Raw genomic sequence first — 57,671 nt, 5'->3', positions numbered from 1 at the left:
CTATGACTTTATACATTTCCGCAGCGGTAATACCTACCGGTAATTTTGCATACCCCGAAAAAAGTACCCGTTCATTACTTTGTTCGTTTAACATAAAAATCCTCCTGTTTTTTTACTGACAAGCTGCGTACGGAAACATTGATTGTTTTGACCTGCATTGCCGTCATATATTCTATTTTTTCTTTTATTTTGTGTTGGAACAGTTTGGTTACTTCAAAAATCTTAACGCCGTAGTACAGCACAACATCGACATAAATACTGATGCCCTTGGTGTCGGCACGCCTGCGTACTTTGATCCCTGTCACTTTATCGATCCCCATCATTTTTTCAGCGATCAGATTAACTATATCATAAAGCGCATAGTCAGAAATAAGCAGCTTGCCATAATAGCTGAAAGCCGGCCTGACAATAGAGCGGTCTTCGCCGCTTTTTTTCCTTTGCTTGGAAAAAAGATTGTAAGGCAGATCAGCAAAATACCCTGTAAAATGCGGTTTCAGCTCAACTGTCGGTACTGGAACAATATGCTTGCCATCCCGCAGTCTGGCCTGTTTAGCCTTTTTGATCTCCTGCTTGGAAGCAATTTGCTGAATGTAGACAGTTTTTTCAGGCTCAGGTATATTCAGCCGTTTGACTATTTTCCCTATCATATTATCGGAAGTAGCCAAGATCAGCAAACGCCGTACATCATTATTCACTAAAGCCTGGCGAACAGCCTCCGCATGATCTTCATCTGTAAAAATAGCACGCTTGACTGCCTGTATTCTATTCGTTTCATTTTTAGCAGAGGTTCCTGCTAAAATTTTGGTTCCTTTGATAAGTAATCCATCATCGATGATAGCATCACAATTATTCTTATGGGCAATACCTATGGCCCGATGACTTTTACCAGTACCGCTGGGACCTACAAAAGCTACTACTTTCATAAAGGCCTCCGCAAATCCGACGTAAATTTATTGCTTATATTCTATCACATTTTTGACATTTGTATACAGAACTTCAAAAATTCCCAATTGCTCTGGAAACCTTCCGCTTACTCCATGAAAGTCCGAACCGCCTGCAACCAGTAAATCAAACTCTTTTGCCAGCCGCAGCCAGTATTTTTGCTCGTTTGCATCTGCCGAAGGATGATAGACTTCGATACCGTCAAATTTGACATGCTTCAGCAGACAGCTTACCAGCGGTTTGTTTTCCAGCTCACTGGGATGTGCCAGCACCGCCAGTCCTCCAGCCTGGTGCAGCAGCGCAACTGCTTCCTCCGGCGATAATTTGGGCTGCGGTTCATAACCGGGCTGTCCCCTTTTCAAAAGCACGTCAAAGGCTTCCTGTACCGTCTCAAAATAACCTTTGGCAACCAAAGCTTTCGCTACGTGAGGACGGCCTACCGCCCTGTTATCGGGATCACACTCTGCGACCTCGACATGATAGCCCAGCACTGCTATTTTCTGCAGGATCTTCTGCAGCCTGAGCTCGCGCGCATGGCGCATTTCGTGCATTTTCGTCAGCAGGCGGTCGTTGTGGATATCGATATGATATCCTAAAATATGCACGCTGGCTTTGCCGGCCTGAGTACCAAGCTCCACGCCTCTGATGATGCGGGGAGCATTTTTTATGCCTGCGGCCGCTGCTTCTGCCAGTGGTATGCCATTTACAGAATCATGATCAGTCAGAGCCAGTACCCCTATTTTAGCGGCAGCAGCTGCTGTTACCAGCTTTGCCGGAGTATAAACGCCGTCTGAACTTGTACTATGAGTGTGCAGATCTACTAACATTTTACATTTCCTGCGCCAGTTTTATCAGTGTGCTGACGCCGAACCCGGTGCCGCCCTTAACTTTAAAGCCTGCTGTTTTAGCAGCAGTAGAAGTGCCGCCAATATCGATATGGGCCCAGGGAATACCTGCTTCAACAAATTCACCGATAAAAAGTCCGCCGCTGATACAGCTGGCTTCACGCCCGACACTGTTGAGCAGGTCGGCAACGTCACTTTTCAATGCTTCCCGGCATTCCGGCAACGAAGGCAGCTGCCAGTAGCCTTCGCCGGCTTTTTTACCGGCTTCGATCAACTGCCGGATCAAAGTATCATCGTTACCGACAATACCGGCCGTTTCCGTACCCAGGGCAACAATAACGCCGCCTGTCAGTGTGGCAATATCAACTACTTTAGCTGCACCCTGCCTGCAGGCATACCAGACAGCGTCTGCAAGGACCATGCGCCCTTCGGCATCCGTCGAAAAAACCTCGATCGTTTTTCCGTTAGCTGCTTTCACAACATCACCGGGACGCTGAGCACTGCCGGAAGGCATATTCTCAGCACAGGCAATGATGCCCATTATATTACAGGGTACTTTTAGCGCCGCAATCGCTCTTAAAGCGCCTAAAACGGCACCGGCGCCGGCCATATCGTCTTTCATTTCTCCCATATTGTCGCTGGGCTTAATGGAAATACCACCGCTGTCAAAGGTGATGCCCTTACCGACATAAGCGGTATAAGGCGCGTCACCAGCGCCATTATATTTAATAGTGATCAGGCACGGAGGATGGATAGACCCCTGACCAACTGCCAGTAAAGCATGCATACCCATCGCTTCCATCATCGTTACATCCAGGATCTCAAACTCCATATCATATTCCAGTGCCAAAGCTTCCGCTTCCTCAGCCATGACGCCGGGAGTTACAAAATTACCGGGCCGGTTGACCAGATCGCGCGTATAACAAACGGCATCTGCCACTACTTCCGCTTCGGCCAAAACCCGCTCAGCATCAGGAATACCGGAAATAATGGAAAAATCTAGTTCCGGTTTTGCTTCTGGTTTGCCTTTGCATTCGGTAAACTGATATCCGCCTAAAACCAAGCCTTCCGCCAACGCCGCTAAATAATGCGCCCTTGCCGGATTGGCAAGAACCGGCGCGACAACTACAGTCTGCCTGATTTTTGCCGCAATCAGCGCTCTGGCGGCACTGCCGGCCGCTTTACGCAGATTGTTAGGTTTACATTCATCACCTTTGCCGAAGCCTGCAACAATAACTCTCTGCAATCTTCCATCCTGCATTACAACAATATCAGTCAAGCTTCCTGCCGCTGTTAAAGCTTCGTTTTTAGCCGCCAGCTCGTTTACTGCCTGCACGATATTCTCAGGCAGATTCAATTTTGGTAGTGCCGGCAGACATTCCCTGCACAAAAACAGAGTTACCGATTCCGCATCGATCATACTCTCTGCTTCGAAACCATCTATTACTGATTTTACTAATTCTTTTGCTGTTTCCTGATCTAAGTCCATAATACTGCTCCTTTATAATTCTCGTTAAAATTTTTATCTGAAAGTGACACATGTAGTCAGCTCATCCAGATAAGTATTGCCGTTTGATTTTTGCAGCTCTAAATCGCTGACAACGACCTTCATCACACTGTGCCGCGTACCGCCCGTATAATGACTGCCTAAAGAATGGATCGCATAGGGAACTTCGTTAGAAGAACCGAGATATAACATCACATGCCCGTCCATATGCAATGTAGAACCGGGCGTCAGGCTTTTTACGACATTAGCCCGCTGAGCGCTGCTCATATTGCCCATTTTTTTATGGATACCGGCACTTGTTTCCTGCTCGTCGGCATTACGCGGCAGAAAAATACCTACTGTACGATAAGCATTGCTGATAAAGCTGGAACAATCGACGCTGTTCTGCAGTCCGCCCCATCCGTAAACCGCATCGTAAAATTTAAAGGCACAGCGAATAATATTATTAGTTGTATAAGGCAGGTAACCTTCGTGCAGAGAGCTGTTAGCCGCTAAAATGACTTTCTCCTCCTGCAGCTTTCCCTCTTTGGTCCTGACCGGGACCTTCACTGTATACGAGGCCGCTTTTTTATCAGCCAGCTGTAAACGTGAGCCCTGCTGAAATAAAACCTGGGCCCCGTCTGCCTTTAGTGTATAATCTCTGGCAATTACGGTCAGAAAATTCTTTGGTGCCGCATAACGTGACCAGGTAGCGCGGTCAGTTTCGGCAACGTCAAATTTAGACAGCCAGCCCCGGTAATTATAGGCCTGCACATAATAAAAATAGCCGTTAGTACTGGTATGCAAAATAGCTACAGCTTCGCCGGGGTCCAAAGCAGTTTCCTGCAAAGCATCAAAATTACGGTCGCTGGCATAAAAAAACAAACCTTCACCCGTTGGCAGATTGCGTATATTAGTACGTCTTACCGTAACGCCATAACGCACAGTGACCTCTGCCGGTATAGCCGACGCATTAGTTTGCGCGCGCAGGATATTTTTGTAATTGTCGCTGACGAGCTTGCCGTCCCGATACAGATCATCGCTCAGATCAGTATGAGCATTGACATAAGCGGCTACGGTTTTACCGCTCAGGGTTTTAGGATAGGCCGCCAGATCATACACTGTCGGCGAAGCTGCAATGATCTTTTTATTAAAAGCCTCGACACCAGCCGCATTGAGCACTACTTTATCTCCGTCAGCATTATGCTCTGTCCAGTAGGCCGGCGTGATAAATTTTTCATAAGCAGTGATCCCTGCCGCTTCCACCGGTCCTTTAGGTGCCAGCAGCACCAGCGCCGTTATACATAAAAATAAAAAGTTTTTAATCACAAAAACTCCCTCCTTACTAAAGCTTTACAAATATTATTGCCGCTCAGGTCATCATATTTGCAGCAATTCGCCGCCGCAACAGATTCAGCAGTTCGTATTTTTGCTGAAGCCGGCAGTTTAAATCGTCTTATTTAGTCGATAATTATTAAATTCTGTACCGCGCTCAAAAATCCTGCCCCAACACAGAAAAACTACCGTAGTTTTATAGTAAAACCACGGTAGTGATAAGTGCTAAAAAGCTTCATAAATGCCATCCTGGCGTTTTCTTTCAGCAGTTTTGGAAATATAAGAGCCAAAAATGACCGGGTACCCTTTGCGCTCAATGATCTCCTTGATATAATCACGATGCGGGCAGGGCGGCCTGTGATAATTATCCGATACCACGCAGGAAGCAAGATGTATTACAACATCTTTGCGGTCATCGCCCCAGCGTTTCAGCTTCCGGTTCAGATCTTCGATCTTTCCGGCTACACCGGCTCCGCAGCAGCCGCCGCACGTGATCGTCAGATATCTGGTATCGGCATCATAACCGTTAAATCTGCCGCTGCGCTCATAAAACGATTTCATGCAGGCATAACCAACGCATTTTTTCTGCACGATGTCGCACTGAATAACAACTACTAACTTCGCCATTATTTTACCAGTCCGTATTCTTGAAGAACAGCTGTCATTTTTGCTTTATTCGCCGCTTCCATAGGCGTCAAAGGCAGGCGCGGCTGGCCGGCATCAATACCGGTGACCAGTGTTACAGCAGCTTTGACAGGGATAGGATTGGTTTCGATAAACATCGCGTTTGCAAGCGGCACCATTTGTGCATTCAATTTAGCAGCTTCCTTAACGCGTCCGTCTTCGTAAGCCTGCATCACATCCTGCAGGATACCGCCGCCGATATTACTGAGCACGGAAATAAGCCCGGTCGCGCCGACCGACATAAACGGCAGGATCAAACCGTCATCGCCGCTGTAAATAGTGAAATCTTCCGGCAGCACCGTATAAAGCTCGGCAACCTGCGCGACATTGCCAGCCGCTTCTTTGATAGCGACGATATTCTCAAAATCTTCAGCCAGACGCGCTACCGTAGCAGGCGCAATATTGGAAGCCGTGCGTCCCGGCACATTATAAACGATGATAGGCAGCGCTGTGCTTTGCGCTACAGCTGCAAAATGCTGATAAAAACCTTCCTGAGTCGGTTTGTTATAATACGGGCCCACGATCAAAACGCCGTCGACACCCATTGCTTCTGCCATTTTCGTCATCTTGATAGAATCGGCAGTATTATTAGAGCCGGTGCCGGCAATAACAGGCACGCGTTTATTGATGCGATTTACAACTACCCGGAACAGCTCCAGTTTTTCCTCCGCACTCATCGTAGCCGCCTCACCGGTAGAACCGGCAACGACCAGACCGTCGGAACCATTATTGATGAGCCATTCGGCCAGATCAGTCGCTTTTTCATAATTAACGCTGCCATCGGCATTAAAAGGAGTAACCATTGCGGTCAAAAGTCTGCCAAAATAAGGATTTTTCATTGCTTACACCTCACTTATAATTTAAACGCTTTATGCAGCGCCGTCACAGCATCTATCAGATGCTCCTGTTTGATTATCGCAGAGATCGTCGTATCAGAATCCACAGTCTGCAGGATGCTGATTTTGCAGCCTGTAAGCGCTGCAACAAAATTGGCCATTACGCCGGGCACGCCCCGCATTGCCGAACCGACAACAGAAACCTTGGCGCAGCCCTCCGTTAAAGTATATTCAAATTCTGTACCCTTTAAAACTTTATTCGTGTGTTCCACATCTTCACTGAAAACAGCAAACATCGCGCTGCTTTCAGATAAATTCAAACAACCGACGCTGATGCCGGCATCTGCCAGATCCTCAAACAGCTTGCGGCCGCTGGCAATATCCTCAGGATTGAGCGCCACACGGAACTGAGCCAGATCGGTCAGGTGCGTCACCCCACTTGCCAGGCGGCGCTCGCTTATCGAAGCATCCTCTTCCGTTTCTGCGCAGTCATTCGTGATAAGCGTTCCGGGAGCATCGCTGAACGTAGATTTGACGACCAGCGGGATATTCTTTTTCATCGCGATCTCTACAGCGCGCGGATGAATGACCTTAGCGCCCTGATGCGCCATCTGGCACACCTCGCCGTAAGAGATCTGCTTCAGTATGGAAGCCTCCTTGACCAGACGCGGGTCAGCAGTCATTATGCCCTCAACATCAGTATAGATCTCGACACATTCAGCATGTAGCGCGGCTCCTAAGGCAGCCGCAGTCGTATCACTGCCGCCCCGGCCCAACGTAGTCAGCTTGCCGTTGTTTTCCGTCATACCCTGAAAGCCACAGACAATGGGGATCACGCCGGATTCCAGCAAATGATGCAGGTTGCTGACATTGATATTTTTGATACGTGCCGCACCAAACTGCGAATCAGTAATAATACCGGCCTGACCACCGGTCAGCGCCATGGCGTTGATACCAAATTTCTGCAGCGTAGCTGCCATCACGCAGGCCGCCATGATCTCGCCGCAGCACATCATCATATCCAGCTCACGCACGTTGACCGAAAGATTCGTTTCCTTCAGGACCCTGATCAGGGTATCCGTGGCATAAGGCTCTCCTTTGCGTCCCATCGCAGAAACAACAACTACCGGAGCAAAGCCGCTGCGTACGGCTTTCTGCACCTTATCCTTAACGGCTATGCGTGCTTCCGGTGAAGCAACGGACGTACCGCCGAACTTTTGCACTAAAATTTTCATGAACTGTGTCGCTCTCCTATCTCAGATCCAGCCGTTTTTGATCATCGTTTCGGCGATCTGCAAAGTATTCAATGCAGCGCCCTTACGGATCTGATCGCCAACGACCCACAGATTATAAGATTTATCACAGGATTCGTCCTTACGCAGACGTCCCACATAAACATCGTCTTTTTCAGAAGTATATAACGGCATCGGATATTCCTGGCTGGCAGGATCGTCCTGTACGGTAACGCCGGGGAATTTTGCCAATGCTGCGCGCATAACGTCCAGATCCACATCTTGCTCCAGCTCGATATTTACCGACTCGGAATGGCTGCGGTAAACAGGCACACGGATCGTAGTCGCGGTAATGCGCATCTCATCATCTTCCATAATTTTTTTCGTCTCGTTGATCATCTTCATTTCTTCTTTAGTATAAAGATTATCGCAGAAAACATCTATTTGCGGAATCAGATTAAATGCGATAGGATAATGCTTCTCGGCACTGGCCGACGGCAGGATATTAGCAGTCATTTCCCTGCCCTCGCTGTGCTCACGCACCTGATTGTCCAGCTCGTCGATACCCTCTTTGCCGGCGCCGGAAACAGCCTGATAAGTAGAAACGATAACACGTTTGATCCTGGACAGCTCATAAATAGGTTTCAGCGCCATGACCATGATAATAGTAGAACAATTAGGATTGGCAATAATGCCTTTATGCTTCAAGATCGCCTGCGGATTGACCTCAGGCACCACCAACGGCACCTCCGGGTCCATACGGAAAGCGCTGGAATTATCGATAACTACCGCACCGGCCTTTACGGCATGCGGAGCAAAATCTTTTGAGATAGAACCGCCTGCAAACAAGGCAATATCAATATCTTTAAAAGAATCATAAGTAGCCTCTTCCACAGTATATGTTTTACCCATGAAAGCTATTTCTTTACCGGCACTGCGTTTAGACGCCAGCAGGCGCAATTCGGCAAATGGAAAGTTTCTTTCCTCGATAAGTTTCAAAAACTCGGCTCCTACCGCACCGGTAGCGCCTAAAATAGCCACATTATATTTTTTCATCTGCTTCCCCTCCGTAAATTTTATTATAACAGCTTATCCAAGCCGTAGGTCAAACCAACTTTATCCATCATCTTGCGGCAGCCCAGCATCACGCCCGGCATATAACATTCGCGGTTCACCGGCTCATTGCTGATGCGCAGAGTCTCGCCCTGACTGCCGAAAATGACCTCCTGCGAAGCTACATAGCCAGGCAGACGGACACTGTGGATCTTCATGCCTTCATAATCAGCGCCGCGGGCACCTGCCAGCAGCTCTTTTTCTTCAGGATGGCCCTGATGCATTTCCTTACGCACCTCGGCAATCTTCTGAGCTGTGATCACAGCCGTACCGGAAGGCGCATCAAGCTTTTTGTCATGATGACGCTCAATGATCTCGACATTAGGAAAATATTTCGCCGCCTCACAGGCCAGCTTGATCATCAGTATCGCGCCCAAAGCAAAATTCGGAGCGATCAGAATACCTGTATTATTAGCTTTCGCCAGCTCGTCCAGCTCTGCCAGATCAGTCTCGCTGAACCCGGTCGTACCAACCACTGCACGTACACCAGCTGCCAGCACCGTCCGCAGCGAACCCATCACCACATCAGGACGGGTAAAATCAACAACTACATCAGGCTTTACTACCATCAGCTTTGCTTTAAGATCAGTAGCCACTGCCATCTGATTACCGTTTTTAACCGGGATCATTTTATCAGCGCCAAAAGCATCGACTGCGGCAACAAGCTCCATATCCTCCTGTTCCAGCACAGTTTTTACGACTTCACTGCCCATGCGGCCCAAAGCGCCATTTACTAAAACCTTAATCATTAATTTCACGCTCCTTATAAAAATCAAAAACCGTTGAGAGCAATACTCAACGGTCGACAGCATTGTTACAAAATAAATATAACTGCATAGTTGAGATAGCCCTCCGCCCATAAGGCGACAGTCCGGCGGTTTTTTACCGACGGCCCAGCATAACCGCATGGCTGCCGTTATACTTCGGCGGTTACCCTTTCCTTCGTTTCAGCGATCCCTCTCCGCGAAGTACTCTTGCTTTCCGCTCCTCTATCTAAGAATATTTTATTAGATTTATTATATCTCTGCGCTATACAGTTGTCAAACAAAAACGTTAAATTTCTGTAAAATATAACTTTTTTTACTTTTTTTGTAACAAAAGACGATTTAAGACCGCTATCACGGTTTAAAATCCGGCAGGCAAATTTTTTCCCAAACTCCTCCAGGCTCCTTCAATCTCCTTCGATCTCCTCAAATTTCCTCATTTGCTTTAATATTACCGGTAAGATAGGATATAGATACAGGAACTTGCGCAAGTTTCAGAAAGGGTGTCCCAAATGTACAGCAAAATCAATGTAAAACAAAGTTTCTCGGACTTCATCTTATATATTTTCCCGTCCGTAGTTACCATGGTGCTGGTATCGTTCTATTCGGCGATCGACAGCTGGTTCCTGGCACAATACGTATCAACTAATGCCATGGCCGCAATCAGCATCGTCCTGCCCTACTCCAATCTTATCTGGGGTCTGGCCGTCATGTTTACCTGCGGCTCCTGTGCTCTGGTAGGCATCAAGCTGGGCGAAGGCAAACGCCATCTGGCCAATACCTACTTCACTTCGATGTTCTGGTTCCTGACGGGATTTACGGTGATTTTTGCAATCGTCGCTTACCTGAACATGGACCGTATTATTTATTCACTGGGTTCTACAGCGCTGCTGTTTGAAGATTGTAAAACATACCTCAAATATATGATTTTAGGTACGCCGATCCTGGCAGTCAAACTGTTCCTCGAATATTACATTCGTCTTGACGGCAGACCTGCCTATTCGCTGGCGATGTCTTTAACAGGCTTCATCCTCAACATCGCCCTCGACTATTATACGATCGTAGTTCTGGGCTGGGGCGTTTTCGGCGCTTCGCTTTCCACTATCACCTCTATCGCCGTTTCTACGCTGATGGGTCTGGCTTATTTCAAGATCTACGAAACGAACCTGCGCTTTACCAAATTCCACTGGAACAAATGGTATTTTATCAAATCCAGCTTCAACGGCGCCGGTGAAATGCTCACCGAGCTGTCCTCAGGTATCGTAACGATCTTCTTCAATATCGCCATTATCAAGTTTGCCGGTGAAGACGGCGTCGCGGCAATGGCCGTCAATATCAATATCTTCTACTTCCTCATCAGTATCTATCTTGGTATCGCCACAGGTGCGCAGCCGGTCATCAGTTATGCTTACGGCGCGCAAAACAAAAAACGTCTCAGCGAGATCATCGACCACTGTAAAAAAGCGATTTTATTTGGTTCGCTGGCAGTTTTCACTCTGGCCCGTTTTTACGGCAGCAGTATTATCGCCTGGTACATCGGTAATAATCAACAGGTTATCGACCTGGCGGTACACGGTTTCAGAATGTTCTCCTACTGCTTTATCTTCCTGGGCTTCAACATCTTTATCGCCGGCTTCTACACCGCTATCGGCAACGGCCTGATCGCCGGTATCATCTCGCTGCTGCGTTCGCTGGTCTTTGTACTGACAGCCCTGTTTACGCTGCCTTCACTGATAGGTATCAACGGGATCTGGCTGTCCATACCTTTTGCAGAACTGGCAACGATGATCATTTCGATAGTCTTTTATCTGATGTTCATCAACAGCTATTTTAAAAAGCTGGCCGAATAAATAAAATATTATCTGACATACAAAAGCTCTGCCTGAACAAGGCAGGGCTTTTGCCGTTAAAAGACTGACTAAAAAATTTCTTTTGTTTGATAATTTATATTTCACTGTGATTTACCACCCTTTTTCAAAACAGCCCGCCTACTATGCAGGTACTTACTACGTTAGTATAACTATGATTTCTTTTTAAAATTTCTTTGTTCTACGCTGGCCATAGCCAGCTACAACGGGATACAGTCGGTTTTAAAAACCTTCGGTTTAAAACCTGAACGTAAGACCAAAAGAAAACTTAATAAAAGAAAAGGTAAAACAGCCTCTATATATAAAAGAGCAGCAAATTCGCGTTTTTATGCACTCATTACAAAAATTTTCTGCAAAATAAAATTTGTGTAACTGCATTTTTACCGCAAACAGGCATAAAAAAACAACGACGACACGAAAATAATATTCATACCGTCATTGTTTTTATGTATGTTGTTAAAGTGGGAAATAAGGTTCAGAAAAGCAATTTATTCTTTTTCTTTAAATCCAATTTTTACTTTTTATTATTTCTTTAGACTTTCTTAAACTGTTTCTCATACTTTCTTGAAAGAAAGTATACAAAGAAAAACAAATTTCAATGCTTAACAGCCAAAGTCTAGAACTTCCAAACAAAATTCACATTACCTGTGAACCCCTGCTTTTTGCCGCCCCAGCCCTGCAAACCGATATCAATCGCAGGTGCGTTGTCGTCTTTGCTTTGAATGATGTAGCCCAGCTCCAGCATACCGCTGCTGCCCTTAATGCTTGGCGCCGGCGTGCTTAAACCTTTAACTGTTGCTTTAGCTTCGCCGTCAAATTCATATTCATACGCTAGGCCTGCGTAATAGGTTCCATTAGCGTTGGCATCTTTACTTAAACGCGCACCAATTCTGGCACGGGTGCTGTTGACAGCGTCAAAGTCGTATACTTCGCCGTTACCTTCACCGCTCAAAGTAACGCTGTCGCCACTTTGGTGCGTGTACAGCAGTTTGGCGTAAAGATCGGTTTTGGTGCTGTCGTTCAGCCTGGTCACCTTGCCGATACCAACGTGAGCGCCGTAATAAGTGCTGCTGCTGTCATAGCTGGCATAAACCTTACTGCCGCCGGCGCCTATCATATCGCCGCTGGCGTAATCAGAATCCATACGGCCGTAGCGCAGACTGCCTTCATAATACAGGCCGCTCTTGTTATCCTGACGCACTATCATGCCTATGCCGTAATATTTAGTATTGCCGTCGGCGCGGATACCGCTGTCGAGATGGCTGGTGTAGTTGCCCCAGCCGTATTCCAGCAGCGGGCCATAGGTCAGCTTGCCGGCGTTATTGTTGATAGCTTTGGCAAAGCCCAGCGCCAGGTTATAACCGCGCATATCGCTGTAGGAACCGCTTTTGTAGCGCATATTGCCGCCGCCGGAGGCACTGAACATTTCTGCGCTGCCGCCACCAGCTACCTGCACAGCATTAGTTATGCCGCTGCCGGCAACAGTATCGGCGCCGCTGTTGACAAACGCTGCAGCGGCTATCTGGGTCTCTACTGGGGATTTAGCCTGTTCAGTAGTTTTGACAGGAACTTTATCCACTGTAGCAACGATGCTATTACCGTCAGCACTAAGTTCTGTCGTAAATTCATACTCCAGGCTCACACCCTGTTGCATATTACTGTAAACAACATCGTCTGCCGTAATGCCGTTAGCGTTATAAAGCAAATTTAAGGTATCATTAACATTCAGTAACTCAGCCGCACCTGCTACGCCAATATTAACTTTACCATTCGAAATATCCGTACCACCTGCGTTTGTCAAAGTCAGTATTGTATCGCCCGCCTTTATATTGCCGGGCAGATAAAAATTATAGTATTCAAAATTCTTGACGTTAGTGGCACTCAACCCTTTGGTATATATATTGAGCGTATTACCTGTACGCATATCCTTAGCTGTATCCTCTGAATACCCGCCAAAGATCGAACCGTTAAAAATTGGGACTATGCCGTTATCGCTCTTTATTGTAATTGTATTGTTTTTAGCATCATCACTTTTACTCCAGCCGCCAAAAATAGACTTAGCAAAAGTACCGCCCTTGACAGTTACGCTGTTATTATCGGCAACGCCGCTACTACCAGCACTATAACCACCTCTGACATACCCATTCACACTGCCGCCGGTTATTACTACCGTATTCCTATTGGCCGTCCCTGTCCCACCTGTGCCACTGTCGCCGCCATAAACCTCTTCTTTTATCTCACAATTAGTTATGGTAACAATATTTCCGTTGGCATTGCCTTTGGAGCTAAAACCTCCTTCGACTGACGATTTTACCTGGGTACCAGTAATTTCTACGCTGTTACCAGTAACACTGCCATTTCCATAACTCATTCCACCAAACGCCGAAGATACTAGGCCGCCGTTAATAATAACGCTGTTATTTTCCGCATCATTTGTTTCACTTTTGCCGCCACAAACAAATGATCCAAGTGATCTAGCTGTACTATCACTAAAAAAAACTTTATTATTCCTTACTGCTCCCGTGCCAGTGATACTGCCAAGACCCTGTCCGCTATAGCCGCCATAAATATCTTTGGCTTTTGTATTACTGCCACTAAATACTACAACGTTATTTTCCACATTTCCTGTGCCATCGCTGAATCCGCCGTAAATGGCATTACTTATATCACCATTGCTGATCGTAACGCTGTTTCCAGTAACATTACCGTCATTCCCATAGCCACCAAAAACACGCATTGCTTTAACATCAGTGCCACTAATAGTTACACTGTTATTTTGAACACTACCGCCAAGTCCAGCACTATTATTATGTATTTCCCCGCCGGCTATCGTCCAAACATCTACCGTACCCCCACTGATAGTAACCTCATTCTCCTTGACATTTCCCTGACCATTAACGAAAGCACCAACAATATGGTTATTAGTCTTGCTGATCGCACCGCCTGTGACAGTCACCGTATTTTTTACCGCGTCAAAATCTTTATTTTCAGCACCACTGATGCGGCCTTTCGCCTCACCTGACTTGATAACTACATGATTCGCTTCAGTATTACCTTTAGAACTATAACCACCATTTATTTTTCCTGTTACTATCCCTCCATCTACTATTACTGTATTATTTTTGACAGATCCGGTTCCATCGTAAGCATAACCACCATAAGCATCTCTGATAGTACCATTTACTGCAATAGTTACTGTATTATTACTAATATCTTCTGTAGATACCGATCCGTATTCAATAATACCGCCATAAGTACAAGACACACTGCTCGAGCTTTTTTCGTCAATAACCAAAGTAGAACCACTTGGATTTTTTATACCAACATAATGTTCTACACCGGATATTTTTTTCCATTCACCGCCGTCGTTTGCCCACACCGGCGTTGTATAACAGCTCAGTACTGCTCCTGTCAGCACTGCCGCTATTATCCTGCTGCTCAAAACCTTGTTATTAACTTTTTTCTTCATCACTGTTCACCCTTCGTTATCATTTTTTGTTTATAACATCTTTAAAAGTATGTCTGAACCAATTCATAGTCCGAGCTATTTTTTCGTCCCCTCTCCAGCTTACTTTGGTCCTTATCAAGCTGCAGCAACTCCACAAACTACTTATTTAGCCAATACCTCATTCTACCAACTGAAATGCTGCGGACGGCTGCAAAAAATCGTCCAATCTGCAATGCAAAGTATTGGCAACCCTCAGCAGCAGCTTCATATTTGTACCAGCCCTGCCGTGCTCTATATTACTCAGATGAGTCTGGCTGATACCGATACACCTTGCCAGTTCCTGCTGACTGATCTGACAGGCACTGCGCATAAAGCGGATATTACTGCCGATATTTTGCAGGCATTTTTCATCGTACACCTTGACACCTCCACTCCTGCGCTGCTGAAAATATTGTTCTGTCTAATAATCACTTTCTTAAAAAGCTGATTTTATTTACTAAACTTTAAAAAAATCGTTAAAATAATATTCGCACTTATTATAGCACGTCTGTACCCCCCCACAAGACATACGAACAGATATATTCGCCGCAGCTTGGCTGTCTATTGCCCTTACGTTTTGCCAGCCGCCGAAGTTACTGCCTGTTCGCCGTTGGTAAAATTTTTCATAAAGCTGCAAATGCTGACTTTATGGTGTACTTTTGCCCGCCTTTACCCTAAAAAAAGACATAAAAAAAAGTACCGTTATCAAAACGGTACTTGGATGACTTAACTATTTAGAAATTTGTTCAGGCTTTCGTGCTGCCAAAGCCGCCGCCGCGGACTGCTTTATCGATGTCGGCATCGCCGTCAGCTACCAGATATTTATAAAAAATACCCTGCGCTACGCGCTCATCTTTTTTCAGCGCTACCGGCTCAGTTCCCATATTCAGCAGCGCCAGCATGATATGGCCTTCGTTATCGGCGTTGTTATAATAGTCAGCGTCGATGATGCCCTGATTATTGACCAGGGAGATATGTTTTTTAACGGCGATACTGGAACGGATATGCACGCCCAAATACTCATCGTCCTGCATATAAGCCTTGATGCCTGTCGGCACCAGCTGCAATTTTCCCGGCAGCAGTTCAATATCCTCCGGCAGACAGATGTCGTAGCCGGCAGATTTCTGGGTTTTACGCTCCGGCATCGGAAACTCGACCGCAGCGTATTTAGTGATTTTTTCAAAGCCTCTTATTTTCACAGTGCACCTCGCTTACAAAAAATCCCGCCGAAGGAATCAGCGGGATTTGAAATTTATTGCTTATTTTTCAAGACCGGTAGCCAAAACAGCTTTACGGGACAGGTTGATACGACCTTTTTGGTCGATCTCGGTCACTTTAACGACGATTTCGTCGCCAACAGAAACCACATCTTCAACCTTGCCTACGCGTTCGGTAGAAAGCTGGGAAATATGTACCAGGCCTTCTTTACCCGGCAGGATCTCGACAAAAGCGCCGAAGTTCATCAGGCGGGTAACTTTACCGGTATAGACCTTGCCTACTTCAGCATCGGCAACGATACCGTGGATCATATCGATAGCTTTAGCGGCAGATTCGCTGTTGACAGCAGCGATGAAAACTTTACCGCTGTCGTCGATGTCGATTTTAGCGCCGGTTTCTTCCACGATCTTTTTGATCATTTTGCCGCCGGGGCCAATAACTTTGCTGATCTTTTCAGGATCTACGCTGATCGTAGTGATCTTCGGAGCATACTGGGACAGCTCTTTGCGCGGTTCGGAAATGCATTCCATCATGATGCCCATGATATGGTCGCGGCCGCGTTTAGCCTGTGCCAAAGCCTGCGTGAAGATGTCTTTATTGATACCGTCGATCTTGATATCCATCTGGATCGCGGTGATGCCTTTATCAGTACCGGCAACCTTAAAGTCCATATCGCCCAAAGCGTCTTCCAGGCCCTGGATATCGGTAAGGATAGTGAAATATTCGCCGTCTTTGACCAGACCCATTGCTACGCCTGCTACAGGAGCTTTGATAGGTACGCCTGCATCCATCAAAGACAGGGTGCTGGCGCAGACGCTGCCCATAGAGGAAGAACCGTTGGATTCCAGAGTTTCAGAAACCAGGCGGATCGCATACGGGAATTCGTCTTCGGAAGGAATGACCGGCAGCAAAGCGCGTTCTGCCAAAGCGCCGTGACCGATCTCACGACGACCGGGACTGCGCATCGGTTTGGTTTCGCCAACGCTGTACGGAGGGAAGTTGTAGTGATGGATATAACGCTTGGTATCTTCTACGCCCAGGCCGTCAAGGATCTGTGCTTCACGCAGCGGAGCCAGTGCCAGAACATTGAGGATCTGAGTTTGGCCGCGGGTAAAGAGCGCGCTACCATGCGGACGTGCCAAAAGGCCTACTTCGCAGGTAACAGGACGTACTTCGTCCAGCTGACGTCCGTCAGGACGGATCTTATCAACGGAAATAGTACGGCGGACGATCTTTTTAACCAGCTTCTGGGTGATATAAGCTACGTCTTTAGCATTATCAGGATATTTTTCGATAAATACTTCGGCGATTTCAGCTTTTACCTTAGCAACGTTTTCTTCACGCTCTAATTTATTGGCGTCCATCAGGGCTTCTTTCAATTTATCTGCGCCATAGGCTTCGATCTCGGCAGCGATCTCAGCAGGAGGTTCATAAACAGGAACTTCCATTTTCGGTTTGCCGACTTCCGCCATGATTTTTTCCTGGAAAGCAACCAGCTCTTTGATAACGCCGTGAGCGAACCAGATAGCGTCAAGCATAGTTTCTTCAGAAACTTCTTTAGCGCCTGCTTCAACCATCAAAATAGCATCTTTAGTACCGGCAACTGCCAGGTTCAATAAACTGGCCTGTGCCTGTTCGACAGTAGGACAGATCACGAACTCGCCGTCAACAAGGCCGACGCGCACACCTGCGATCGGGCCTTCAAAGGGAATATCGGAAATAGATAAAGCGCAGGAAGCGCCGATCATTGCCGGCATATCCGGAGCATTATCAGGATCGACAGATACGGCAGTAGCTACGATCTGCACATCATTATGATACCCGTCAGGGAACATCGGACGGATCGGACGGTCGATCAGACGGCTGGTCAAAATGGCCTGCTCGCCCGGACGGCCTTCGCGTTTAATAAAGCCGCCGGGGATTTTACCGACAGCGTACATTTTTTCTTCAAAATCTACAGTCAACGGAAAGAAGTCTACTCCTTCCCTGGGTGTTTTTGTACCAGTTACCGCAACAACTACTGCGGTATCGCCATAACGAACTAAAACGGATCCATTTGCCTGCTTGGCGATCTTACCGATCTCCATAGTAAGCGTTCTGCCGCCAAGCTCCATACTGTAAGTATGCATTCTTCTGCCTCCTCTAAGTTTTCACAATTTAGGTTACCTGATTGTATTCGCCATAAATCGCATTTTTCCTTTTACTTTTTAAAATTTTCTAAAAAAATCTTTGCTGTATATTTTACCTGTTCTGCAGGCCTGTAAAAATTTCTAAAAGCACAGGCTTTACACCTGTGCTTTTAAATGCTTTATTTTTTTAAACGGAGCAGTTTACCTAAAAACGGTGACAGCAGCGAGATAAATGCCGCCGTCAGAAACAGCAGGCAGATCGGCCGCGTCCAGAATACCGAGAAGCTGCCGTCGCTCATGATCAGCGAACCCACGAAATTCTGTTCTGCCATCCCGCCCAGAATAATGCCGATAACGATAGCCGACATGGAAAATTCTGTTTTATTCAAAAAATAACCGATAATGCCGGCGGCGACCATCAGATAAACGTCGTTCATGGAATGATTGTAAGAATAAGTACCCACAAAGGTCAGCATAATGATGATCGGCAGCAGGATTTCTGTCGGTACGTTCACCACTTTAACAAACAGTCTGATCAGCGAAAAGCCCATCAGCGACATGATGACATTTGCCAGCAAAAGACCGATGAAGATCGCATAAACGTCCGGCGCCTTTTCGACAAACAGCAGTGGTCCCGGCTGCAAGCCCTGCACCATCAGGGCGCCCAGCATGATCGCCGTGGCTCCGTCGCCCGGTATCCCCAGCGTCAGCACCGGTATAAAAGCACCGCCCGACACAGCATTATTGCCGGCTTCCGGTGCGCAGACCCCTTCCGGTTCACCGGTACCGAACTTATCTTTATGACTGGACCAGCGTTTGGCCTGGTCATAGGAAACAAAAGAAGCTATATCCCCGCCTGTACCCGGTACGCAGCCAATAAAGGTACCGATAAACGAGGAACGCACCAGTGTCCAGAAAACACGTTTAAAATCGCTCCAGGACGGCAATACCCGGTCTAGCTTTACCTCCTGCTGCAACCCCGTCTGTTTATGATAATATTCCTCTACTGTGGTCAGCATCTGCGCAAACGCGAACAGACCGATCAGAATAGGGATAAAGGAAACCCCACCCAAAAGATAGGTAGTATCCAGAGTAAAACGGATCTCACCGCTCATGGCGTCGATACCCACCGTTGCCAGAAATAAACCGATAACGCCGCCCATGATGCCTTTAATGACAGAGCCTGAAGAAACGCTGGTGATGATACTGAGACCAAAGATCGCCAGTGCGAAATATTCCGGCTTGGAAAATTGCAGAGAAACCTTTGCCAGCTGCGGCGCCATAATGATCAGGCAGATCGTGCTGAAAATACCGCCAAAGGTGCTGGCAAGAGTAGAAAGCCCCAGCGCGCGCCCCGGCTGCTTCAATACGGTCGCCATCGGATAGCCGTCCAGCGTAGTGGCAACAGAAGCCGGCGTTCCCGGAGTTTTGAGCAGGATAGCCGAAATCGAGCCGCCGTAGATCGCGCCGCAGTAAATGCCGATCAGTATTAAAATGCCGCCCATCCCCTGAAAAGTGAAGGTCAGCGGAAACAGCAGCGCCAGTCCCATATTGACGCTGAGGCCCGGCATAGCGCCAAACGCGATCCCGGCACCGACCCCGAAAACAAGTCCCAGCAGATTTAAGGGCACAAAAATCATTTCTAAAGCTGTTAAAATATCGGTCATGATCTGTAACCCCCTATCCTAAAAACATTGACTGCGGCAGCTTGGTGCTCAGCAAAATATCAAAGATCAGATAGATAAAGCCAACCGTCAGCACAGCCGTCAGCGCGATCCGCAGCAGGCTGCGGCAGCCCAGGACCAGCATCACGGTGGGAATCATCAGCAGCGCCGCCAGATAAAAGCCCAGCAGTTCGATCACCAGGCAAAAAAGCACGGCCAGCCCCATAACGATATAAACCCGAAGATTGGCAGGCGTATTGATCACGACCAGCCTCACTGCGAGGGATTTTCTATTCCAAAAGGTATGCCCCAAAAGTACCAGGCCTGCCAGTGCCAAAACAACGCCCAAAGCAAAAGGCCACACCCCTGCCCCAGGACCTGTTTCCGTCATGGACAGCGGGAACGCTGATGCTGAATGCATCATAAAAAGACCCAGCAGCAGCCCCAGTACGCCTATCAGATAGTTGCAAAGCTTCATATCGATCATCAGTATCTAAATCCTTTTAAAAGCTCCGCCGGTACATACCGACGGAGCAGTTTTTCTCAATAAATTTTATTTGGCTTTCCCAAGGAATTTTGCATACATCGCATCGTCGTCCTGCATCATTTTAGCGCATTCATCGCCAATGATAACAGTAGGATCGATACCCTGCTTGATGAAATATTCTTTGAACTCTTTCGATTCGCAGGCTTTTTTAGCAGCGCTGCGCAGAACTTCAAGTTTTTCTTTAGGAGTATCTTTGGGAGCTACCAAAGCCGCCCAGGCTCTGATCGTCATATCGTGGCCCAGCTCCTTGAAGGTCGGCACGTTCGGATAGATTTCTGAACGGCTGGCTGCCATCACAGCTAAAATTTTCAAATTGCCGGCATCGACCTGGCTTTTGAAAACAGACGGATCAGCCAAAGTAGCGTCGATATGTTTACCTGCCAAAGCTGCGGCAATATCAGCAGATCCTTTCGGATACGGAACATGTTTGAATTTCACGCCGAATTCCTCTTCAAAAGAAAGTGCGGCGATATGCCAGATCGCACCGGTACCGGAATTGCCCATTTGTACCTTGCCGGGATTAGCTTTAGCATAGGCAACAAATTCATCGACGGTGTTGTACGGCGCTTCACTGGGAACGATCAGCGCTGCCGGCGCCGCGATAGGCGCACAGATAGCGGCGTAATCTTTATAAGTTACTTTGCTTTTGCCCTGATGCGGGAACATGGCCAGCTCTACAGTTACCATACCCAGCGTATGACCGTCTGGTTTGGCGTTGGCAACGTCGACCATACCGGTCACACCGCCGCCGTCAGGCTTATTGGTCGGTAAAAATTTAGAACCGGGCAGCTCCTTCTGCAGGAACTGGATCATGCCGCGGGCCGAAACATCGGTACCGCCGCCGGGAGCCTTGGGAATGACGACTGTAATGTCGCCGTCCTGCGGATAAGCAGCTTTTTTATCGCCGCTGCCGCAGCCCGCCGTCAAAGTCAGCATCATTACCAATGCCAGAACAGTAGTTAAAATCTTCTTCATCTTTCAATCCTCCAACTTTCCATAAAATTTTACAAAAACAGCCTACACTATAACTCCCCGGCAAACTTCATCAATAGGCACCTGCCAAAAAGCAATGTTCTGCCGTTGATATGTATAGGTAATATAAAGCGTTCCTGACGCTTCAATGATAGCGGGATAAGAAAATTCCCCGTCGCCGCTGTCCAAATCCAGCAGCTTGACCCAGCTCCTGCCATTGTCAGCCGAGCTGAACAGAGAGAGCGGCGAACGCTGTCCCCAGTTATCGGCTACAGGATTACATACCAGGTACAGCGCTCCGTCAGCCTTGCTGAGCACAAGATCGATACCGCTGTTATTATTGGGAAAATCTATTGCATAAGCGCTGCTCCAGCTTTGTCCGCTATCTTCGGAATCACTGCGGTACAAACTGCCTTCCGTACTGCGCAGCAGCATATGGATCGTGCCTGAATCACTGCTCCACAAGGCGGGCTGAATGACGCCGCGGCCATAAAAAGACTGCTCACTGACCGGGATAGCAGTTTTATCACGCGCTACAGTGCGTTCACCGCTGCTGTGCAGTCCTGTTATCATGATCGGCTGTGATTTCTGCCAGCTGCGTCCGCCGTCTTCAGAGGTATCGACAAAAGCCTGCCAGATCCCCTGCTCTGTCGAGCCTCCGGCCAGCAGTCTGCCATTTGGCAGCTGCAGCAGCTTATTGCGCACTGGTCCGCGCCCGCCGGAAGTATCGCCGTCAACAAGCTGTCTGGGCTGCGACCAGCTGCTGCCATTATCACAGGATTCTATGACCCAGGTCAGCCAGCTTTTGATATGGGCGCCGACCTTATAAAACAGCATGATCCTTGTATCTATCAGCGCTAAAACAGGATTCCAGTGCGCGGCAGTGCCAGAAGCCAGAAGCAAGGGCTTCTGCCAGCCGCTGCTGCTACGGCGCGCCAACCAGATACCTACATCGGCAGCGCCTTCCCTGCTGCCACCGAACCAGCTGCACAGTATAGTGCCGTCGTTAAGGCGCAGAAGCGTTGAAGCATGACACATCCGGGTAGGTAACTCCTGCATTATCAGTTCCTTACGCACTGCCAGCCTCCTAAAAATTCTCATTATTCAAAATTATTGTCACTATTTTATCATAATTTTAACAATCCATAAACCTTAAATTAACAAAAAAAGAGCTTAGCGCCTTAAAAAGCTAAGCTCTTTGGGATTTACTTCTGCACTTTTCTTTTAGATGACTTTACCTGCCAGGATCTCGCGGTAGTCCTGATAATTTTCTTCCAGAAGCTTGGGCGTATCCAAGCCGTAAGGGCATTTTGCCTTACATTTACCGCAATGCAGACAGTCTTCGATCTTCTGCATCATAGCCTGCGCTTTTTCAGTCAGCTGCGCTGCCTGCGGCGCCCGTCTGATCATCAATGACATTCTGGCGCAGGAATTTATTTCGATACCTACCGGGCAGGGCATACAATAGCCGCAGCCACGGCAGAAGCTGCCGATCAGTTCCTGACGGTCTTTATCGATTACTGCCTGCAGCTCGCCAGTCAAAACCGGCGGCTGATCGATATAGCTTAAAAATTCATCCAGCTCGCTCTCGCGCTGCACGCCCCAGATAGGCAGTACATGCTCAAACTGTGCCAAGTAAGCATAAGCGGCGGCAGAATTATTGATCAGCCCACCTGCCAGCGCCTTCATGGCAATAAAGCCCATTTTCTGCTGTGCACACGCCTCTACCAGTTCCAGCTCTTTAGCTGTCGATAAGTAGCTGAAGGGAAATTGCAGCGTCGCATAAAGCCCCGATGCGATCGCTTCATGGGCAACTGCCAGACGGTGGTTAGTGATGCCGATAAACCTGATCTTTCCCTGCGCCTGCGCTTCCAGCATCGCCTCATACAGACCACTGCCATCGCCCGGTTTAGGGCAGAAAGACGGATTGTGGAATTGATAAATATCTATATAATCAGTTTGCAGTAAATGCAGACTGGTCTCCAGATCCTTCCAGAAGCCTTCTGCTGTTTTCGACGGTGTTTTGGTAGCGATAAAGACCTGCTCGCGGATACCTTTTAAAGCCACTCCCAGTTTTTCTTCGCTGTTAGTATAACCGCGGGCAGTATCAAAAAACCTGATGCCGTGCTCAAAAGCCTTGTGCAGCAGATAAACAGCGTCCTGCTGTGAAATGCGCTGGATCGGCAGTGCGCCGAAGCCGTTTTTATTGACAGTGATGCCTGTTTTGCCTAATGTTACCTGAGCCATGTTTACGCCCCCATCTCTCACTTTCTTGATACCATAAATATAGCACAAAAATAAATATAAGTCGAACAAAAACACGATGATTTCTGTTCGACTTAAAAATTTTAACAGGTTATCAGATATGCAGGGTCGCAGTAAAAATATTTTTATTTGCTTCGATACTTTGACTGCTGCCGACTACGCACAAGTAACCTTCACTTAAGGTATCTTTGATGACGGGCGCCAGTTTCTGCAGATCGGCATTCGTCAAATCAAGGATCTCGCTGCGCATTTGCTGCCGCATTGCCGTATCTACCTGCTTCAGATGGTAGACCCCGGCCTGCTCCAGGCGCATGGAGTTCGTCAGCGGCGTATCCAGCCCGCTGATCGTACCGATGATATATTTGGTCAGCTCACGTTCCGAAAGCTCCAGCTTTTCGAGCCAGGACGGCAGATCATAATAGGCCTGCAGTGATTCTTGCAGTTTCGGATCACGATAGGAAGCAAAGAACATGGTGCCGTTGCGGTCAAAGCGCGCTGTAGCGCCATAGGCCCCGCCCTGTACTCTGATCTTCGTCCACAGGTATTCGTAACGCAGAATCGTTTCCAGTACCTTCATCGAGCCGTGGAAGTGATGTCCGAATTTGCGGAAGTCACCGCCGGCGGCAACGTACTGAACTTTACCAGGCGTCATTATACCTTCGTTTGCTCCGGGAGCCGCTAACAGCTGCGGTGCTTTACCGGCAACAGCAGACTGCGGCAGGGAGGCGGCAAAACTCAGTGCCTGCTGCAAAACCAGCATCCGTTCGCTTTCTTCACAGGAATAAGCCAGAAGGTATTTACTGCTTTCAAAGAAGATCCCCAGCAGCTGACGTAATTTAGCTAAGGTATCCTCTGCCCTGCCGGCAAAATCTGCGGACAGGTCTTTTAAAAACTCGTAATAACTGAATTGATCCTGTTCATTGACGCGGGCAGCTGCCGAAAAATACGAAGCCAGACGGGTACAGGCTACAGTCTGCCCACGCGAGAAGAAGCTGCTGTCCCAATCTGTTTTTACTTCGTCTAATATTTCCTGCAGACGTTTAACGTCGTCGATTTTACTGCCAAGCGCAACGGCCTGCAGGATATCGAATAATTTATCCAGATTCGCTGTCAGTGCTTTCGCCTGAACGGTAAACTTGACCGTATAATCGTTAGCGTCGTTGGCGGCAGAATAGGCATGCACCTGGAAGGAAACGCCGCCGGTATATTTATTAGAGGCCGTTGCCAGCTCCTGATAAGTATATTTATCAGTATTGAATTTGCCCAGTACATCACTGAGCAGATAGCAGTAAGGCAGCAAATCTTTATCGATCCCGGTCAGGTCAAAATACCAGTTCAGATACGCTATTTTATTGGTAAAAGCCGGTACATATAAAATCTCATTTGTTCCCAACTCTTTCACAACAGTTTCCGTAATTTCTACTTCACGTCTAATGTCACTGCGTTCCAGCAGCGGGATCGTTTCCAGAGCTTCAGCACTATCTACTGCCGCCTGGCGTCTGTGCAGTTCACTGCACAGCTCGATATTTTTGGCGATAGTTTCAGCATCCATCGACGCTTTAATAGCTGCCATTTTTTCTGCCAGTACTGCCTGCTCCCGCTCCTCTTTGCCCTGCTCAGGATTCAGCGTAACGATGACTTTATGGGTATTATCAAGCAGATAATTTTCGATCAGCTGCTCGTAGTAACGGGTCTTGATGCCTTCCCGCAGCTGCTGCAGCGCCTCGGTATAGCGCAGTCCTGCCAGAGGGTCGCCGTCATAGAGCCAGGAATCCATGACGCTGATGCCATAGATCAGGCCTTTGGGATAAGCGCCGAAATCAGCTTCACGCAGTTTAAATTCCAGATAATTGAGATGCGCCTCTAACAGCTCTTTATCAATGCCATTGATCGTCAGCTGCTGCAGCGTGTGATAAATAACACTGATAAATTTATCACGCTGCTCCGGTCCGGAACCAGCGGCTTTGATCGAAAATACCGGCTGGCGGTAACTGCCGGCATAAGAACCGCTGATGTCCTTGGCAACGCCGGACTGCAATAACGCCAGCCGCAGCGGCGCCGAATTGCCTTCCAGCAGCACGCTTTCCAACACTCTTAATGCCATTGAGGTCTTGACATCACGGGCGTCACCGGTAACGATATGCAGCTCGTGATAGGTTTTAGCCTCGATAGCTTCGTCAGCTCCGACCGGATAAGTGCCAATAACCTCCTGCGTTCTTGCGAAAGCCTCCTGCATCGGGATCGCTGAATCAACTGCGCCGGTGCGTTTAAAACTGCTTAGATATTCGTCATTCAGATATTGCAGCGTTGCCTCGATATCCATATCGCCATACAAATAAATAAAGGAATTTTCAGGGCTGTAATAAGTGGTGTGGAAATGCTCGAAAGCTTCCTGCGTCAATTCGGGGATAGCGTCCGGGTGACCGCCTGATTCAAAGCTATACGGCGTGTCAGGAAATAAAGCCTTCATAGCCTCGTAGTCAAGCAGTGCGTCGGCAGAAGAAAATACGCCCTTCATTTCATTATAAACGACACCGTTATAGCTCAAAGCATCCGCGGGTGTCTCAATATTATAATGCCAGCCTTCCTGGCGCAATGTATAAGGATTTTCATAAATCAGCGGATAAAAAACGGCGTCCAGATACACATCCATCAGATTCTGAAAATCTTTGTCGTTGCGGCTGGCTACCGGGTACATCGTCTTATCAGGATAAGTCATTGCATTGAGAAAGGTGTTCATCGACCCTTTGACCAGTTCTACAAAGGGTTCCTTCAAGCGGTATTTGCGCGAGCCGCATAAAACAGAATGCTCCAGAATATGGGCAACGCCAGTATCGTCGTAAGGCGGGGTCCTAAAGCTGATAGAAAAGACCTTATTGTCATCATCGTTCCCTAAATATAACAATCTGGCGCCGCTGTAAGCGTGCTCCATAACATATGCTTCCGACTGGATCTCGTCGATATAAGCAGCCTGCCTGATAACAAAGCCGCTGTACTCTTTATTTACGTCTAATTTCATTTTTGCCTCCGAATATTTAACATTTGTCATTATTTTATCATAAATCAAACTCCCAGATTAAAAAATCTTTGTGACAACTTGCCAAAGCATCGTATTTTCTTTATAATAAATTTAACGACGTTAGATTGACGTTTTTTTGATGTCACATTTTTTTAGGAGGAGCAATTATGGAGCAAACCCGTTTTACCCTGCGTATCCATCCCCTGATCATGAAAAAATTAAAAGTAATTGCTGATCACAACGGCCGTTCTGTCAACAAAGAGATCGAACAGATCTTAAAATGGATCATCGATGATTTTGAAAATAAATGCGGTAAGATCCGTACAGAAGAACTGGAACTGATCGACCATCCTGAAAAAAAAGCTAAGATCGAGCCTGTTAAAGACCGTCCGATGGATATGCTTTTTAAGCTGTAAGTAAATAAACTAAAACGCGCACCTGCAATGCAGATGCGCGTTTTCATTTTATTATTTAAAGTAATTGACACCTGAAACAAAGATTTTCTGATCTTTATTACCGGTAATATTGCGGTATAACCCGTCTACAAAACGTTCACTGTGACACATTTTACCCAAAATGCGTCCGTCAGGGCTGGTAATGCCCTCGATCGCATACAGCGAACCATTGGGATTATAAGGCATTTCCATCGTCGGCAGACCCTGCGGATCGACATACTGCGTTGCTACCTGGCCGTTTTTGAACAGCTCTTTGATCACAGCTTCAGGAGCATAGAAACGGCCTTCGCCGTGCGATACTGCTACTGCGTGAATATCACCGGGCTCTACTTCGCTCAGCCACGGAGATTTGTTGGAAACGATACGGGTATCGACGATCTGCGATACATGGCGGCCGATATTATTGAAGGTCAGAGTCGGCGAATCAGCTTCCATATCCCTGATTTCACCATAAGGTACCAGACCTAATTTAACCAGTGCCTGGAAACCATTGCAGATGCCAAGCATCAAGCCGTCACGTTCGTTGAGGAATCCCGTTACCGCTTCTTTGATCCTCGGATTGCGGAACATGGTAGCAATGAATTTACCACTGCCATCAGGCTCGTCACCGGCGCTGAATCCCCCCGGCAGCATCACGATCTGCGAATTTTTGATCATGCTGACCATTTTTTCTACCGATTCATCAATGGCCTGAGCAGTAAGGTTACGAATGATAAAGACGTCAGCCACTGCACCGGCTTCTTCAAAAGCTCTGGCACTGTCATATTCGCAGTTCTGCCCCGGAAATACCGGAATAAAGACCCGAGGTCTGGCTAAGGTCACAGGAGCTGTCAGCGGCAATTCAGCTTTATATAAAGGCTGATTTAATTCGCCCTGGGCTTTTTCTGCGATTTTATAGGGGAAAATCTCCTGCAGCGGATCCAGATATGCTTCCTGGGCTGCAGTAAGCTTAACAGCTGTATCGTTGATGCAAATGGACTGTTCTGTTGTAAGATGACCTAAAAGCATACAATCCAGGCCGTCGAACAATTCTTCGATACTGGTTTCGCCAGCCAGTTCCAGCACCATGCCGCCCGGCTGCAAAGTAAACAAACGCTCTGTATCCTGGAACGGTTTAATAAATTCAAAGCCCAGCTGATTGCCAAGACACATAGTAGTAACGGCAGCGGCAATACCGCCTTCTTTGACGGCAGCGGCGGCAAGCACCTTCCCTGCCAGGATCGCTTGATGTACGGCACGCATATTTTTGCGCAGCGCCGCAAAATCAAGAACCTCAGCGTTATCACGCGGGCAGGATAAAAAGACTACTTTATGCCCTGCTGCTTTAAATTCTGCGGAAACAGCCTGATCTCCGTTGATAACGTCAACAGCGAAAGAAACCAGTGTCGGCGGTACCGTTTTATCCATAAAAGTACCGGACATACTGTCTTTACCGCCGATAGCGGGCAAATCAAGTGCGTCTAAAGCTGTAAAAGCGCCTAGAAGCGCACTGAACGGCTGCCCCCAAAATTCAGTATTATTCAGCTTGGGGAAGTATTCCTGTAAAGTCAGGCGCAGTTTATCAGGATCAGCCCCCAGGCATACTGCACGGACCACAGACTCAACTACCGCATACATAGCACCGTGGAACGGGCTCCAGCAGGCAACCTCGGGATGATAGCCGCAGGCCATGACCGAAGCGGCAGTAGTCGTACCATGAAGCACCGGCAGACGGCAGACCATACCTTCGCTCGGAGTAAATTGTGTTTTACCGCCGAACGGCATCAAAACTGTACCGCGGCCGATCGTACTGTCAAAACGTTCCGAAAGGCCTTTCTGGCTGCAAACGTTCAAACGGTTCAAATTGCCCAGCCAGGCCTCTTCCAAAGAAGCGGCTTTAGCAACACATTCGGGAACTTTATCGAAAGCATTTTCGCCCACTGCAGCTTTGACTACGATATTCGTGTGCTGCGCTACCCCATTAGTATCGAGGAAAGCACGGGCCAGATCAACGATTTTCTCTCCGCGCCAGTACATAACAAGACGCGGATTATCAGAAACCTCGGCTACAACAGTAGCTTCCAGGTTTTCTTCATCAGCATGTTTTATAAAGGCATCAAGGTCTTTGGCCTCGATTACGACTGCCATACGTTCCTGAGATTCAGAAATCGCCAGTTCCGTACCGTCCAGCCCCTCATATTTTTTAGGAACTTTATCAAGATTGACGACCAGGCCGTCAGTCAGCTCGCCGATAGCAACGGAAACACCGCCGGCGCCGAAGTCATTACAGCGTTTGATCATCGCTGTAACAGCAGGGTTACGGAACAAACGCTGGATCTTGCGTTCTGTCGGCGGATTGCCTTTTTGGACTTCCGCACCGCAGGAAAGCAGCGAATCTACCGTATGCTCTTTAGACGAACCGGTTGCGCCGCCGCAGCCATCACGTCCGGTACGGCCGCCCAGTAAAACGATCAGGTCTCCGGCAGAAGGGCGTTCACGGCGCACGGTATCACGGGGAGCAGCACCGATGACAGCGCCGATCTCCATGCGTTTGGCAACAAATTTATCATGATAATATTCCTGGACATGACCAGTTGCCAGGCCGATCTGATTGCCGTAAGAGCTGTAACCGGCAGCAGCACCGACAGTTATTTTACGCTGCGGTAATTTACCGGGCAGGGTTGCTTCAATCGGCACACGCGGATCAGCCGCACCGGTAACGCGCATAGCCTGATAAACATACGAACGCCCGGAAAGCGGGTCGCGGATCGCGCCGCCTAAACAGGTAGCGGCCCCGCCGAAGGGTTCGATTTCCGTAGGATGGTTGTGCGTTTCGTTTTTAAACATAACCAGCCATTCTTCTGTTTTACCATCAATTTCTACAGGAACAACGATCGAGCAGGCATTGATCTCTTCAGAAACATCCAGATCATCAAGCTTGCCTTCCGAACGCAGTTTTTTCATACCAATGACTGCTATATCCATCAAGGTCACAGGACGCTCAGTATCTTCGCCGTAAACGGCGTCACGGGTAGCCATATACTTATCGAAAGCTTCCTGAACAGGCTTGTTATACTCACCTGTCTCGATCTCAACGTCTTCGATCTGCGTCATAAAAGTAGTATGGCGGCAATGATCAGACCAATAAGTATCCAGCACTTTTATTTCGGTAATAGTAGGTTCACGGTGTTCTTCGTTAAAATATTGCTGACACCACAGCAGGTCTTCCAGACTCATTGCCAGTCCCATTTCCTGACGCAGTGCTTCCATTTCAGACCTGCTCTTTGTCAAAAAGCCGCCAACCGACTTGATCCTGGCAGGTTCCTCGCAGGTCGCGATCAAAGTTGCTGGTTTATCCCATTCTGCTTCTCTGGCTTCAACAGGATTGATGCAGTAGCTTTTGATTTTAGTAAGTTCTGCTTCCGTCAAAGTACCTTCCAAAATATAAATTTTGGCCGAAGCTACCATCGGACGTTCTTTTTGCGTGATCAGCTGAATAGCCTGTTCGGCAAAATCCTCCCTTTGGTCATATTGTCCAGGAAGATATTCTACAGCAAAAGCACAGCAGCCTGCAGGCACTTCAAAAACTTCGTCGGTAACGGTATCGACCGGTGGTTCCGACAGCACTATTTTTCTGGCGGCCGCAAATTCTTCATCGCTGACGCCCATCACGTCATAGCGATTTAAAATTCTGATACCAGTCAGATTTTTCATGCCCAGGTTGTTGCGCAGATCGGATAATAACCCGTGTGCTTCAACAGCAAAGGCATCTTTCTTCTCCACAAAAATACGTCTGATTGTACTCATAAACTCAGCCTCCAAAATAAGATGCGGTTAAAAATACTCGTTAATATAATTATGACACTTGGGAAACAGTCTGTCCAACAATAACGCTGCTTCCTCATTATGTATCTTCAGCCTGTTTTCAGCCGCCAGCTCCTGTACGGAGAACTGGCCAAAATATAACTGCGTAAAGGCTGCTACATCCATTTCTATATCCTGCATATCCACCGTGCTCTTAACATCGACCTGACCATCATTTACTTCCAGCTTCAATAAACCGTTATTAAGAGGCAAAGTTTTGTCAGTGATCAGCAGCGAAACTGCGCCCTGTATATCTGCGGCAATGTTGGTCAGCTGCACGAGTGCCTGACGCACATTAATGCAGCGCGCCATCATAAACGGCTGCAAGCTGCCGGCATAATTCTGATCCTGTAAATGCAGGTACATTTTATCCCATGCTTCTGCCAGCCAGCTGAACTTTTCAGCTTCTGTTACATGCCCTCTGGCAAAACGCAGCAAAGCATCCCGCGCAGCTGTTTCTTCTGCCAGCAGCTCCTGCACTGTAAAAATTCTATCGGCAATACTGTAAAGCATATATCCTAAAACCTGCCCGCCCCGTTTGGCAAGCACGGCTTTGACCTGCTCTCCCTGATGGACTGACAGTAAATTCCGCCAGTTTTTATCATCCCGCTTGACCGCGCCATGATAAGCAGCAGTTACAGCAGCATATACTTTGGCAAAAGCCTCTGCTTCCTGCTCTAAATCTGCCCGCTGCAGAGTAATATCAGCAGAAGCGCTGCCGGCCTTAGGAAGCACAGCTAAAGGCATCTCGTAACGATGCCTGTAATAGCAGTAATCAAACTGATAAGGACGATAGATCCCGGCACTGATCGGCATCAGCAAAACAAACGCCTGTTTCTGAGCCCGCAAAACTGCAAAAGCAGTATCAAGAAGCGGCCCGAACAAATGTCTGCCCCTGTATTCCGGCGCTGTTGCCACACCAACAATATACGGCACTTGCAATTCCTGACCACGTAAATTGATGGTATAAGGATTCAAATGCAGCATATTCATCAAACTGCCGTCAGCTTCATCAAACCCGCCCAGTATCATATTCTCTTTTAAGCAGTATTCATCAAAATACCACTTAAAAAAAGGAGTATCGTTTTTTTCAAAGCAATAATCCCATAATTCCATTATTTTAGGTAAAGTTTCGTCATTAATGATACGAAAATCCATACTGTACCTCTATTTAAAAACAGCCGAATATTTTTTGATCATAAATTCCGGATGATAGGATTCCTTCGCCGTACGCAGGCCTTCATGCCCCATATCCTCTTCTCTGTTTAAATAAACTACGTCGCCCCAGGCATGTTCGGCAAATTCTTTATTGATCGCTGCATAGATACCGCGAATTTCAGGATTTGCTTTTTCAACATGCAAAACAGCTGTATCATCATTGATTTTTTTACCGAAGCTGAAAGCTTCGATTTTCCCGTCAATACGAATAGCGCCGCCACGCAGTCCCAGCGCTTCAAAATTGTCAAGTGCTTCATGGATAGCGCATTGCTCACAGCGCAGACTCTCGTCTTCACCGACACGCTTTTCGCACCACTCATCGCCAAACGCTTTACACTCTTCATAATTATCCGGTCCGATCGGTTCATAAACATAATCAGGATACTCTTTTTTAAAAGCATTATAGTGATTCTTCTTGCCATGATATTTACGCCCCGACAGATTAGCCAGCTTTTCACGTAAATAAACATAGTCCCAGTTATCACGGTCTTCAACAAACTCCATCTCCGGAAAAGCCTTTAACAGACGTTCTTTGCCGGCTTCATAAATACCATGGATCTCAAACGGTTTGCCTTCATGATATTCTTTGATCGCCGCAAATACTTTCGGCAGATCTTCATCCTTACCGCCAAAGGGCTGTAAAAAGAAGTCAACTTCATTACGTTTAACCTTGATCACCAGAAAATCATGTACTATCGTCCAGTAAATGCCATAGCAATCCTGCCACACAAATAAATTAGTAAATGCACACTCCGAACCACGCTGGTCAGGACGTGATAAATAACTTTCAAACAAAGGCCTGTCAGCCAGTGTTATCTTTTTTAATTCTAAAATAAAAAGGACCTCCTTAAGATACACAGTTTTCCTATCTTGATATTATACCACAAGGGTACGTATTCTCACTAGGCTCGAAAATACCTCGCCAAGTGTTCATATTATACCACAAAACTATCTATTTACTAAAGAAAAAACCAATTGCCTAAGCAATTGGTTTTTTTAAACTTCATTAATTAATTAGCCTTTGCGAGCGTTGAAGCATTCGCGGCAGTATACCGGACGATCCATAGAAGGACGGAACGGTACTTCTGTGTCTTGACCGCATTCTGCGCAAGTAGCATGGAACATTTCGCGAGCCGGGCGCTCGTTGTTGATGCCCATACGTTGTTTGCGAGCTTGACGGCAACCGGGGCAACGGCCGGGTTCATTCGTGAAGCCTTTTTCTTCGTAGAATTCCTGCTCGGAAGCAGAGAATACGAATTCGGTGCCGCATTCACGGCATACTAAGGTTTTGTCTTCTTTCATTGGTTAATCACTCCTTACATTAAACATACCCCATAAGGACTTATAGATGTTACCACTGCTTCCTCATGTTGCGTATGTAGCATGGAAGAAGTTCGGAACCCTACCCGGACCACTGAGATATACTATAAGCAGTATATCTAAAAAAAAGATAAAAGTCAACAAGAAATGTACATTTTAAAATTTATAATTATTTAGGGTATTTTATTCCATCAGAGTTTACATTATCTTTTAAATAATGTGTATCGTTTACATACTCAATCGTAAAGCGGTCCTGCCATTTGGCAATGCAGGTAGTACTGGCGTTATGCACGCCAAACATCCACAATTTATTAAGATCCAGCCCCAGCAAAAGACAAAGCTGCACTCTTACGACGCCGCCATGAGAAACTATTGCTATATTTTTATCGCTGTCACTTTTAAAAATATCTTCGCATACAGAACGAACACGCGCGGCAACATCGTCAAACGATTCTCCGCCAGGCATTCTGCACTGTGCCGGTTGTTTAAAAAACAGTTCCAGCTGATCGTTCCATTTTGCCTTAACTTCTTCATAGCTCAAGCCTTCCCATTCGCCAAAACAAACTTCTTTCAGTTCGTCCAGCGGCTGGAGCTTGAGACCGTGGAATTTTGCCAAAGGTTCAGCTGTCTGTCTGGCACGCTGCATAGAACTGGAATAGATCTCGTCCAGCTCAAGCCCTTCGTAATACTTTCCTAAATCAGCCGTTTGCTTAAAACCTTTGCTGTTGAGAGGATTATCGATATGACCCTGAAATTGAAATGTTTGATTGGCATCTGTCTCGCCATGCCTTATAAGATAGATTTTGCCCATATTGCCTCCTTATTACTTTCCTTTTACTTGTACTGAATGTGAAAATTCTTCCATTTCAGCATGTACTCCTGCTTCGGCAAAAGTCTCCATCTCATTATACGCTTTTATACCTGCATCGAACAAGGTAAAAGCTAAAACTGCACCTTCTCCGGCGCCACTGTTGATCGCCAATCTTAGTGGTGCAGACATTTGCAGCCAGTTTAATAATTTTTCCATACCGGGCTCTGCGGATACATGCCCTGCCATACAATATTCAAGAGACACAGGAGCTAATTTGCCGGCGGCAATAGCAGCCAGGCAGGCAGCAATACCATCCAGCATCACGGGAACTTTACAGGCTGCCGCCTGTAAAACAGCTCCTGTCATTGCTGTTATTACATGATCATCAAGCTTTTGCAGAAATTCGATCCCTTCAAGTTCTAAAAGTGCTTCCATCTGTTCTGTAAGCTGATACTGTTCCGGGCTGCCCAAAGCCAGCATTTGCAGTTTCTCCGTAGTAATGTATTCTTTAGTCAGGATCGCACCCTCTTCAAGTGCGTCCTCAAGCTTTACAGCCGTAGTCATCAGGGGATAAACCTCTGCTTTGGCCTCATGTGCCAGCAAAACAACTGGCAGTTCTCCCTGCATCGCTTTAGCAACAGCCTGTGTATCAGCGCTCCATAGCAGCAAAGCTTTTTTAGGATACTGAACAGCCTTTTTATCAGCGCTGCCAATGATGCCGGCATAACGGGAAACCATTTCTTCCAGTTTAGCGAGTGAGCCGACCGGTTTAATCAAATTATCGAATCTGCTTTGCGCTTCATCTACTTTTTGACTATCGATCGGTTTTATTTGTTCAATAATATTATTTATATCCATCGTTAAACCTTCCTTATCTTAATAAAAATACTGCTGTCAGCAAATAAATCACATTGCCGCACTCAGTCAAGGCACCATAAGTGTCGCCGGTAAGTCCGCCTAACTGCGTTTTCAAATATTGCGCCAGCATCAAAGTAAAAGTAAAACATATGCATGCCACAGCTAAATATTGCCAGCCGCAGGCCGCAATAACAGCGGCACATACCGCAAAAGCAATATATGTATAAACCGGCTTGGCATATTTGGTAAACATATGCCCGATCCCTTCTTTACGTGCATAAGGGAAATTGACAATAAACACCACCATAAAGGTTCGTGTAGCAACGGACATCGTCAGTAAAACCCAGGTCAGTGTTGCTCCATCCAGTTCGAGATACGCCGCTATTTTAAGCAGGACTAAAATAATGATCGCCAATACAGCATTAGAACCGACATGGCTGTCCTTCATTATTTCCAGCATTCGCTCACGGCTGCGAGCCGAAAAAACACCGTCAGCAGTGTCCATAAAGCCGTCATACATCAAACCGCCGGTAATGATGATCTCAGCCAGCAGTAAAAGGGTCACCCGTAAAAAAAGCGGTGTCTCAATATAAAATAAACCATAGTTTACTGCCGCCAGAAAAGCTCCGATTACCAAGCCTACCAGTGGAAAATACGGAACGCTGCGTGAAAAATCTTCGTCACGCCAATCGGTCCGTTTAGAAAAACGTACTCTTGTCAAAAATTCCAGGCAAGTGATAAAATCACGCATGCATGCCACCACGCTTAGTCAGTTCTTTATAGGTATTGATCGCCATCTGCAAAATAACGATCGCCAGAGAAGCTCCTGTTCCCTCGCCAAGACGCATCCCGGCATCGACGATAGGCGTGAGCTTCAACACTTCCAGCATTTTTGCGTGCGATATTTCGGCAGAAAGATGTGAACAAAGCATATACTCGGCGCAGGCTGGTTCCAGACCGTAAGCAAGTAAAGCGGCAGCAGTAGCGTTTACCCCATCGACCATTGTCGGCACACGGCGTCTGGCACCGGCAAGAATCATTCCAGCTAACCCGGCATGATCATAACCGCCAACCTTACAGAGAATATCCATAGCATCGCCCAAACGGGGCTGGTTTTTAGCCAGACCGTCAGCGACGACCTTTCTTTTTATCGCCATTCTTTCGTCATTGATACCGGTTCCTCTTCCGACAGTAAGCTCTGGAGGCAGGCCCAGAAAAGCGGAAACTATTGCCGCAGTAGAAGTAGTATTGCCGATTCCCATTTCTGCCGTAACCAATAAATTATACCCTTTATCAATACATTCATCAGCAACCTTCATTCCTACTTTTAAAGCCTGCTCAGCCTGCTGCAGGGTCATCGCCGGTCCCTGCGTAAAATCCTCCGTGCCCCAGGCGACCTTTTCCTGATAAACTTTCGGCATGGCGCTCAAATCAAAAGCCGTACCTGCATCAACCACAAAAACATCAGCACCGGCATGGCGGGCCATAACATTAGCTCCGGCAGTTTCCCGCATATAGCCGTTGATCATCTGCATCGTCACTTCCTGCGGATATGCACTGACGCCGTATTTAGCGATTCCATGATCGCCGCACATCAGCAGCATTGCACTTTTGATACGCTCCGGCAATGCTGTGCCGGTCATAGCGGCATATTGCTCAACCATTTCCTCCAGCTTGCCTAAGCTGTGCAGCGGTTTATCCATTTTTGCCCAATTATTTTTTATCATTGCCGCAGCATTGCTGTCCAACGGCGGGATAATTATTTTTTCCATTACTCTGCTCCTTCATCATCAAAGTTAAATGCCATTTTCTTGACGTCGATTGCCTGACCTGCGACACAATAAAATACTCTGTCACATTCAGCTGCAACCTGTTGATTGACCCATCCGGCAAGATCTCTGTATTCACGTGCCATAATATTATCAGGCACAATACCGCTGCCAACTTCATTGGTAACAAATACTACCAGCTTTTCTGTTTTTCTGGCGGCTTCCAATAACTTTGCTATCTCGCCTTTGACAAATACTACCTTTTCTTCAAAAGTTCCCGCAGCCGCAACCTTGCCATACATTAAATTACTCATGTATAAAGTAAGACAATCAAATAAAATTGCGTCTGCCCCCTGCCCCGCCTCATCCATTACCTGCTCGGCAGCATAGGGCGCTTCGTAATTATTCCATCTTTGGGGAGAACGACGTTCCTGATGGAGACGGACACGCTCAGCCATCTCGTCGTCAAAGATTTCAGCCGTAGCTATATAAGCGCACTTGCGTCCATAATGCAAAACAAAACGCTCAGCAAACTCACTTTTGCCGCTGCGCGCACCGCCGGTTACTAAAATCAATTCTTTGTTCATTTTTAAGCCTCCCTTCAAAATAAAAATACCCTCTCGAGAGAGGGCATAAATAAACAACCTATGCAAGTATCCACCTATCTCCCGTAGGCATAAGATACCCGTAACAGGCAGGTCTCCTGGCTCAGGTTCAACATTCAACTGCGCCTTCCCAGTTTCCCAGTGGCATATTGCAGTGAACTCCCCTTTACAGTAGCGGGACTGCGCCGGATTTACACCGGTCTTCCCTATTAAGCGCCGACCGCGATCGGCACACCTGTTGATTTTTTCCAATATTATATATTCTACATTCTTTTACAAAGTCCTGCTGACTTGCAAATCATTTTTTCATATTCTTCGTCTAAATACTCATGCGCGTCATTGACATTTCTGACTGTAATCAAAACGCGGCTGCGTCCAAACCAATAATACACCCTGATTTTATACCACTGCGCCACACCGTCAGCACCAACAAACCTGCATTCGCAGCCTGAATGCTCCGGCGCATTATTGTAGTTCGCACATAAAACATCAAAATCAACAGTGGCAGCAAATTTTTCGATATCTTCAGGATACAGCAATTCCTGAACGATATGCTTGTAATCAGTCTTATAAGCACCTGTATACGGAATAAAAACATTCCCTGTTGGGTTAAAAGCCATTCTTGAATAACGGCCGTCTTTTAAATTCAATTCGATGGCAAAATCGTACATTTGCGGAAATAAATCTCCCAAATCTCTGTATGACGGCAGTTTGACAGTACGGCCATAGCCGTTAATACTGCGCCGTTCAGCATTAATGATTTCAATTTTGCTCAAATTCAACAGTTTTTCAAACTGCGGTCTTCTCAGGGGCTGACAATAATAAAATCCCTGCGCTATATTACAGGAAACACTCTTCATTATTGCTACCTGCGCTTCTGTTTCCACGCCTTCACAAATCATTGTGATGTCCAGCTCTTTGGCTATAGCGGCCATACCTTTGATGATCTTGATATCTTTATCATTGTCACAGGCGGCGAGCATTCTTTTATCAATTTTCAAAATGTCAACGCTGATATCACTTAAAATGCGCAGCGATAAATACCCGGCACCAAAATTATCGACCGCGATCTTAAAACCCTGATTTTTCAGTTCATCGACCTGCATACCTGCAAAATTCACATCATCAGCCAATAATCGTTCAGCAAGTTCAACTACTAAAAGCTTATGAGGAACATTATGTTTATCAGCAGTCTCTTTTAAAGAATTGATAAAATTCTCATCTTTGAAATGTTCAAAAGAAAAGTTACATGAAATGGGAAAAACCTGTAGACCTAAAGCCAGGCGCAAGGCCAAGAAATGGCAAATCTCTTCAAAAACAAAATTCTCAAATTTAGACAGCTGGTTACTGTCTGTCAGAATTGGGATCAAGACCTCGGGAAGGATTATACCACGTTTAGGATGCTCCCACCGCAGCAAAGCTTCTGCTCCAACTATCTCATTTGTATAAATGTTATATTGCGGTTGGAAATAAACTGCAAACTCTTTATTTTCCAGGCCGCTGCATACTTCTCCCGCCAGAGCATAATAACCGGTTGCAGCTTCCAGATCATTGATCATGAAGAAACTGCGGCTGCATTTACGAAAAACTTTTTTATTGAGCTGGGCAATGGTTTTAACCAGTGCGTCTTCCAGGGAATCTTCAAAGTGAAAAACATACAGATCGCCGCGAAGCTTGATGCTGATATTGCAAATACGCTTTACTTCGCTTTCCACCATATCAGCTAAACCGTCAAACCAGTTATTATGTGTCTCTTCATCGACAAACGGAACCAGGCAGAAAAATTTATCTCCGCCCTGTCTGGTTGTTAGATAGCCTTTCACGACCCGCCGGTTAAGTTCTGTTCCCAATATCCGCAAAACATTATCCGCCGTTTCACGACCATAAATATCTACGATATCATGATAAGGCTCAATATCCAAATGTATCAGCGCCCAAGGTTCTTTTCTGTGCTGCAGCAATTCATCTGCCTGTTCTTTAAATTTATCAAAGCCCAGCGTTCCGCTGACCTTATCACGCACATATTTCTGCGAATAAAGCATCCTTTGATGCTCAGAAGATTTAAGATAGAGAATAGCTACGAACACACAAAAAGCAAGGATCGACAACAGGTAAAAATTCATATTAATCTCCCATTATCATTCTATATAATTAGGGTAAGTATATATCTTTCGTATAAAAAATACTACATTTTTAATTACTTCAAAACATTTTTAAAGTAATTTAACTCAAAAGAAAATGACCATAGAGCTCTTGCAGAACCTATGGTCATTTTGTTTTAAGCTTCTACTTCTACTTCAACTCTTGCTAAAATGAAACATAAATCAGAAAGCCTGTTCAAACAAATGAGAACCTGAGAATTGACTTCTTCAGTTTCAGATAAACGGAGCAGACAGCGCTCGGCACGACGTGTAGTAGTACGCGCAATGTCCAAAGCAGCTGATCCGGGGGTGCCTCCGGGGATGATAAAATGACTCAAAGGCTGGAGCATATTATCGAATTTATCGATAGTTTCTTCAAACATTTTTACATGCTCTTCTTTGATATAAGGCTCAGGCAAGTTCAAGCTTGCTATATCAGCCATCAGTGACATCAGCAGCTGCTGTACTTTATAAATCGTTTCTCTGACATCCTCGCGTCTGACTGTAGCTCTTGCCAAGCCAAGCGCCGAACTGATCTCATCAACGGTACCGTAAGCTTCAACTCTCATGCTTTGCTTCGGTATGCGTTCGCCTGTATAAAGTCCGGTAGTGCCTTTGTCGCCGGTTCTGGTATATACTGCTGCTTTCATTTTGCCACCATCCTTCCGGAAAATTTTTGATTAATAAATTTCTTCAGCTTTAAAGAAATTTTTGATTTCACGGGCAGCGGATTCTTCACCGTCGCTGCCATGAACGATGTTTTCGCCGATAGTCAGCGCGTAATCGCCACGGATGGAACCGGGAACAGAATCTAACGGATTGGTAGCGCCCATCAGACCACGAACTGCTTTAATTGCGTTCTCGCCGGAAATGACCATTGCTGCAACCGGGCCGGAAGTAATGAATTCAACCAGTTCTCCGAAGAAGGGTTTGCCTTCATGTTCAGCATAATGATATTTAGCTTGTTCTTCTGTGATTTTTACTAATTTTAAAGCCGAAACTTTTAAGCCGCGGCGTTCAAAACGAGCGATAATTTCACCAATCAGATTTTTTTTGACACCATCAGGTTTTACGAGTACGAGTGTTTGTTGCATTGGAATCTCTCCTATTCTAGACTATTTAATTTATACTAAACCGCTAAGCGATTTTAGCCTTTTAAAAGCTGCTGATACTTTTTCTTATCCAGTTTCTCGATCATTGCCGTAATAAGCTGCACAGCTCCTTCATAATCGTCCATATGAATTATAGACTGATGGCTGTGTATGTAACGGGTAGGAATACTGAAGGTCAAGGTCAAAACGCCGGCATCATGCAAATGAATACGCCCGCCGTCAGTAGCGCCGCCTTCAGAAATACTGATTTGTGTCGGAATTTTCAACTCCTCGGCAACCTCTTTGGCAAAGTCACGCAGGGCCGTATTGGGGATCATACCAGCATCAAAGATCGTGATGGCAATACCCTTTCCCAGCTTGGCCGGAGCCACATCATCACTTACGCCAGGCGTACCGCCTGCCACACAGGTATCAATAACAAAAGCGACATCAGGGCTCAGCAGATTAACGCTGGTCTGGGCACCGCGCAGACCAACCTCTTCCTGTACTGTGGCAACGCCGTAGACAGTATTGGGATGTTTATCAGTACTGATATTTTCCATAACATCTGCCATTACCGCACAGCCAATACGATTATCCCAGGCTTTCCCAAGCAATGTCTTTCCATCACCCATAACCGCAAATTCAGCATACGGCGTTACCGGGCAGCCTTCAAAAACGCCCAGATTACGCGCCATCTCTTCGTCAGCAGCGCCAATATCAATATACATATCACGCTTGGCAACAACCTTTGTCCGCTCTTCCGGTGTCAGAATATGCGGCGGCTTGCTGCCGATAACGCCGACAAGATCACCTTTGCTGCCATGCACAGTGACGCGCTGACTGAGCATGACCTGCTCCCACCAGCCGCCTAAACAGGTGAATTTTAAAAAACCTTCTTTAGTAATATGCTTAACCATAAAGCCGATCTCATCCATGTGACTGGCAAGCATAATTTTCGGCAGCTCTTTGCCTTTGCCTTCATTAGCAAAAACTACGCTGCCTAATTTATCATAGGATACTTTCGCTTTATCCTGTAAGCGTTTTTGCAGCAGATTTTTAATCGGCGTTTCAAATCCTGAAACACCGCAGGTTTCAGAAAGCTGTTTCAACCAGGTTAATTTTTTATCCAATTATTTTGCACCTCCATTGCTGCGCATTGCTTTTGCCTGCGCGCGTAACCGTGCTACACGGTCTGCGGTGCTGGGATGTGTGCTGAATAGCTGCTGCATATCTTTCGCACTGAAAGGACAAATGATAAACATATGGGCAGTATTTTCAGTAGCCCCCGGCATCGTTCTATTTTTAGCATAAGACTCTATTTTCAGCAAAGCGTCCGCCAAAGCATCAGGATTGCCGCTTAACTCACCGCCTGATTCATCGGCCATATATTCTCTGGAACGCGAAACTGCCATCTGGATAATCCCGGCAGCCAGAGGCGCCAGTATCATCATAGCCAACCCGACAACAGCACTGCTGCTGTTATTGCGGTCTCTGTCTCCGCCGCCAAAAAACATGCCCCAGTGCGAAAGTGTCGTAATGATACCCGCCATGGAAGCAGCTATTGTCCCGATCAAAATATCACCATGCTTCACATGGCTCAATTCATGTGCCAAAACACCTTCGATCTCATCTTTATCAAGCGCATTGGCTAAAGCGGTAGTTACTGCAACCGCAGCATGTTCAGGATTGCGACCGGTCGCGAAAGCATTCGGTACAGGACTGTCGATAATATATAATTTGGGCATTGGCAAATTGCCTCTTTCTGCCAAACGCTGCACCATTTTATATAAGGCAGGCGCACTTTTTTCATCAACCTGTTTGGCATTATATTGTGCCAAGACCAGTTTATCACTATTCCAGTACGAAAATAGATTCATGGCGAGTGAAATGATAAGCATCATCATCATACCGCGGGCACCGCCGAAATAGTCTCCGACCAGTACCAATAACACAGTAAGAGCCGTCATTAAAAAAGCTGTTCTCATACTTTTTTGTTCCTCCTCAAAATAAAGACCGGCAAACAACATCTATAAGACTTGCTTAAGCCTTGTAGAATATTATACCAAGTACTACACTATTTTTCAATTTGCGCTTTAACAGCTGTCAACATATTTTCACTGTTTTCACGAACTTTTTTCTTTAAAATAGGATTTAACAGTCCGGCGATCATTGGAATACCAAATTCAAAATCTACCAGCAGCGAAACTTCCGTACCTTCATTTACAGGAACCAGCTTCCATTCGCCCTCCATTTTCTTCAAATCACCCTCCGTCTGACAATAAGTGATCCTCAGTTCTTCCGGGTAAAAAGTATCACGCTCGGTCCAGACTATTTTACGCCCGTCTACATTGGAGACCCAATGAGAAACCGTAGTGTTCTCACCACGTTCTAAAATCTCTACGCTGACCAGATCCTGCATAAAAGAAGGATAAGCTTCCATATTTTTTATTATTTCAAAGATCGGCTTACTGTCGCCTTTGATCACGATTTTTGTTTCTACGCAAGGCATAATTCTGCTCCTTTTATAAATCTTCAATCACTTCAGCCGTACTGCGTACAGCTTCTCTAAAGATCATCAAAACCTGATCGATAATATCTGTCGGCATAATCAAAGGCGGTTCGATCCGAATAACTTTAGGATTATTTAAAGTGTAAGCAATAATGACGCATTTATCGATCATCAGCGACATCAGCATACCGCCGGCACCTTCTTTAGTAAGTTCAATGCCGATCATCATACCGCGGCCGCGGACCTCTTTAATGACAGAAGGATATTCTTTTTGGATCGCTTCCAGACCTTTTTTAAAGTATGCTCCGGCAGCTGCGCCGCGGGCAAGCACATCATTTACTTCGATATAATGCAGGGCAGCATTAGCAGCAGCACAGGCCAGTTGATTGCCGCCAAAAGTTGAAGTATGTAAAAAAGGTGCTTCGATCAGGCCAGCCCAGGCCTCAGCAGTAGCCGTTATAGCGCCAACAGGCATCACTCCGCCGCCTAAAGCCTTGGCTGTAGCCATTATATCCGGAGTTATCTGCTCATGATCAACACCAAACCAGGTACCAGTCCTGCCGATACCGGTCTGTACTTCATCAGCAATCAATAAGACGCCATATTGGTCACATAATTCTCTCACTGCTTTTAAATAACCTTCCGGTGGAACGATGATCCCACCTTCGCCCTGCACTGGTTCTAAAATAACTGCCGCTGTTTCATCATCAATCACTTCAGCAAGAGCGTCTATCTCGCCGTATTCTACATGCGTAAAATTATCCAGCAGCGGTTTAAACGGATCCCTGAACAAATCTCTGCCTGTAGCCGTTAAAGAACCGAAAGTTTTGCCATGAAACGCATTCTTAGCAGCAATAAACTTTTTTCTTTTTGTTGCCAGACGCGCAACTTTAAGGCAGCCTTCAACAGCTTCTGTACCGCTGTTGACGAAAAAACTGTATTGCAGATCCCCGGGAGTGATTTCTGCCAGTTTTTCTGCCAGATCAGCCATAGGCCTGTTAAAAAGCACTTTCCCGCTCATAGGCATTTTATGCAGCTCTGCTTCCACCGCCGCTATAACTTCCGGATTTCGATGACCCAACGCAAACATGCCATAACCGCCGAGGCAATCAATAAACTGTTTGCCTTCACTGTCGGTTATTATCCAACCCTCTGCGTGGCCTTCAACGCTTGCCAAACCCATGAAACGAAATAATTTCGCCTGGGCCGGATTGATATATTTTTCATATTTACTGATCGTTTCTTCAACATACATAGTCAATTCCTCCGTTTATTTCAACAAACTGCTTACGGGAACCAACTGGATTCCAGATGCATTTACTTCATCAATGACCCTGCTCCAGGCTGCAGCAGTATGCGGCCGGGCGTGGCAAATAGCAATGGCACTGCCGTTTCTGTCAGCCATTTCCACCGCCTGCCAGATTTTAGCAATAATGTCGTCTTCGTTGGCACTGTTGTCCAAAAAGATATTGTTGCGGGCCGTAGGCACACCCATGCTGCGTGCGACCTGGTCGCCAATAGATTTGGAATAGGTACTGCTGTCTACAAAGAACAGACCCTGCTGCTTCAAAACTTTCAGTACGGCTTTCATCGTTGCTTCATTACTTGTTGCTTTTGATCCCTGATGATTATTAACGCCTTCGATACCAGGTAGGCTGTCTACTGCTTTGCGCGTCACTTGCTGAACCTGGTCAGCAGTCATATCAGTCAGTATGGTAGCTTTGCCCTCAGACATTGCTGTTCTGTCCATCGGTTCCATCGGCAAATGCAACATGGCAGTCTTCCCGCCGCCTTTTATAACATGCAAAGCGTCGCTGCTGAAATCCTTATAGGGAAGGATCGCATAACTAAAGGGCGCATTTAATTTGACCAATTTCCTTACCGGCGCTAGATCATAACCGCAGTCGTCAATAATAACGGCTAATTTACCATGATACTTCTGGGTCGTTTTTTTGTCATCCTTCTTCTTACTCTCATCTTCTTTAATATCTTTGTCTTCCTTCGTCAGATTTAAATTATGATAAAAGTAAACCGTATCGGTGACAAAATTCATTTTACCTGTTCCTGCTTTGGCAGAAATGGCAATTTCCATCCGCACTGCTTCCCAACCGTTGTAAGTCGCATCGCGCTGATTGAGTACAAGCATTTTCGTACCGGCAATTTTCTCTCCCAGCCAGTCGGCAGCCCCCTCTAATCCTGTACTTGGCGGAACGCCAATAGCCAGCTGACGCTTATTCCAGACCACTTCTCCGCCTGTTTCCTTCATGCGCTCATGCTGATCTTCACGGCCATTGTCAGTTAACTGCCAGTTATCTTTCGATAACAAAATATCGTCAACTGCCCTGTGTGCTTCTTTTGATTCTTCCCGTAAATCAACAGCAGAAGAACCAGTCAGGCCTTTATCAAGCACATCTTTTTCTCCGCCTCTGCTCGCCGCATAATAAATACCGCCGGCAACGGCTATAGCCAATAATACTAAAATCAGAGTCAGAACGAAGCCTCCGCCTGATCCTTTTTTTCTATTACTCCTTCTCGCCATAGTAGCCTCCTCTATGCCCGCGGATGCGCTTTTTCATAAATATCGCGCAGGCGTTTATTTGTCAGATGCGTATAGATCTGTGTTGTAGAAATATCTGAATGTCCTAAAAGTTCCTGCACAGACCGCAAATCAGCCCCATTATCAAGCAGATGCGTAGCAAAAGAATGCCGCAGCATATGCGGTGTAAGCTCCTTACTTAACCCTGCCTGATGCCCATAACCGCGAATGATCTGCCAAAAACGCTGCCTTGTCATTTCATTACCGTTCATGCTCAAAAATAAATTTTTGACAGTGGGATTTTTTGTATGGACCAACTGCGGCCTTACAACATGCAGATATTTGTCTAAATATTCAACGGCTATACCGCCTACAGGTATCAACCGCTCTTTAGAGCCTTTGCCGAAAGCGATGATATATTTCATCTGCAGATTAACCCCACTGACAGGTAAACTCAGCAATTCGGAAACGCGCATTCCTGTCGCATAAAGCACTTCCAGCATTGTGCGGTCACGATAGCCTTCATGCGTCCCCAGATCAGGCTGCTCCAAAAGCTTCAGCACCTCTTCCGGATTTAAAACCCTGGGCAGTTTGATGCCTTTCGTTCCCGCTTCCACAACTTCAGCAGGATCAATATCCAAATAGCCTTCTGCCGTCATAAAACGATAAAAAGATTTTATGGCAGCCAGCTTCCGTGCTATTGTTGCTGCTGCCAGGCCTTTATTTTTCAAACCTGTCATATAGCGGATGATCTGTTCACGCGATACTTTAGCCAGCGCGTTATTATCAGGCAAAGACAAAGCTTCTTTAAACAAACGTAAATCACGCTCATATGCCAGTCGTGTATTAGGTGATAATCCCAATTCAACTGTCAGATATTCAAAAAATAAACTTAACTTATCGTTCATAATTTATCCTCAAAAAAGAAAAACAACGCTCAAGCGCTGTTTTTCAAAACATTATTGTTCGCGCTTCTCTGGCTGCATAATTGTAATATTAGCCGCCGGCGAAATAGTCGATATAGCATGCTTATAAACAAGCTGTTGTTTACCTTCGTTTTCAATAATAACGGTAAAGTTATCAAAACCTCTTACCAGCCCTCTGATTTGAAAGCCGTTAACTAAATAAATAATAACACCCAGGTTTTCTTTACGTACGTGGTTCAAAAAGCTGTCCTGAAGATTCATTGTCGGTTTTGGTCCACTATTATTCATAAGTTTCCCCTCCAAAGTAATTTCCAACTATATATCTTAATTCTACCGCAGTTTAAACTTTTCTACAAGCATTTGCTGCATATCCTCGATAATCTTTTCATATGCAGGTTCTTCTCCCACATCGAACCATTCAATATAAGGCATCTGACGATACCAGGTAAATTGCCGTTTGGCAAAATTCCGAGTTGCCTGTTTCAATTTCTCAACAGCGGCCGCTTTATCCATCTGCCCCTGTAAATACCAGGTTATCTGCCTGTAACCAATGCTGCGCATCGACTGGGCCTCTGGAGAGATGCCGCTTTCAAGCAGCTTTTCAGTTTCCTCGATCAACCCGTCTGCCAGCATTTTATCAACTCTGGCATTAATTCGTGCGTACAAATTCTCACGTTCCATCCGCAGACCCAAAACAACAGCGTCATAGGGCCACTCATCAGCTTTCTTATGAGTAATTTTTTCACCGCCCTGCACTGCTTCGATCGCTCTGATGATCCGCCTGACATCATTAGCATGCAATCTTGCGGCAGCTTCCGGATCAAGCACCTGCAATTTTTCATGCAAAGCGCTGTTGCCATGTGCTTTCGCAAATGCTTCCAGCTCCTGCCTTAATTCACTGCATTCTTCGACGGCATTGAACTCATAATTTTCAAGTAAAGCCTTGATATAAAGCCCGGTGCCGCCAACAATTATTGGTAATTTACCGCGCTCATTGATATCAACGATCAGCTTTTCGGCTTTTTCTTTAAAATCAACAACGCTGAATTCAGCATCCGGCGGTAAAATATCAACTAAATGATGCGTCACTTCCGCTAATTCCTCAGCAGAAGGTTTTGCCGTACCGATATTCATTTTTTGATATACCAGCATGGAATCGCCGGAAATTATTTCACCATTAAGACGCTTTGCCAAGGCTATACCGCAATGGCTTTTACCGGTTGCAGTCGGTCCTAAAATAACGGCAACTTTCGGTTTCATGCCGTTACCTCCTTCGGATACCATATTTTACGCGGCTATAACGGCCGCCAACAATTTCTGTGCACCCAAAAGCTTCCAACAACTTTTGGCCCCGTTCTTTGATAACTACACAGGGAGCTGCTCGCAGCGCAGCCTCAACCATCTCTGCCGTCAAAGCTTTTTCCCACGCCAGCGGCCGCAGCGGTTCCATATTGGAAGAACCGTTTACAGGTATTCTAAACATTGGATCAAAGTAAACAACATCAAAACTGTCGGCCGGTAAAGCAGCTAAATAAGTCTCCGCTTCTGCACATACCGTTGTTATCCTGCGCATGGCACTATTTAAATCAATATCTTCAGCCTGATAGTTCTTCAGTCCCTCACTGACTACAAAGTGCAGTAATGGCGAAGCTTCAACAGCACAAACAACACCCTCAGCTCCTGTAATAAAACTGGCAACAATGGCATCACTGGCCAGCCCCATCGTGCAATCGAGAACTTTCATGCCCGGCTTAAGCTCCAGGGCAGCAACAAAGTGATCGGGCTCGTACTTTTTTAAGCGTTGCGCACGCAAAACTGCCATACTGGGGTGAAAAAAGAAGGTCCCGGAAGCACTATAGACCTGCGGTCCTTGATTCGTTGCCACTAAAAGTGCGTCCACCTGCTCCTGGTCAAGCAAAAATTTCAAAGACCCCTTACTGCCGCGTTCCACATATTTCACGTTAAATTTCTCTGCCCATATTTGAGCAATTTTCTCTAAATCAGCATTTTCATTGCGTCCAACTGTTACTGCAAACTTAAACGATTTCTGCATACTTTTACGTTCTCTTAAACATCTTATATAATTCAGCAGAATTTATTTCCACCATACAGGGTCTGCCGTGAGGACAGGTAAAAGGATGCTCCGTATTGCAAAGATCAATGATCAACTGCCGCATCTGGCGCATATTCAGAACCTCACCGGCTTTGATAGCTGCTTTGCACGCAGTCATATGCAAAATATTCTGACGCAAATCGCTGGGATCGATCGTTCTTAATTCAGCCAGCATTTGTGTAATTTCTCGCACAAAATCTTCCGCATCATCAGCCTTTATATCCGCAGGCAGGCTTGAAACACGCAGCATAGCTTCGCCTGCTGCCTCTATATCAACACCTAAACGCAGGAATTCTTCCCGATGCTCCTCGATCAAATTGACATCCTGGGACGTAACATCGATATACAAAGGTATCAACATCTGCTGAGCCGGGATATCATTATGAGCAGCGACAAGCTTATCATATAAGATTCGCTCATGCGCGGCATGCTGATCGATCAAAAACAAAGAATCTTCTGATTGGGCAACAATAAAGGTTCTGTCAACCTGTCCCAGAGGCCAGATCGTATCGACGCCGCTGTCAGTATCAGTAAAATCAATAATATTAGAGGCAATATTGTCTTGTTTATCAAAAACATCACGGGTTTCACTTATCGTATACACAGGTTCTGTTTTAGGAGGCCTGTATGTATATTCCGGCTCTTTCCAAACACTCTGCTGCTGCGCTTTATATTCCGGTGCCGGTTCTGTTTTTATAGCACCAGTATTGCTGCCTGAAGCCGGTAAAACCTGCGTCTTTGCTTCAACCGGCTTATTTTCGCTGCTTTCCGGCAGTACTGCCGGTATCTCCGCTGCTTCTGCAGCAGTCTCAGCAGGTTTAAATACCTGCAGCTCAGAATCATCCAATAATGTCAGATCCTGCGGTTTAGCGCTCATGGGCCGCGTCAATGCGTCAGTCAAAGCTTTGTACATTGCTTTATAAACCGTGCTGTCATCACTGAACTTGATTTCACTTTTCTGCGGATGGACATTGACATCAATACTTTCAGTATCGACATTGATATTCAACACCGCAAACGGGAAACCGCTTTTAGGGATCTGCGACTGATACGCATGGTCAATCGCCTTAGCAATCATTCTGTTAGTAATGATGCGTCCGTTTACCAGCAGGGTCTGCCATTGCCGCGTACCTTTCAGCAAAGTCGGTTTGCCGATAAAGCCCCTTACTTTCACTTCGCTGTCAGCAAAATCTACTGTTAAAAGCTCTTCGCTGACATTTTTACCATACAGCGCCTTGATAGTCTCGACCAGATCACCGTTGCCCGGCGTACTTAAAACTTCTTTATCGTTGCTGATAAGCTTAAATCTTACATCAGGACGCGATAAAGCCAGTTTTGTGATCAGTTCACTGATATAACGGCTTTCTGTTTGTACGGTCCGTAAAAATTTACGGCGGGCCGGAACATTGAAAAACAAATTTTCAACAATGATCGTCGTCCCCGTATGACCGCCTGTAGCAATACATTCAGCCTGATCACCACCTTCGATTTTGATCGAAGTAGCAAACTCTTCCGTAACAGGCCGCGTCAGCAGTTGAAAATTACTGACAGAAGCAATACTCGGCAATGCTTCGCCGCGAAAGCCTAAAGTATTCAGGTGCAGCAGATCTTCCGCCGCTCTGATTTTACTTGTAGCATGCCGCAGAACTGCTAATTTTGCATTTTCTTCCGACATACCGCTGCCGTTATCGACAACGCGGATGTATTCTGTGCCGCCGCCAAAAATAGTGACCTCAATATTATCCGCACCTGCATCCAAAGAATTTTCAACAAGCTCTTTGACGACAGAAGCAGGTTTTTCGACAACTTCACCGGCTGCGATCTGATTCGCCGTATTCTGATCTAATAACTGTACTTTTTGTTCGTTCATAATTCACCGCCTTCCCTTTTGGCTTCATCCTGCAATTTATACAAGGCATTCAATGCTTCGATCGGCGTCATCGCCATAACATCCATTTTTAAAATCTGCTGCTGCAAGCCGCTGGCAAACAACGACCCCATCGGCGCCGCTTCTTTTTCTGACCGGGGAGTTATCTGAACACTGCAGGCAGCTTCACAATTGTCATACTCGTCCAGAATCTCCTGAGCCCGGTCAATGACCTTCTTAGGCAGGCCGGCAAGCCTTGCAACATGTACACCGTAACTGCGGTCAGTACCGCCGGGCACGATCCTGCGCAAAAAGACGATATCATTGCCACGCTCTTTAACAGCAACAGAATAATTTTTAACACCGCTCATAACGTCTTCCAACGCAATCAACTGATGATAATGCGTAGCAAACAGTGTTTTGGCTTTTATTTTCTCGTGAATAAACTCCATTACAGCACGCGCGATGCTCATACCATCAAAAGTGCTGGTACCGCGGCCAACCTCATCCAAAATAATCAGACTGTCCTTAGTTGCATACCTGAGTATCTGCGCAACTTCGTTCATCTCTACCATAAAAGTACTTTGACCAGTTGCCAGGTCGTCGCTGGCGCCGACGCGGGTAAAAATCTTATCCACAGGGCCAATAGTAGCCTGACGTGCGGGAATAAAGCTGCCCATCTGCGTCATCAAAACCAGCAGGGCAACCTGGCGCATATAAGTCGATTTACCAGCCATATTCGGTCCGGTAATAATAATCATACGTTCGTCATTATTGTTGAGAGTCGTGTTGTTTGGAACAAAAATCTCACGTTCCAGCAAACGCTCCACCACCGGATGGCGTCCGTCATAAATCTTTATTTCACTGCGGTTATTCAATTCCGGGCACACATAGTTATATTTAAAAGCAACTTCCGCCAGCGATACCAAAACGTCAATATTGGCCAAAGCCCGTGCTGTTTCCTGCATCTGCACGATCTGAGCCCTGATCTTCTCACGCAGCTGTGTAAAAATATAATATTCAAGCTGCTCGATCTTTTCTTTAGCGCTTAAAATCTTATTTTCAAAATCTTTTAATTCAGGAACTATATACCGCTCGGCATTTACAAGTGTTTGCTTGCGGACAAAATAATCCGGTACATTTGCGCTTTGACCTTTAGAAACTTCGATATAATAGCCAAAAACCTTATTATAGCCGACCTTTAAGGTTTTGATGCCAGTCTCTTCTTTGATTTTCAGTTCAAAATTCTGCATCCAGGTCTTATTATCACTGGCAATAGAATGCAGTTCATCCAGCTCTAAATCAAAGCCGCTGCGGATCATGCCGCCTTCGCGTACAGAAAAAGGCGGTTCATCTACGATCGCTGCCATCAAAGTAGTAAAAAGCTCCTGATGCAGATGCACATCTTCACATAACTGTTGTAAAAGTTTGCTGTTACAGGATCTCAGTAAGCTTTTTATTTCAGGAAGCACTGCCAGTGAAGAACGCAGTGAAACCAGATCACGCGCGTTGGCACTGCCAACTTCGATACGCGAAACAATACGTTCTAAGTCAAAAATAGCTTTTAGCTTTTCCTGCAGGTTGCCACGCAGCTGTATATTAGCCAGCAATTCTCCTACTGCTTCCTGCCTTGACCTGATCTGTGACAAATCCAGCAAAGGACATTCGATCCAGTTACGCAGTTTACGGGCACCCATAGAAGTAGACGTAAAATCAAGTACATCTAATAATGTGCCCCGTTTGGAACCATCCCGCATATTTTTGATAAGCTCTAAATTTCTGACAGCCGTTGCATCCAAATTCATAAACTGTTCTTTAGCGATACGCGACAAGCTGTTGATATGCGACAGATCTGCTTTAACAGTTACATGCAGATAACGCAGTAAATGCTCTACCGTATCATGCACTAAAATATCGGCAACATCATCATTGCCAAAATGCTGCGCAAAATACTGCGGCGCTCCTTCTTCTTCCTGATATACCGAAACTGCACATTCCGGCACTTTGCTTTTGATCCAGGCTGCTAAATTCTCCCAATTGGCAATACCGCTATAGGCAACTAATTCTGCCGGCTGAATGCGGAACAGCTGTTCCTTGATCGCCATCAAACGCTCTTCACCAGCAGCACTGAACCATTGGCATTCGCCTGTAGAAATATCGGCGGCAGCAAGACATATTTCACTGCCATCCTCCTGCAGAAAAACTAAATACCTGTTATGTTTATCATCTAAAAGCTGTTCGCTCAAAACAGTTCCGGGCGTAATGATCTTGACGACCTTACGTTCAACGATACCCTTGGCTGCTTTAGGATCTTCCACCTGCTCACAAATAGCGATGCGATAACCTTTTTTGATCAGTTTGGCAATATAATTATCGACAGAATGATAAGGCACGCCACACATCGGTATCTTTTCTTCCATACCGCCGGCACGCCCTGTCAGCGTGATATTCAACTCTCTGGAGGCTGTCAGCGCATCCTCAAAAAACATTTCGTAAAAATCGCCTAAACGGAAAAACAGCAATTCATCCTCATGCTGACGCTTTACTTCAAGGTACTGCTGCACCATCGGCGTATAAGCAGTTGTCATTTTACCGCCTTCCCTTTAAAAAGCCAGGTCTGCGCAGTTTCGATCTGCACCTGCACTTTATCGCCCAGCTCAAACTCTCGTCCTTCGACCGGCCATAAAACCAGCTTATTAGTACGTGTTCGCCCGCTCCATACTTTTTCGTTATTATTGCTTGGTCCTTCTGCTAAAACTTCTAATGTTTTGCCAACCAAAGCTTCATTACGCTGCACACTCGAAATATTCTGAGCTTCCATCAGTAAATTCAGTCTGGCTTTCTTTACATCTAACGGAACCTGTTCTTCCATTAAAGCAGCCGGTGTTCCCGATCGTTTAGAATAAATAAAAGTAAAGGCCGCATCAAAACCAACTTCTTTTACTAAATTCAAAGTATCATTAAAATCAGCCTCTGTTTCCCCGGGGAACCCAACAATAATATCCGTTGTAATAGCAGCTTCCGGCACATAACGCCTGATCATAGCTACAAGCTCCAAATATTTTTCACGTGTATAGCCGCGGTTCATTGCTTTCAAAATTTTATTGCTGCCGGATTGAAATGGGATATGAAAATTCTCGCAAACATGCTCACATTCGGCAACTGCTTTGATAACATCTTCGTGCATATCACGCGGATGACTTGTCATATAGCGAATCCGTTCCACTCCCGGGATTTCATTCACGCGGCGTAATAATTTGGCAAACTGATCTTTTTCGCCAAAATCTTTACCATAGGAATTGACATTCTGCCCTAACAGCGTAAACTCCTTATACCCTTTAGCAACGGCCTGCTCGACCTCATCCACAATATTTTCGATACTGCGGCTGCGCTCACGTCCACGTACATACGGCACAATACAATATGTGCAAAAATTGTTGCAGCCATACATAATCGGGATCCAGGCTGAAAACCCGCTTTGCCGAATACGCTCGCCCTCAAACTCGCTTTCTTTGACCTCCAGACTGTTATACACCCGTTCGCCTTTATCAGCCAAATACTCAGCCAGTATCTCCTTAAAACCATTGACATGGGCTGTACCGATCAATAAATCGATTTGCGGATGTTTTTTGATCAGTTTCTCACCATCCTTCTGCGCCATACAGCCGGCAACACAAACGATCTGTCCCGGACGCTTTGCTTTGACCCCTTTTAATTCACCAATTTTACCTAAAATGCGTTTTTCCGCACTTTCACGTACGCAGCAGGTATTTACTACAACTACATCCGCATCATGAAAATCGTCAGCAGCGCTGTAGCCAAGCTCCTGCAGCTGGCCGGCATAATGCTCAGCGTCACTTTCGTTCATCTGGCAGCCGTAATTTAAAATCGCATAAGTTTTTGCTGTCACTGAATACACCTCATATTAAAATTGAAACCGCAACTAAGCAGCTTCGCAAAATTACCTGTATTATATTATTATACCTTTTTAGGTTAGCAGTGGCAAATTTTAACTGGTAAAAATTTAGCAAAAAAGCAGAGCATCTGCTCTGCTTTTTAGTATTCAACCTTTATACCAGGCTACAGTTTTAGTCAGTGCTTCTTCAAAAGCATAATGCGGTTTCCAAGCCAATTCATTTTTGATTTTTTCACAATCCATAGGATAACGTAAATCATGCCCAGCCCGGTCTTCCACAAATTCAATTACATTTTCATCTTTGCCCAAAATTCCCAGTACCACTTTTATAAAAGTTAGATTGGCCATTTCGGTACCGGCCGCAATATTATAAATATGACCAGCTTTTCCATTTTTGAGTATTTTATCAACAGCAATACAATGATCAAGCACATATAACCAGTCACGTTTATTTAAACCAGTACCATAAACAGGTATTTTTTTGCCGCTCTCTGCTAAAGCTATGATCTTAGGCAAAAGTTTTTCACTATGCTGCCAGGGTCCATAATTATTACTGCTGCGGCTGATAGTTACATATAAACCATATGTCCTGGCATAAGCCAAGCACAATAAATCAGCGGCTGCCTTTGAAGCAGCATAAGGACTGGAAGGATGTAAGGCAGCTTCTTCTGTGAACCCACGCCAGTCATAATCTAACTGTTTGTCCCCATATACTTCGTCCGTAGATATCTGATGAAATCTTGCTACAGCAAACTTAACACAGGCATCTAACAACACACCTGTACCTTCGACATTAGTTTTAGTAAAAATAGACGGAGACTTGATAGAAGTATCGACGTGGCTCTCAGCCGCAAAATTTATCACTGCGTCGAACTTATACTGCGCAAAACACCTTTCTACAAATTGCTCATCACAAATATCTCCCTTGATGAAAGTGAAATTATTTAATTTAACGACATCTGCCAGCGCCGCCATATTAGCAGCATAAGTCAGCTTGTCCAAACATACAATTTCATCATTCGGATACTGCTGTAAATGCCAATTTATATAATTGCTGCCAATAAAACCGGCGCCGCCGGTAATCAATAAACGCATAAGTACCTCTTTAGATAATCACAACTGATAAATTTATTATATTAATTGTTAATATCTTTTTTTCTTACTTTTTGAAAATTCTTGTACATTAGATACATTAAAATAATTCAAAAGTGTCAATATTACACCTAGTGATATATAGTAAGTTAAAAATGTATAATTACTAAACATTGCCACAATAGACGCAATCCAAGCAATCAAAATAAACATAAAATTATATTCTTGTATTAAATAAAACCAATTTCTATATATTTTTATTATAACATATCCCATTGGTAAAAACCATAAAATCAGTCCTACAATACCATTGTTAATAATAATATTTATAAAGCTATTAACTACTGGAAATTCCGATTTAAAAGGACCGTTTTTATAGATATCGGATTGCCAATTTTTTACTTCCTTATTATTTAAATCTTCGTAATTCAAATAATTTGCTATATATGCCTCTTTTAAACCGTCACCCACTCCAAATATAATATGTTTCTCTGCTATCTTTATATTAGTAACAAGATTTATGTAACGAGCATTATTACTTCTTGCATTAGAATCAGCAATAGATAAAACATTATTATTTAAATATTCCTTATATTTAAATGCATATTCTTTATCAAAAAATGTAGACGCGCCAACAATAAAAGTAATACTTGTTATTACAGTCACTATTAATGCAGTAATAAAGTATTTCTTTTTCTCAAATATATTAATTAAATATAATAGTCCTAATTCAACAATATATAATATAATTGCAGTTCTTGCTTGCGTTAAATAAATCAAAAAAGAAAAATAGGCTACAGCAAAAATAGTTTTAATATTTTTCCCTTCATACAAGTAACTCCACAAAAAAGGAATTATTAGTGAAACTATTATTCCAAAATGAGAAGGCTCTGTACATAAACTACGCAATTGATTCTCCCATATTAATGGTGGCCACCAACCATGGACTGCAGAAACATCGTATAAATATGGGTTTATTATTTTCAATAATTTATAAGCATATATATTATTGAATTTCAAAACAAAGACTTCCAAAATTGAGTATATTCCACATAAAAAAGCTAATATCAAAACATATCTTCGAACAACGAAAAACATATTTTCTTTCTTAATCATATATAAATCATATATTAAATAAACAGTACCCCAGCATGTAATTGTAGGTAATAAAACTTTATTTAAAGACAATCTAAGAAAAATATAAAGTTTGACTATTATTTCTCTATCAAAATAATAAAGTATTATAGGAAATTTCTTTAGTATTAAATCTAATTTATTAGAATGAAATTCTTTCAAAAAATTTATATATTCGTAATTTATTACACCATGAAACAAACAAATAATTTGCCAACACAAATAAATACATATATATAAATATAGTATATTATTTATTGTTTTTTTAGGCCAAAACACATTTCTTGTGATACAAGATAGTAAAGCTATAATAGTAAAGTACAAAGAAAGTTTAGTTCCAATAATAGATATTGAAAATATATTAGGTATACTGTCAAATGGTAATGCTATTATTGATAATCCAAGAAAAATTTCTTGAATTTTAATAATATTTTTTTCTTCTACCATTATTGCACCTCATAATATGTATATCTAGTTTTCTTAAAGATACGTACATCATCAAAGTAACACAAAATTCCGTTACCAACATTGTAAAAGCAGCACCCTTATCAAAAAACAAATAGCTCATAGGTATTATTAAAATAATGCTTATCAATGCAGAAACAAGCAAAATTTTACTATAAACTCTATTATAACCAAAAGTTAACAATGTATGGGTTCCTAATACATTGCTTATAGCCACTAAAAAAGGAATAGCAGATAATATTTTTATTAAAATAATAGATTGTTCATATTGATCTCCTAATAATAATGAAACTATTTCATGTGAAAAGATAAATAAAACAAAAAACATAATAAATCCAAATATCGAATAATATTTCAAAACTTTTCTGATGAATAAAATAGCATTTGATTTATTTATACTAACTTGTTGGCTTATATAAGGAAATATTGCCAAAGAAATAGGGTTCAATATTCCTTTAATGCTATCAATTATTTTATTAGCAGCTCCATAATATCCAACAATTACATCATTAGTAAATAAGCGCAAAACAATAATATTAGTTGCAGTATAAGCATTTATTGCCAAAGTAGAAATAAAAATTTCCCATCCTTCA

49 protein-coding genes and 2 riboswitches (2 of these 51 cut by a window edge) are annotated in these 57,671 nt (G+C 45.2%); of the genes, 2 read left to right on the top strand and 47 right to left on the bottom strand.

What is annotated here, in order from left to right:
- The 10 genes from Q4G98_RS00705 to dapB all read right to left on the bottom strand — a co-directional run.
- On the bottom strand, nt 1-94 hold the 5' portion of the coding sequence (locus tag Q4G98_RS00705) for a DUF3870 domain-containing protein (RefSeq protein ID WP_298564583.1). 266 nt of this gene lie to the left of the window's left edge; the window shows 94 of its 360 coding nt (coding positions 1-94); its start codon is at nt 92-94; the stop codon falls past the left edge of the window.
- Complete coding sequence (locus Q4G98_RS00700; RefSeq protein ID WP_177561792.1) at nt 75-923, bottom strand: Asp23/Gls24 family envelope stress response protein; 849 nt, start codon at nt 921-923, stop codon at nt 75-77. The genes Q4G98_RS00705 and Q4G98_RS00700 overlap by 20 nt, the downstream gene beginning before the upstream one ends.
- Before the next feature lie 27 nt (nt 924-950).
- Entirely contained in the window at nt 951-1,769 is an 819-nt protein-coding gene (locus Q4G98_RS00695; RefSeq protein WP_298564585.1) for a PHP domain-containing protein, read from the bottom strand.
- 1 nt (nt 1,770) lies between these two features.
- Nucleotides 1,771-3,276 carry a leucyl aminopeptidase gene (locus tag Q4G98_RS00690; RefSeq protein ID WP_177561796.1) on the bottom strand — a complete coding sequence of 502 codons (1,506 nt, stop codon included), beginning with the start codon at nt 3,274-3,276 and terminating at the stop codon, nt 1,771-1,773.
- Nucleotides 3,277-3,309: 33 nt separating this feature from the next.
- Nucleotides 3,310-4,602, bottom strand: coding sequence for an SH3 domain-containing protein (locus Q4G98_RS00685; protein WP_177561798.1), 1,293 nt, complete (start codon nt 4,600-4,602; stop codon nt 3,310-3,312).
- A 231-nt stretch (nt 4,603-4,833) separates the two neighbouring features.
- The gene (locus Q4G98_RS00680; protein ID WP_177561800.1) at nt 4,834-5,235 is read right to left on the bottom strand and encodes a CGGC domain-containing protein; all 402 of its coding nucleotides are present in this window, start codon (nt 5,233-5,235) and stop codon (nt 4,834-4,836) included.
- Nucleotides 5,235-6,131, bottom strand: coding sequence for a 4-hydroxy-tetrahydrodipicolinate synthase (dapA, locus tag Q4G98_RS00675; RefSeq protein ID WP_298564587.1), 897 nt, complete (start codon nt 6,129-6,131; stop codon nt 5,235-5,237). Before dapA ends, Q4G98_RS00680 begins: the two co-directional genes overlap by 1 nt.
- Before the next feature lie 14 nt (nt 6,132-6,145).
- On the bottom strand, nt 6,146-7,363 hold the full coding sequence (dapG, locus tag Q4G98_RS00670) for an aspartate kinase (protein ID WP_177561804.1): 1,218 nt from the start codon (nt 7,361-7,363) through the stop codon (nt 6,146-6,148).
- 21 nt (nt 7,364-7,384) lie between these two features.
- Nucleotides 7,385-8,416 carry an aspartate-semialdehyde dehydrogenase gene (locus tag Q4G98_RS00665; protein WP_293547544.1) on the bottom strand — a complete coding sequence of 344 codons (1,032 nt, stop codon included), beginning with the start codon at nt 8,414-8,416 and terminating at the stop codon, nt 7,385-7,387.
- Between the two features lie 23 nt (nt 8,417-8,439).
- Nucleotides 8,440-9,222, bottom strand: a complete 783-nt coding sequence (gene dapB, locus Q4G98_RS00660; RefSeq protein ID WP_298564588.1) for a 4-hydroxy-tetrahydrodipicolinate reductase — start codon at nt 9,220-9,222, stop codon at nt 8,440-8,442.
- Between the two features lie 88 nt (nt 9,223-9,310).
- A riboswitch (Lysine riboswitch) is annotated at nt 9,311-9,473 on the bottom strand.
- A 276-nt stretch (nt 9,474-9,749) separates the two neighbouring features.
- Here dapB and Q4G98_RS00655 point away from each other — a divergent pair.
- Nucleotides 9,750-11,087 (top strand): MATE family efflux transporter, encoded by a 1,338-nt coding sequence (locus Q4G98_RS00655; RefSeq protein WP_298564589.1) that lies wholly within the window; start codon nt 9,750-9,752, stop codon nt 11,085-11,087.
- Nucleotides 11,088-11,721: 634 nt separating this feature from the next.
- Here the strand turns inward: Q4G98_RS00655 and Q4G98_RS00650 are convergent.
- From Q4G98_RS00650 to Q4G98_RS00605, 10 genes are all read right to left on the bottom strand, one after another.
- Nucleotides 11,722-14,574 (bottom strand): autotransporter outer membrane beta-barrel domain-containing protein, encoded by a 2,853-nt coding sequence (locus tag Q4G98_RS00650; protein WP_298564591.1) that lies wholly within the window; start codon nt 14,572-14,574, stop codon nt 11,722-11,724.
- 157 nt (nt 14,575-14,731) lie between these two features.
- The gene (locus tag Q4G98_RS00645; protein ID WP_298564593.1) at nt 14,732-14,971 is read right to left on the bottom strand and encodes a helix-turn-helix domain-containing protein; all 240 of its coding nucleotides are present in this window, start codon (nt 14,969-14,971) and stop codon (nt 14,732-14,734) included.
- A 367-nt stretch (nt 14,972-15,338) separates the two neighbouring features.
- Nucleotides 15,339-15,791 carry a dUTP diphosphatase gene (locus Q4G98_RS00640; protein WP_293547557.1) on the bottom strand — a complete coding sequence of 151 codons (453 nt, stop codon included), beginning with the start codon at nt 15,789-15,791 and terminating at the stop codon, nt 15,339-15,341.
- 60 nt (nt 15,792-15,851) lie between these two features.
- The gene (locus Q4G98_RS00635; RefSeq protein WP_298564595.1) at nt 15,852-17,939 is read right to left on the bottom strand and encodes a polyribonucleotide nucleotidyltransferase; all 2,088 of its coding nucleotides are present in this window, start codon (nt 17,937-17,939) and stop codon (nt 15,852-15,854) included.
- A 179-nt stretch (nt 17,940-18,118) separates the two neighbouring features.
- Nucleotides 18,119-19,606: a tripartite tricarboxylate transporter permease gene (locus tag Q4G98_RS00630; RefSeq protein WP_298564596.1), complete on the bottom strand. Its 1,488-nt coding sequence runs from the start codon at nt 19,604-19,606 to the stop codon at nt 18,119-18,121.
- A 13-nt stretch (nt 19,607-19,619) separates the two neighbouring features.
- Nucleotides 19,620-20,090 (bottom strand): tripartite tricarboxylate transporter TctB family protein, encoded by a 471-nt coding sequence (locus Q4G98_RS00625; RefSeq protein ID WP_298564598.1) that lies wholly within the window; start codon nt 20,088-20,090, stop codon nt 19,620-19,622.
- A 66-nt stretch (nt 20,091-20,156) separates the two neighbouring features.
- A complete protein-coding gene (locus Q4G98_RS00620; RefSeq protein ID WP_298564600.1) occupies nt 20,157-21,125 on the bottom strand; it encodes a tripartite tricarboxylate transporter substrate binding protein in 969 nt (322 codons plus the stop codon).
- Between the two features lie 42 nt (nt 21,126-21,167).
- Complete coding sequence (locus Q4G98_RS00615; RefSeq protein ID WP_298564601.1) at nt 21,168-22,199, bottom strand: exo-alpha-sialidase; 1,032 nt, start codon at nt 22,197-22,199, stop codon at nt 21,168-21,170.
- A 147-nt stretch (nt 22,200-22,346) separates the two neighbouring features.
- Complete coding sequence (locus Q4G98_RS00610; RefSeq protein ID WP_298564602.1) at nt 22,347-23,369, bottom strand: aldo/keto reductase; 1,023 nt, start codon at nt 23,367-23,369, stop codon at nt 22,347-22,349.
- Between the two features lie 112 nt (nt 23,370-23,481).
- Nucleotides 23,482-26,406 (bottom strand): insulinase family protein, encoded by a 2,925-nt coding sequence (locus tag Q4G98_RS00605; protein WP_298564603.1) that lies wholly within the window; start codon nt 26,404-26,406, stop codon nt 23,482-23,484.
- Between the two features lie 167 nt (nt 26,407-26,573).
- Between Q4G98_RS00605 and Q4G98_RS00600 the strand changes: the two genes are divergently transcribed.
- Nucleotides 26,574-26,822 (top strand): Arc family DNA-binding protein, encoded by a 249-nt coding sequence (locus Q4G98_RS00600; protein WP_177559939.1) that lies wholly within the window; start codon nt 26,574-26,576, stop codon nt 26,820-26,822.
- Between the two features lie 51 nt (nt 26,823-26,873).
- Here the strand turns inward: Q4G98_RS00600 and Q4G98_RS00595 are convergent, their stop codons facing one another.
- The 27 genes from Q4G98_RS00595 to Q4G98_RS00465 all read right to left on the bottom strand — a co-directional run.
- Entirely contained in the window at nt 26,874-30,647 is a 3,774-nt protein-coding gene (locus Q4G98_RS00595; RefSeq protein ID WP_298564605.1) for a phosphoribosylformylglycinamidine synthase, read from the bottom strand.
- Nucleotides 30,648-30,674: 27 nt separating this feature from the next.
- Nucleotides 30,675-31,862, bottom strand: coding sequence for an enhanced intracellular survival protein Eis (locus Q4G98_RS00590; RefSeq protein WP_298564607.1), 1,188 nt, complete (start codon nt 31,860-31,862; stop codon nt 30,675-30,677).
- 9 nt (nt 31,863-31,871) lie between these two features.
- Nucleotides 31,872-32,780 carry a DUF2156 domain-containing protein gene (locus Q4G98_RS00585; protein ID WP_298564609.1) on the bottom strand — a complete coding sequence of 303 codons (909 nt, stop codon included), beginning with the start codon at nt 32,778-32,780 and terminating at the stop codon, nt 31,872-31,874.
- 156 nt (nt 32,781-32,936) lie between these two features.
- Nucleotides 32,937-33,224 (bottom strand): zinc-ribbon domain containing protein, encoded by a 288-nt coding sequence (locus tag Q4G98_RS00580; RefSeq protein WP_021718541.1) that lies wholly within the window; start codon nt 33,222-33,224, stop codon nt 32,937-32,939.
- 187 nt (nt 33,225-33,411) lie between these two features.
- A complete protein-coding gene (gene cobC, locus Q4G98_RS00575; protein ID WP_177559927.1) occupies nt 33,412-34,053 on the bottom strand; it encodes an alpha-ribazole phosphatase in 642 nt (213 codons plus the stop codon).
- A gap of 12 nt (nt 34,054-34,065) precedes the next feature.
- A complete protein-coding gene (locus tag Q4G98_RS00570; RefSeq protein WP_298564612.1) occupies nt 34,066-34,911 on the bottom strand; it encodes a nicotinate-nucleotide--dimethylbenzimidazole phosphoribosyltransferase in 846 nt (281 codons plus the stop codon).
- Nucleotides 34,912-34,924: 13 nt separating this feature from the next.
- On the bottom strand, nt 34,925-35,662 hold the full coding sequence (gene cobS, locus Q4G98_RS00565; protein ID WP_298564614.1) for an adenosylcobinamide-GDP ribazoletransferase: 738 nt from the start codon (nt 35,660-35,662) through the stop codon (nt 34,925-34,927).
- A complete protein-coding gene (cobT, locus tag Q4G98_RS00560; protein ID WP_298564616.1) occupies nt 35,655-36,683 on the bottom strand; it encodes a nicotinate-nucleotide--dimethylbenzimidazole phosphoribosyltransferase in 1,029 nt (342 codons plus the stop codon). The genes cobS and cobT overlap by 8 nt, the downstream gene beginning before the upstream one ends.
- Nucleotides 36,683-37,267 carry a bifunctional adenosylcobinamide kinase/adenosylcobinamide-phosphate guanylyltransferase gene (gene cobU / locus Q4G98_RS00555; RefSeq protein WP_298564618.1) on the bottom strand — a complete coding sequence of 195 codons (585 nt, stop codon included), beginning with the start codon at nt 37,265-37,267 and terminating at the stop codon, nt 36,683-36,685. Before cobU ends, cobT begins: the two co-directional genes overlap by 1 nt.
- An 88-nt stretch (nt 37,268-37,355) precedes the next feature.
- Nucleotides 37,356-37,539, bottom strand: a riboswitch (cobalamin riboswitch).
- A 9-nt stretch (nt 37,540-37,548) separates the two neighbouring features.
- Nucleotides 37,549-39,408: an EAL domain-containing protein gene (locus tag Q4G98_RS00550; RefSeq protein WP_298564620.1), complete on the bottom strand. Its 1,860-nt coding sequence runs from the start codon at nt 39,406-39,408 to the stop codon at nt 37,549-37,551.
- A gap of 155 nt (nt 39,409-39,563) precedes the next feature.
- On the bottom strand, nt 39,564-40,076 hold the full coding sequence (locus tag Q4G98_RS00545; RefSeq protein ID WP_298564621.1) for a cob(I)yrinic acid a,c-diamide adenosyltransferase: 513 nt from the start codon (nt 40,074-40,076) through the stop codon (nt 39,564-39,566).
- A gap of 30 nt (nt 40,077-40,106) precedes the next feature.
- A complete protein-coding gene (ndk, locus tag Q4G98_RS00540) occupies nt 40,107-40,520 on the bottom strand; it encodes a nucleoside-diphosphate kinase (protein WP_177559910.1) in 414 nt (137 codons plus the stop codon).
- Between the two features lie 53 nt (nt 40,521-40,573).
- Nucleotides 40,574-41,650 (bottom strand): M42 family metallopeptidase, encoded by a 1,077-nt coding sequence (locus tag Q4G98_RS00535; RefSeq protein WP_298564624.1) that lies wholly within the window; start codon nt 41,648-41,650, stop codon nt 40,574-40,576.
- On the bottom strand, nt 41,651-42,505 hold the full coding sequence (gene htpX, locus Q4G98_RS00530) for a zinc metalloprotease HtpX (protein WP_293547033.1): 855 nt from the start codon (nt 42,503-42,505) through the stop codon (nt 41,651-41,653).
- Between the two features lie 89 nt (nt 42,506-42,594).
- Nucleotides 42,595-43,029 carry a type II toxin-antitoxin system RatA family toxin gene (locus Q4G98_RS00525; protein WP_293663405.1) on the bottom strand — a complete coding sequence of 145 codons (435 nt, stop codon included), beginning with the start codon at nt 43,027-43,029 and terminating at the stop codon, nt 42,595-42,597.
- A gap of 13 nt (nt 43,030-43,042) precedes the next feature.
- Nucleotides 43,043-44,284 (bottom strand): aspartate aminotransferase family protein, encoded by a 1,242-nt coding sequence (locus tag Q4G98_RS00520; RefSeq protein WP_298564627.1) that lies wholly within the window; start codon nt 44,282-44,284, stop codon nt 43,043-43,045.
- A gap of 15 nt (nt 44,285-44,299) precedes the next feature.
- Entirely contained in the window at nt 44,300-45,568 is a 1,269-nt protein-coding gene (locus Q4G98_RS00515; protein ID WP_293663403.1) for a divergent polysaccharide deacetylase family protein, read from the bottom strand.
- 11 nt (nt 45,569-45,579) lie between these two features.
- Complete coding sequence (gene xerD, locus Q4G98_RS00510; RefSeq protein WP_298564628.1) at nt 45,580-46,473, bottom strand: site-specific tyrosine recombinase XerD; 894 nt, start codon at nt 46,471-46,473, stop codon at nt 45,580-45,582.
- A 51-nt stretch (nt 46,474-46,524) separates the two neighbouring features.
- A complete protein-coding gene (hfq, locus tag Q4G98_RS00505) occupies nt 46,525-46,779 on the bottom strand; it encodes an RNA chaperone Hfq (RefSeq protein WP_177559892.1) in 255 nt (84 codons plus the stop codon).
- A 42-nt stretch (nt 46,780-46,821) separates the two neighbouring features.
- Nucleotides 46,822-47,751 carry a tRNA (adenosine(37)-N6)-dimethylallyltransferase MiaA gene (gene miaA, locus Q4G98_RS00500; protein ID WP_298564629.1) on the bottom strand — a complete coding sequence of 310 codons (930 nt, stop codon included), beginning with the start codon at nt 47,749-47,751 and terminating at the stop codon, nt 46,822-46,824.
- 4 nt (nt 47,752-47,755) lie between these two features.
- A complete protein-coding gene (locus Q4G98_RS00495) occupies nt 47,756-48,544 on the bottom strand; it encodes a class I SAM-dependent methyltransferase (protein ID WP_298564631.1) in 789 nt (262 codons plus the stop codon).
- A gap of 4 nt (nt 48,545-48,548) precedes the next feature.
- Nucleotides 48,549-50,474: a DNA mismatch repair endonuclease MutL gene (gene mutL / locus Q4G98_RS00490; protein WP_298564632.1), complete on the bottom strand. Its 1,926-nt coding sequence runs from the start codon at nt 50,472-50,474 to the stop codon at nt 48,549-48,551.
- Nucleotides 50,471-53,059, bottom strand: a complete 2,589-nt coding sequence (mutS, locus tag Q4G98_RS00485; protein WP_298564634.1) for a DNA mismatch repair protein MutS — start codon at nt 53,057-53,059, stop codon at nt 50,471-50,473. Before mutS ends, mutL begins: the two co-directional genes overlap by 4 nt.
- The gene (miaB, locus tag Q4G98_RS00480; RefSeq protein WP_298564635.1) at nt 53,056-54,381 is read right to left on the bottom strand and encodes a tRNA (N6-isopentenyl adenosine(37)-C2)-methylthiotransferase MiaB; all 1,326 of its coding nucleotides are present in this window, start codon (nt 54,379-54,381) and stop codon (nt 53,056-53,058) included. The genes mutS and miaB overlap by 4 nt, the downstream gene beginning before the upstream one ends.
- 153 nt (nt 54,382-54,534) lie before the next feature.
- The gene (rfbB, locus tag Q4G98_RS00475; RefSeq protein ID WP_177559876.1) at nt 54,535-55,482 is read right to left on the bottom strand and encodes a dTDP-glucose 4,6-dehydratase; all 948 of its coding nucleotides are present in this window, start codon (nt 55,480-55,482) and stop codon (nt 54,535-54,537) included.
- Nucleotides 55,483-55,530: 48 nt separating this feature from the next.
- Nucleotides 55,531-57,060, bottom strand: a complete 1,530-nt coding sequence (locus Q4G98_RS00470; RefSeq protein WP_298564636.1) for an O-antigen ligase family protein — start codon at nt 57,058-57,060, stop codon at nt 55,531-55,533.
- Nucleotides 57,035-57,671, bottom strand: the 3' portion of a protein-coding gene (locus Q4G98_RS00465; protein WP_298564637.1) for a flippase. The gene runs 635 nt beyond the window's last position; only the last 637 of its 1,272 coding nucleotides appear in the window; its start codon lies beyond the right edge, outside the window; the stop codon is at nt 57,035-57,037. Before Q4G98_RS00465 ends, Q4G98_RS00470 begins: the two co-directional genes overlap by 26 nt.

The sequence above is a fragment of the uncultured Phascolarctobacterium sp. genome, from assembly GCF_958349595.1.
Taxonomy (GTDB): Bacteria; Bacillota; Negativicutes; order Acidaminococcales; family Acidaminococcaceae; genus Phascolarctobacterium.
The sequence above is the reverse complement of the archived record's forward strand: the minus strand, read 5'-3'. Positions and strand labels throughout refer to the sequence as shown.

Excerpts from the sequence above, each read along its gene's own strand:
- Q4G98_RS00700 (WP_177561792.1), bottom strand. The coding sequence starts at position 923 with ATGAAAGTAGTAGCTTTTGTAGGTCCCAGCGGTACTGGTAAAAGTCAT.
- Q4G98_RS00695 (WP_298564585.1), bottom strand. The coding sequence starts at position 1,769 with ATGTTAGTAGATCTGCACACTCATAGTACAAGTTCAGACGGCGTTTAT.
- Q4G98_RS00690 (WP_177561796.1), bottom strand. The coding sequence starts at position 3,276 with ATGGACTTAGATCAGGAAACAGCAAAAGAATTAGTAAAATCAGTAATA.
- Q4G98_RS00680 (WP_177561800.1), bottom strand. The coding sequence starts at position 5,235 with ATGGCGAAGTTAGTAGTTGTTATTCAGTGCGACATCGTGCAGAAAAAA.
- dapA (WP_298564587.1), bottom strand. The coding sequence starts at position 6,131 with ATGAAAAATCCTTATTTTGGCAGACTTTTGACCGCAATGGTTACTCCT.
- dapG (WP_177561804.1), bottom strand. The coding sequence starts at position 7,363 with ATGAAAATTTTAGTGCAAAAGTTCGGCGGTACGTCCGTTGCTTCACCG.
- Q4G98_RS00665 (WP_293547544.1), bottom strand. The coding sequence starts at position 8,416 with ATGAAAAAATATAATGTGGCTATTTTAGGCGCTACCGGTGCGGTAGGA.
- dapB (WP_298564588.1), bottom strand. The coding sequence starts at position 9,222 with ATGATTAAGGTTTTAGTAAATGGCGCTTTGGGCCGCATGGGCAGTGAA.
- Q4G98_RS00655 (WP_298564589.1), top strand. The coding sequence starts at position 9,750 with ATGTACAGCAAAATCAATGTAAAACAAAGTTTCTCGGACTTCATCTTA.
- Q4G98_RS00650 (WP_298564591.1), bottom strand. The coding sequence starts at position 14,574 with ATGAAGAAAAAAGTTAATAACAAGGTTTTGAGCAGCAGGATAATAGCG.
- Q4G98_RS00635 (WP_298564595.1), bottom strand. The coding sequence starts at position 17,939 with ATGCATACTTACAGTATGGAGCTTGGCGGCAGAACGCTTACTATGGAG.
- Q4G98_RS00630 (WP_298564596.1), bottom strand. The coding sequence starts at position 19,606 with ATGACCGATATTTTAACAGCTTTAGAAATGATTTTTGTGCCCTTAAAT.
- Q4G98_RS00625 (WP_298564598.1), bottom strand. The coding sequence starts at position 20,090 with ATGATCGATATGAAGCTTTGCAACTATCTGATAGGCGTACTGGGGCTG.
- Q4G98_RS00620 (WP_298564600.1), bottom strand. The coding sequence starts at position 21,125 with ATGAAGAAGATTTTAACTACTGTTCTGGCATTGGTAATGATGCTGACT.
- Q4G98_RS00610 (WP_298564602.1), bottom strand. The coding sequence starts at position 23,369 with ATGGCTCAGGTAACATTAGGCAAAACAGGCATCACTGTCAATAAAAAC.
- Q4G98_RS00605 (WP_298564603.1), bottom strand. The coding sequence starts at position 26,406 with ATGAAATTAGACGTAAATAAAGAGTACAGCGGCTTTGTTATCAGGCAG.
- Q4G98_RS00600 (WP_177559939.1), top strand. The coding sequence starts at position 26,574 with ATGGAGCAAACCCGTTTTACCCTGCGTATCCATCCCCTGATCATGAAA.
- Q4G98_RS00595 (WP_298564605.1), bottom strand. The coding sequence starts at position 30,647 with ATGAGTACAATCAGACGTATTTTTGTGGAGAAGAAAGATGCCTTTGCT.
- Q4G98_RS00590 (WP_298564607.1), bottom strand. The coding sequence starts at position 31,862 with ATGGATTTTCGTATCATTAATGACGAAACTTTACCTAAAATAATGGAA.
- Q4G98_RS00580 (WP_021718541.1), bottom strand. The coding sequence starts at position 33,224 with ATGAAAGAAGACAAAACCTTAGTATGCCGTGAATGCGGCACCGAATTC.
- cobC (WP_177559927.1), bottom strand. The coding sequence starts at position 34,053 with ATGGGCAAAATCTATCTTATAAGGCATGGCGAGACAGATGCCAATCAA.
- Q4G98_RS00570 (WP_298564612.1), bottom strand. The coding sequence starts at position 34,911 with ATGGATATAAATAATATTATTGAACAAATAAAACCGATCGATAGTCAA.
- cobS (WP_298564614.1), bottom strand. The coding sequence starts at position 35,662 with ATGCGTGATTTTATCACTTGCCTGGAATTTTTGACAAGAGTACGTTTT.
- cobT (WP_298564616.1), bottom strand. The coding sequence starts at position 36,683 with ATGGAAAAAATAATTATCCCGCCGTTGGACAGCAATGCTGCGGCAATG.
- cobU (WP_298564618.1), bottom strand. The coding sequence starts at position 37,267 with ATGAACAAAGAATTGATTTTAGTAACCGGCGGTGCGCGCAGCGGCAAA.
- Q4G98_RS00550 (WP_298564620.1), bottom strand. The coding sequence starts at position 39,408 with ATGAATTTTTACCTGTTGTCGATCCTTGCTTTTTGTGTGTTCGTAGCT.
- Q4G98_RS00545 (WP_298564621.1), bottom strand. The coding sequence starts at position 40,076 with ATGAAAGCAGCAGTATATACCAGAACCGGCGACAAAGGCACTACCGGA.
- ndk (WP_177559910.1), bottom strand. The coding sequence starts at position 40,520 with ATGCAACAAACACTCGTACTCGTAAAACCTGATGGTGTCAAAAAAAAT.
- htpX (WP_293547033.1), bottom strand. The coding sequence starts at position 42,505 with ATGAGAACAGCTTTTTTAATGACGGCTCTTACTGTGTTATTGGTACTG.
- Q4G98_RS00525 (WP_293663405.1), bottom strand. The coding sequence starts at position 43,029 with ATGCCTTGCGTAGAAACAAAAATCGTGATCAAAGGCGACAGTAAGCCG.
- Q4G98_RS00520 (WP_298564627.1), bottom strand. The coding sequence starts at position 44,284 with ATGTATGTTGAAGAAACGATCAGTAAATATGAAAAATATATCAATCCG.
- Q4G98_RS00515 (WP_293663403.1), bottom strand. The coding sequence starts at position 45,568 with ATGGCGAGAAGGAGTAATAGAAAAAAAGGATCAGGCGGAGGCTTCGTT.
- xerD (WP_298564628.1), bottom strand. The coding sequence starts at position 46,473 with ATGAACGATAAGTTAAGTTTATTTTTTGAATATCTGACAGTTGAATTG.
- hfq (WP_177559892.1), bottom strand. The coding sequence starts at position 46,779 with ATGAATAATAGTGGACCAAAACCGACAATGAATCTTCAGGACAGCTTT.
- miaA (WP_298564629.1), bottom strand. The coding sequence starts at position 47,751 with ATGAAACCGAAAGTTGCCGTTATTTTAGGACCGACTGCAACCGGTAAA.
- Q4G98_RS00495 (WP_298564631.1), bottom strand. The coding sequence starts at position 48,544 with ATGCAGAAATCGTTTAAGTTTGCAGTAACAGTTGGACGCAATGAAAAT.
- mutL (WP_298564632.1), bottom strand. The coding sequence starts at position 50,474 with ATGAACGAACAAAAAGTACAGTTATTAGATCAGAATACGGCGAATCAG.
- mutS (WP_298564634.1), bottom strand. The coding sequence starts at position 53,059 with ATGACAACTGCTTATACGCCGATGGTGCAGCAGTACCTTGAAGTAAAG.
- rfbB (WP_177559876.1), bottom strand. The coding sequence starts at position 55,482 with ATGCGTTTATTGATTACCGGCGGCGCCGGTTTTATTGGCAGCAATTAT.
- Q4G98_RS00470 (WP_298564636.1), bottom strand. The coding sequence starts at position 57,060 with ATGGTAGAAGAAAAAAATATTATTAAAATTCAAGAAATTTTTCTTGGA.